Consider the following 57,671-nt stretch of genomic DNA (forward strand, 5'->3'; position numbering starts at 1 on the left):
CACGGCAGTGAGCGGCAAAGTCATCGCCACCGACAAAGACGGCGACACGCTGACGTACACGCTCAACAGCCAGCCAACGCACGGCACAGTCGTGTTCAAAGCCGACGGCTCGTACACCTACACGCCAAGCCAAGACTACAACGGCAAAGACAGCTTCACGGTTCTGGTTGACGACGGCCACGGCGGCAAAGTGACCAGCACGGTCAACATCGACATCACACCAGTCAACGACGCTCCGGATGCGATCAATGATGTGACGACGACGGCTTACAATACCCCCGTGGTGAATGTGAATGTACTCGGCAACGACAAAGACGTTGACGGCGATACCCTCACGGTAACTAAAGCTGAACTGGCCGATACGACTAAGGGCACGATCACGCTCAACGCCGACGGCACGATCAATTTTACGCCCGCGACCAACGTCACTGGCCCAGTCGTGGTGAACTACACCATCAGCGATGGTCATGGTGGCACCGATACCGCGCAATTAACGATCAACGTGGGTAACGACGCAACGCCGCCGAGCATTGCCAACCAATCCTTCACCTACGCTGAAAACCAAACGACGGGCGCAATCGTTGGCAGCGTGACCGCCAGCGACAACACTGGCGTAACGGGTTACGGCTTCAAGTGGGCGAATGGCAGCATTAACGCCACCAGCGAAGATGGCTTCTACAGCATCAACGCCGCTGGCAAAATCAGCCTCACCGCCGCCGGTGTGGCCAGCACGATGAACGACTTTGATGACACCGGCGCTGGCGCTAAAAACAGCAGCAGCTACACCGTTGATGTGGTCGATGCAGCCGGTAACCACAGCTCAGCAACTGTGACGCTGGGCGTAACGGATCTGGATGACACTGCACCAGTGATTGCCAACCAATCCTTCACCTACGCTGAAAACCAAACCGCAGGCGCAATCGTTGGCAGCGTGACCGCGACCGATAATACCGGCGTAACAGGTTACGGCTTCAAGTGGGCGAATGGCAGCATTAACGCCACGAGCGAAGATGGCTTCTACAGCATCAACGCCGCCGGCAAGATCAGCCTCACCGCTGCGGGCGTTGACAGCACGATGAACGACTTTGACGACACTGGTGCGGGCGCTAAAAACAGCAGCAGCTACACCGTTGATGTGGTCGATGCCGCAGGTAACCACAGCAGTGCAACTGTGACGCTGGGCGTCACGGATCTGGACGACACTGCACCTGTCATTGCGAACCAGAGCTTCACCTACGCTGAAAACCAAACCACCGGCGCAATCGTCGGCAGTGTGACCGCGACCGACAACACCGGCGTAACAGGTTACGGCTTCAAGTGGGCGAATGGCAGCATCAATGCGACCAGTGAAGATGGCTTCTACAGCATCAACGCCGCCGGCAAAATTACGCTGACCGCTGCGGGCGTGGCCAGCACGATGAACGACTTTGATGACACTGGCGCTGGCGCTAAAAACAGCAGCAGCTACACCGTCGATGTGGTCGATGCTGCTGGCAACCACAGCTCAGCAACCGTCACGTTGGGCGTAACGGATCTGGACGACACTGCACCTGTCATTGCGAACCAGAGCTTTACCTACGCTGAAAACCAAACCGCAGGCGCGATCGTTGGCAGCGTGACCGCGACCGACAACACTGGCGTAACAGGTTACGGCTTCAAGTGGGCGAATGGCAGCATCAACGCGACGAGTGAAGATGGCTTCTACAGCATCAACGCCGCCGGCAAGATCAGCCTCACCGCTGCGGGCGTGGCCAGCACGATGAACGACTTTGACGACACCGGCGCTTCGGCGAAAAACAGCAGCAGCTACACCGTTGATGTGGTCGATGCTGCGGGTAACCACAGCTCAGCCACTGTGACGCTGGGCGTAACGGATCTGGACGACACTGCACCTGTCATTGCGAACCAGAGCTTCACCTACGCTGAAAACCAAACCGCAGGCGCGATCGTTGGCAGCGTGACCGCGACCGATAACACTGGCGTAACAGGTTACGGCTTCAAGTGGGCGAATGGCAGCATCAACGCCACGAGCGAAGATGGCTTCTACAGCATCAACGCCGCCGGCAAAATTAGCCTCACCGCTGCGGGCGTTGCCAGCACGATGAACGACTTTGACGACACCGGCGCGGGCGCTAAAAACAGCAGCAGCTACACCGTTGATGTGGTCGATGCCGCAGGTAACCACAGCAGTGCAACCGTCACGCTTGGCGTCACGGATCTGGACGACACTGCCCCAGTTATCGCCAACCAATCGTTTACGTACGCTGAAAACCAAACGACTGGTGCCGTTGTTGGCTCTGTCGTGGCGAGTGACAATGTCGGCGTGGTGGCTTATGGCTTTAAGTGGGCCAGCGGTTCGGTGGCGACGACCAGTGAAGATGGTTTCTACAAAATTGATTCGACAGGCAAGATCACGCTGACTGCGGCAGGTATTGCCAGCACGATGAATGATTTCGATGACACAGGGGCTTCGGCGAAAAATAGCAGCAATTATGTGATTGATGTAATGGATGCCGCACGCAATCACAGTACCGCTACGGTGACGCTGAGTGTGACGGATTTGGATGATACGGCGCCGACGATTGCGAATCAAACGTTTAGCTATGCCGAAAATCAAGCGACAGGCGCGATTGTGGGTAGCGTAGTGGCCAGCGACAACACCGGCGTAACGGGCTATGGCTTTAAGTGGAGCAATGGCACGATCAATGCCACGAGCCAAGATGGTTTCTACAGCATCAATTCAGCCGGCAAGATCAGCCTGACTGCGGCGGGCGTTGCCAGCACGATGAACGATTTTGACGACACGGGCGCTTCGGCGAAAAACAGCAGCAATTACACGATCGATGTGGTCGATGCTGCCGGTAATCACAGTACGGCGACGGTTGGTCTCAATGTAACCGATCTGGGCGACTTTAACGGTGGTGGTGGTGTAGATACCTTCATGCTGTCGAAGAATGGCGGAAATAATGCGATTCTGAATATCAGCTTGAATACGTATATGTTGCCGAATGGTCAGTGGGCTGATGTGGGGGCTGGCCCGGGTATGGGCGTGACCAAACAGGTTGCGGTGACTTTACAGACGGATTTGTTTGTGAATTCCAGCGATAGCAATGACTATGTTGACCTTGGGGTTAGCTATGGCAATAACACCGTCTACACAGGCTCATCCTTACCCAATGCTACGACAGGACAGCCATCGCAAACGACATTACTGAATACCGACTTCATGCAAAAAGACGTGATCACTGATGCCGATGGCATTGGTATCACCAATATCATGAGCCCAGTTCAGCCGATTACTGATACGGTGGTAATGGGTCATGGCAATGACACTGTGTATGGTGGTGGCGGTAATCTGACGGCTTATGGCGCAGATGGCAATGACACCTTGCGTGGCAATTCCGGTGTCGATGGCTTACGTGGTGGTGCGGGTAATGACACCTTGATCGGTGGCGCAGGCAATGATGTCTTGCGTGGTGACTCTGGCTCGGATGTCTTTAAGTGGACTTTGGGTGATCAGGGTAGCGTCGGTACGCCAGCGCGCGACATTGTGATGGATTTCAATAATGCTAAATCAGGTAATGTGGCGGGTGATGTCGATGCACTTGATTTGCGTGATCTATTGCAAGGTGAAACGCACAATGCCGCCGTGACTGGCGATATTGGTAATTTGCTAAATCACCTGCATTTTGAAAAATCAGGCAGCGATACCATTGTTCATATCAGCAGCAAAGGTGAGTTCAGTGGTAGTAACTGGGTGGCAAAAGAAGATCAGGTCATCACTTTGCAGGGCGTGGATTTGACCACGGCGGGTAATGATCAGGCCATCATTCAAGATCTGCTCAAAAATGGTAAGCTCATTACTGATTAAGCACGGGTAGTCAAAGCAAAGGCCAGCTCATTGAGCTGGCCTTTTTGTTGGGTATGTTTATGTAGATTTTATAGATAAAGGCTTTGAAGGTTATACCCTTGGCTTGTGTTGTTAATGGCACCCGTTACGCCTGAAAGACCCAGCTTGCGTGCGCACCTGTGCGGCGATGGTCAGAAAATTGCTGGGCAGCAATCGCCGTGAGCAGACGTTCACGCCAGTGTAAATTGGGTTTGCTGCTTTCCACTTGTGCTAAGGCACTGACGGATGTATTTGCGCAAAAACTGCATCAACAAACCAGTCCGCCAATGACCTAAAATCATCCCAATTAGTCATTGACCTTCGCCTTCCCATCCTGATTTGTATGCAAAACATGAGTGGGCGCGTAACTCTACTTTTCCTGCTTGTTGCCTGCCTGTAATAATTAATACTTATCCTGTTTGGACTTCTATTGGAAATTATTGAATAAACCAATCGAGTACTTTCGAGGGTAATTCCTAATTGCGTAATTGGCTGGTTATTCCTTTCGTATTTTTTTAACGGCCATTAATTCAAAATGCCTAGAATAGAGCTGAAGCGATTAATTCCTGTCATGCCGAGTAATTGGCATGCGGGGATAAAGCCAAGGGTGCCGCTGTGTCATTGCTTTGGACGTAAAGCTGAGTTTGTAGAAATCTCGAACGCTGTAAGTGCTGTCATACAGTACAACGAGGAAAGCCCAAACGGTCAGGCTGATAATGATGATTCATGACTTGTCGAAAGAGCGACATGGCAATTTCTCTTTAAAATTCAATGCTTCACTTTGCGTGCGAAGTAAAACGTCTTTTCGGCGAGTAAGACGATCTATCGAGCCCGAAGGCAGGCTTCCAGCGCCAGCATAAATGCCGTTATTGAAGCTAAATACGGGGGCTAAATCGGGGTGGTGACTGGCTGGGCGGTGTCGGGGATCAAATTATCCAAAATTAAAGGCGCGGCATTAGGGGACCCCCAACTCATTGAATGAAATGTATTTTTTGATGGCAAAGTCTTTGCAATTCTCTATGGCTTGACCGATGGTTTTTTAGCGGCGATGCCCAAAAGGCGGCCTGCAGCAGATATGCATCTCATCGGTAAACGGCAGGCGCACGATTAAAGTAATCGCTAATGTGTTTGGGCTTGTCAGCGTCAGGTAGATTTTTTGCGCTTCTAAAAACTGGCTAAATTTTCGCGAGCATTTTGGCCGCTTTTGCACCATATTTAAGCTGTGCCGGATGGCTTAGTTTTTGGAAGCCCCAATTTGAATTAGTGCGCAACACTAAAAAAGCCCAGCATAATGGGGCTGAGCCACATAATTTTGAATTGCCGCGCCTTTAATGGTTGCAACATGGCAATGGTAAATTGTTAACCAAGTAGTTTTGCCGATAGAAAGACGATATTGGCATAAATCAGATAAAATAGTCAGCAAGACTCGACTAAAATGTCGAATATAAGATAAGAAAGCCAGCTTAGTTAAAATTAGGGTACATATGATGAAATTGAAACCATTGGTGATGTTCATGATGTTGGCTACGGCACCCCTGTCGTTCGCTGCCACCACGATGAAAGATGCCGTAGAGCAAACAGTATTAAAGAATCCCGAAGTGCGTGCCAAATGGCTCAGCTACAAAGCATCAAGCGATGAGCAAGATGTGGCGCGCAGTAATTACTACCCACGTGTTGATATACAAGCTTTTGCTGGCTATGAAAGACTCGATTCGGCGCAGCCGAATAACTCGGGCAACTCTGGCTTTTCTCATCCAGGCGCCAGCATTGAATTGCGCCAGATGCTGTTTGACGGCTTTGCAACTCAAACCGAAGTACGCCGTTTGGGCTACGGCAAGTTGACGCGTTATTACGAATTACTGGCGGCAAGCGATCAGGCTGCGCTAGAAACCATCAATGCCTATCTCGATGTGCTGCGCTATCGTGAATTGGTGGGGCTGGCGAAAGACAACTACGCTGTGCACAAAGAAACTTACGACCAAATTGCTGAGCGCGTTGCTGCCGGTGTCGGCCGCCGCGTTGACTTGGAAACTGCCACGGGCCGTTTGGCATTGGCCGAATCCAATTGGCTGACGCAAGCTTCCAATTTGCATGACGTCTCTGCGCGCTACGAGCGATTGACCGGTATGCCGCCCGATGTCGAGATGGGTCAACCGACTGATTTTGGCCCAATGTTGCCGACAAACACAGCCGAGCTAAAAGAGCGTTTACCCGCTAATCCGGCATTTAAGTCGGCGGTTTACAATATTCGCGCTGCGCGTGCCGATGCTGAAAATAAGAAAAGCGATTACTACCCGCAATTTGAATTCCGCGCGCGTCAAGATGTCGGCAATAATCGTGATGGCATCGACGGCACTTACAACGACAGCGTTGTGCAGTTGGTGATGAATTACAACCTGTTCCGTGGTGGCGCAACGACAGCGCGCGCTAGCCAATACGCTCAGCAACTCAATATTGCGTATGAAATGCGCGATAAAACTTGCCGCGATATTCGCCAAACGACGCAAATTGCATGGAACGATGTGTCGCGTTTGAAAGAGCAGCTCGGTTACCTCGATCAGCACGTCCTTTCGACTGAAAAATCGCGTGACGCATTCCGCCGCCAGTTTGATATTGGCCAGCGCTCTTTGCTTGATGTACTCGATACTGAAAACGAATTATTTGAAGCACGCAATGCACTGGTGCGTGGCGAGTACGATTTCCAACTTTCGCGCGCGCGCGTCTTAGCGCAAACGCATCAACTGCTGGCCGCTTTGCAATTGTCGCCGCTAGAAAATACCGGCCCGGACGATAATCTGGGTGACAATGTGACCGAGGACGAAAAAATCGCCTGCTCGGGTGTCATGATTGAAAGCGTAAAGCTCGACCGCGAAGCGGCGATGGCTGCGCGTCCGCCGCGTGCGCCATTGCCAGTACCGGAAGTAAAAGCCGAAACCCCTGCGGGTACCTGCGATAAAGCGGTCACTGATTTGGTGGCGAACTGGTCGAATGCGTGGTCAGGCAAAATGATGGACACGTATTTGAGCTTCTATAGCGAGAAATTTGAAGCCAGTGGTGGCCGTAGCCGCGCCGATTGGGAAGCGAAACGTCGTGCGCGAGTGAGCAAAGAAGGCGGCATCACGCTCAAGCTCGACAATCAAACTTGCAAAATGAATGGAAAAGATCGCGGTGAAGTGACATTTACCCAAGTCTATACATCTAAAAATTACAGCGACACGGTACAAAAAACGCTGGAATTGCAGCAAGAAAGCGGCAAATGGAAAATCATTCGTGAGCGCGTAACGAGCGGTCGCACCGAGTAATTTGAACCATTGTGCGCCCAGCGGCCCGCCCAATCGGCGGGCCGTTTTTATTGCGGCTGATTTGCCGCGGTGCAATCTGTTACCATCGCAGCAATTGTTTGAATTGATCTGCTTATGAAACTGAATATCATCGCTGTTGGGCACAAAATGCCCGACTGGATTGCCGAGGGCTATAACGAATTTGCCAAGCGTATGCCGCGCGATTTTGCGCTGACGCTAACCGAACTCAAGCCCGATAAACGCATCAGCGCGCGCACGCCGCAGCAAGTCATGGCCGAAGAAGCCGAACGCATTTTGGCCGCAATTCCGAATGACGCTCGCGTGTTGGCGATGGACGAGCGCGGCGCGAATTGGACGACGATGAAGCTGGCAGAAAACATGAAGCAGTGGCAAATCGACGGCCGCGAAACTGTGTTTATCATCGGCGGCACCGACGGGCTCGACCCGAAAATCAAGCAACGTGCGGATCAGTTATTGCAACTATCGGCGATGACTTTACCGCACGGCATGGTGCGCGTGATGCTGGCCGAGCAGCTCTATCGTGCTGTTTCTATTTTGAATAATCATCCCTACCATCGCGAATAATGACTCAACTCTATCTGGCTTCCGGCAGCCCACGCCGCAAAGAATTACTCGCCCAAACGGGTGTGATTTTCGAGCGCATCGCTGCGCCGATAGATGAAACCCCGTTGCCGAATGAAAACCCGCGCGAGTATGTGATTCGCATGGCGGTTGAAAAGGCCGAATCAGGTTGGCGGCATTTGCTGGATATGGGGCTGGCGCTCAAGCCGGTGTTGGCGTCCGACACCTCGGTGGTGCTGGGGGATGAAATTTTAGGCAAGCCGCTTGATGCCGCTGACGCGACGGCGATGCTGGGCAAACTCTCAGGTACGACGCACGAAGTGCTGACTAGCTTGGCGCTGCGCACCGAAAATGGCGTTGAGACGATGCTCAATGTCAGCCGCGTGACGTTTGCGACCTTGAGCCCGGCGCAAATCGCCGCCTATGTGGCCAGCGGCGAGCCAATGGATAAAGCCGGTGCGTATGGTATTCAAGGCGTCGGCGGTTTGTTTGTCGCCAATTTGGAAGGTAGTTACACCGGGGTGATGGGCTTGCCGCTTTTTGAAACCGCGCAACTGATTGCCAAACAAGGCCTTGGTTTTATGGCTGATTAAGCTATACATGGCAATGTATAGCCATGAAAGCCTTTTAAAGTATTAATTTCTTCGATATACCCTTGTAGGATACACAATGTCTGAACATATTTTTGAATTACGCAATGAACACATCGCCTTGTGCGATTTACTGAAAACCGTGTCGATTGCGCCATCGGGCGGCATCGCCAAAATGATGATCGCAGCGGGTGATGTGCAGGTTGATGGTCAAGTCGATACCCGCAAAACAGCAAAGATCCGCGTTGGTATGGTCGTTAGCGTGATGGGTGAAACGATTAAGGTCGTGCAGGCGAGTTAATTACCTACCTGTAAAATTGGCTGATTAGCGTGTGCGTATAATCCACATTAGGGCTGTAACGTAAAGAATGAACAATGCAATTAGCCAAGAAAAAGCATGCCCAAGCGGGCTAGACCAGAATGCGCCTTCGGTGAGTTGTGGGCACACATGACTGAAAAGCTGAATGACAAAATAGGCAAAAATCAGCGAAAAGATTTTCCAAAATAGAGCAAAGTTGCGACGGGGTTTGTTGCGCCAGTTCATTATTATTTTCCTCCGAGTCCGCCTTTATACGGGGAAAATATGTAAGGAATATGAATTCTTACAGGCCAGCTCGCAAATGCAAGACCAAATCAAAAATCCCCAGCCGTAGCTGGGGATTTTTATGCCTGCATTACAGCACGCGATAAACCTGCCCAGTTTGCGCGCCTTCAACGCTTTTGCTAAATGCCAGGGCGACTTTGGCGGCAGCAACTGATTCAAAACCACGGAAAAACGGCCCATAGCTGGGCAGCGATTCAGTCACGACCGTCGGGCTGACCGCATTGATTCGCAGGCGGCGGGGCAATTCTATTGCCGCGCCAATCACAAAGCCATCTAGCCCCGCATTCACCATGCTGGCACTGCTGCCGTAGACAATCGGGTCGTGCGATAGCACGCCGCTAATCAAGGTGAAACTGCCGCCATCGTTCAGCACATGTTGGCCCGCGAGGACTAAATTGACTTGCCCCATTAATTTGTCGGCAATTCCAACGCCCATTAATTCCGGCGTCATGTCGGCGAGCGCGCCAAAATGCAGATTGCCCGCTGCCGACACTACGGCGTCAATCGCGCCGACTTGCGCATACATCGCTTGTACGCTGGCAAAGTCTTTCAAATCAACCCGAATATCACCGCTATTGCGGCCTGCGGTAATGATGTCGTGGCGTGGGGCCAGCTCGCGCTGGATGGCTTGGCCGAGTGTACCGTTTGCACCGATCAGTAAGATTTTCATGCTGTTTGCTCCAATGAGTCGTGAATGGTTGTGTTGCTGCGATGAATTAATCTTATCGCTGACAATAAAAGCGATAAACTGGCTATTTATGGATTCATTGTTTACTTTATGGCGACAATTGCACGGTTGGATGAATTACAGCAACATTGGCCATGGGCAATGGCGTTTGCCGCAGTCATGGCGCACGGTGGGTTTACCGCCGCTGCCAATGCACTGGGCGTATCCAAAACTTTGCTCAGTAAACAGGTGCAGCAGCTCGAACGCGCCTTAGGTACACAGCTCTTGTATCGCACAACGCGCCGACTTAATCTCACCGAAGCGGGCCAGCTCTATCTGGCGCATTGCCAAGACTGGCAAACGCGAATGAGCGCCGCCAATCAGGCCTTGTTAGAACAAGGGCAGGCGGTGGCGGGGCATTTACGTATCACCGTGCCAACGAGTTTTGGCGGGGTGTTTATGGCCAAAGCCTTGATGGCTTTTCGCGCGCAATATCCGCAGGTGAGTGTCGAGCTGGATTTATCGACTACCCCGCGAGATCTGGAGGCTGATGGTTTCGATTTGGCGATTCGTGCCAATCTGGCCCCGCCCGAACGATTGATAAGCCGCCCCTTGGCAATGGTGAAGGATTGGCTAGTGGCTGCGCCACAATTATTGAGCCAGTATCCCGCGCTGACGCATCCCGAACAACTCAAGCCAATGCCTTGTATTGTTAATCAGCACTTTGCCAATGCTCAGACTTGGGAGCTGAGCCGTGATGGTGAGCTGGCTTCGATCCGCCTGACTACGCCGTATTGTGCCAATGACTATGGCTTGATCCGCAATTTCGCTTTGCTTGGCGCGGGTGTGGCGCGTTTGCCTGGCTATTTGGCGGAGGGCGACGTTGCCTCGGGCCGCTTGATCCGAGTTTTGCCCGAGTATCAATTGGCGGGGCTGGCGATCTACATGATTTACCCACAACGCCTGCCGCAACCGGCCAAAGTACGGGCCTTGGTCGAGTTTTTACTGGCTTGGTTTGCCGCTCCTGAGCAGGCAAAAATGCTTAGCTAACTATCAGTTGCCGTGCGTTTCAGTATATTGAAGCGGTAGCGGTGAGCCACACCGAAATAGCCGTATGGGCAGATATAAAGATCGCCGTAGAATTGAATCGGCCATTGCCATAGAGAAGGGCTGCCAACTAGCGTTGAGCAGCCCTTTGAATGGAAATTTGCGGTAGTCCGAAACGTACTTTGCAGGTAATTACAATTTAAAGCGCGCCACAGCGGCACGTAAATCACTCGCGAGCATCTCGAGTGAGCGCACATTTTCATTTGCGGCGCGGACTGACTCGGCTGATTCCTCGACCATGTGCGTGATACGCTCAACATTCGCCGCTAAGCTGCTACTTGCTTGGCTTTGTTCAGAAGTTGCATTGGCCACTTCACGGATTTTGATCAGCGTTTCCGCTGCGCCACCACTAATCTCACGCAGCATATTCGCACCGCGATCGGCCATTTCGACACTGCGGGCTACTTGAGGTTTTGCTTCGTCCATGCTCACGACCACCGACATTGTGTCGGTTTGCACTGCATGAACCATACGCGTAATTTGGCCTGTTGCCTCAGAGGTACGCTCTGCCAATTTACGTACTTCATCCGCAACTACCGCAAAGCCGCGGCCCTGCTCACCAGCTCGTGCCGCTTCAATTGCAGCATTGAGCGCCAATAAATTGGTTTGGTCTGCAATCTCTTTAATGACGCCGGCGATGTTATCAATTTCACGTGAGCGTTCAACCAAGCCGCTGATCAAGACCGATGCAGTCGAAATCTGTGACGCAACAAGTTGGATTTCTTCAGCGGCTTTAGACACTAAAACTTCGCCTTCGCCTGCTAATTTGGATGAATTTGACGAATTAGCTTCAGTATCGCGAGCACTTTGCGAAATGTGATCAATGCTGACGGCCATCTCTTCAATCGCGGCCGCACTCGATTGGGTGGCGTCCGAAGATTGTCTCGATGCATGAGTGATCGAGTCCATTTGTTTGGTGAGCCCATTGGATGCATGTTTGAGTTCTTCTGCGCCGCGTTGAATGCCTTGGATCATTTCACGCAGACTAGTCTGCATGCTCGATACCGCGCCCAGTAGGCTATCTTGCCGGTAATTCCCCAGCACTTTATGGCCTAAATCACCTTGAGAAATGGCAACTGCAACTTTGGCGGCATAATCAGGCTCACCGCCCAATTGCAAAAGCAATTTGCGCACGGTTGAGAGCAAAATCAGTGCTACTGCGGCCGAAATAATCAGACAGATCAAAACCTGCCAGCGGGCATTGCTCCAGAATCGCGCATCGGCTTCGGCAAAACTAACACCATTTCCCACAATCCAATGCCAGCGAGGCGTTTGGATCGCGACCGATAATAAATCAACGACTTTGCCTTCACGTTCTGAAGTCCACCAGTATTCGGTTAGTGCACCGCCCGATTTTTGCAACGCACTCACAGCTAGCGCGCCTACACTATTGCCCTTTGCGTCTTTGAACTCGTTGAAGCTGGTGCCGTGCAATTGAGGGTCAAGCGGGGTCGAGACAAAATTGAGTTTTTCATCGACGACGTACACGTATTCGGATTTGTGATATTTATTTTCACGCAATAGCTGAGTGGCGATGGCCTTGGCTTCGTCTTCAGGGATTTTGCCGCTAGCGGCTAATTTTTCTAGCTCGACAATATTGAGATAGGTGCTTCGCAAAATCTGGTCAATACGGGCTTTATTGTCCTCATTGGCCGCGGTTTTCATGGTTGAAAGCCCGACCAACATCACTCCAACCAGCGCAACCATCACCAATATTGATAAAAGCCATGCTTTTGCTTTGATCGTCATTTTTCCACACCCCATTATTCAAAACCAATCCTTTAGCATAAACCGCAGACATGGGAAGAGCCAGCTCGAAGGCCGATTTTTAGGCGAGAAAATGGCTTTTATTTGGGGAAAAACTAAGTGGATGTAAATAGTGCCACTAATAGATTCGCGGCTGCGTGTGAAAACAGCCAAATTCTTCGGCTTACGCTGTCGGTGTCTTGCCAATAAAGTCGAATTATTGACGTTATTTTTTTGGGGTAAATTCAGCACGCAGAGCCATTTGGCAAGTACCACAGCTCTGCGTGTTTGAATTACGGCTTAGCGCATTAAATTAGTGCGCATCCCACCATTGCTGTGCCACTTCGCGATTGAATGGCGGCAGAATTTGCTTGGTAACGACCGTATTTTTCAAAACAGGGAATTTCTCAGTAAATTGAGCCAAATCAGTGTCATATTGATCGGAAATGACCACATCAAACGTGCCATCCGCAGCGCCAGCCACTGATTGTGGAATCAATGGGATCACTGGTCCTGCGCGAAACTCTTTATTCACACGCTGACGAATTTTCCCCGAAATGTGGCCTAAATACACAACCTTGCCCGGAGTGACTTCAATTTCTTGATGCACAGGCATAAAGAATTGGCCAAGTAAGAATAGCGACTGGTATTTACCAGCGTTCGCAATCAGTTTGTATTTGCCAGGCTTGAGCGTGAATCGATACAGGTAGCCATTACCGCCATCGCGATTAAATACACCTTCTTCATCGGCAATGAAATTGAGCTTGCTTGCGGTCGTTGTTTCTCCATCTTTCTCAATGTAGAGAATCCATGGGCTAGGCTGATAGTCGGGCTTGAGTTCATTTTTCATTTCAACAGAAAGGAGAAAGACCGATTCAGATGTGGTATCGAGTTTTTCCGTTTTTTGGTTAAAACCCATTTTGGTTGGTGTGGCACATGCACTTAAGAGCAAGCTAAATGCGATACAACAGAGTGTTGTTAATTTCTTCATTGAATTCTCCGGAAGGTAAAAACAAAAGAATTACTGCATTGAGTTAATGCATATTGAATAATAATTGTAACCGAGTATTAACAAAGACTGAGCCCTTGGGCGTGCTTTCGTTGTGTAGTTGCCGATCCATCGGCCAATAAATCAAAAGCCAAGCACTGTGTGCTTGGCTTTGATCAATGAAATAGACTGCGTTGGTTTATTCAATCATCTCTTTATAGGCGTACCAAGTTGCATGCCCGAGTAGCGGGAAGATCACAATCAATCCGACCAGATAGGTCGCAAAACCGATTGCAGTGAGGCCGACAATCAGGGCAGCCCAAACCAGCATGGTGCTGATATTTTCTGCCACGGCGCGCAGACTGGTCATCATGGCGGTCACGCTATCGACTTCACGATCTGCCAGCATCGGGATTGATACGGCGGTCAGTGCGAAGACAAAACACGCCAACACAAAGCCTGCAGCAGCCCAAATCAGAGTGAAGTTAAGGTATTCACCGGTAAGCGCTGAGATGACTGATTCATTCGCAGGTACCTGGCCACCGTATAGCAAGGCAAATAGGATAGCTGAAACGCGCTCCCATGCCATGGCGACCATGCCGAGAATGACGCCTAGAAACGCAATCTGGCTCAGGTTTTTGCTTAAATCATGAATCGACTGCATAAATGAGGTGGGGCGGCCTTCTTCGCGCTCACTGGTTAGCTCGTAAATACCGGCCGCCGCGAGCGGAGACAACAGTAAAAAGCCCGTCACCAAGGTCGCAAAGAAATGACCTTTTGGGTCGGCCACAGAGAGCAATATCCAACCCACGACGGTGATGATAAAGCCGTAGGTCAGGCTAGGGCCGGGGTGCTGCATCAGGTCATTCATTCCCATTTTCAGCCACGCAAGCGGGCGATCCATGCCGACTGTGCGCGTTTTGGGCATCGTAAAGTGTTGGTCTAATTCGCTCAGATGTAAGTCCATGATGCCGTCCCCCTTGGCAATTGATAACTTCGTCGTAGACCTGTTTTGACAAAAAATTAATCGCTTTCCGACAGGCGGAATTGCTGCAGTGCACAAATAAAACCTAATTAAATCAATTGCTTGCGCGAATATGAATCTTTGCTAGCTTAAAGTCAGCAGACCCTAAGGAGTTATGCAGATGAGTCAGCTTTCGATGCGCAAGATGATGCCCGCCTTGCTGCTGCTTTGTCAGCCTGCTTGGGCCGAGGGCGAATTTTGGACTTTCCAGCCGCCCGCAACGCACATTGCGCAGCAAATCGAGGGGCTGCATAGCTATCTGATGGTTGTGATTTTGGCGATCTTTGTTTTGGTGTTTGGCGTGATGTTTTACGCCATTTTGCGGCACCGTAAATCGTTGGGTCACGATGCCAAACCTTTTCATGAAAACACCACCGTTGAAATCTTATGGACTTTGATCCCCGCGCTGATTTTGCTCGGTATGGCCTGGCCTGCGGCCAGTGTGGTGTTGGCGCAGAAAGACACACGGGGTGCCACGATGACGATCAAGGCAACGGGGTTTCAGTGGTTTTGGGCGTATGAATATCTGGATTTTGGCTTTGGTTTCAAAAGCAAATTGGCGACGCCACAGGCGCAAATCGATAATCATCACAATGGTGGCGAGGCAAAAGGCGAGCATTATTTGCTGGAAGTCGATCAAGAGCTGGTCGTGCCCGTCGGGCAGAAAATTCGCATCCTGACTACTGCAAATGACGTAATCCATAGCTGGGGCGTGCCGGCGCTGGGCGTCAAACAGGATGCGATTCCCGGCTTTATTCGCGATACCTGGTTTAAGGCGGAAAAGATTGGCACCTACCGCGGTCAATGTGTCGAGTTATGCGGCAAAGGCCATGCATTTATGCCGATTGTGGTGAAGGTCGTCAGCGATGCCGATTTCAAAACATGGATTGCCAGCCAGCAGGCGCGCGCCAAGGCGATGCAGGATGATCCAAATAAAGCATGGTCAGATAACGATTTGCTGGCGCGCGGGCGGCAGGTCTACGAGGCCAATTGCGCAACGTGCCATCAGGCGGACGGCAAAGGCAGCGGGCCATTCCCCGCTTTGGCAGGCTCGAAAATTGCCAACGGCAGCAAGGCGGATCACCTGCATATTGTGCTCAATGGTAAAAATGCGATGCCCAACTGGGGCAGTTTATCGGACGTCGAGATCGCGGCGGTTTTGAGCTACGAGCGCAATAGCTGGGGCAATAAAGCCGAGATGGTTCACCCGAGCGATGTGAAAACCGCACGAGGAGCGAAATGATGAATACCAATGTGATGGGATCGATCAGCTCTGCGGATGCGACGACGCACGATATGCATCAAGCAGCTCATACTCATGGGGGGCATGAGGCTGCATACGAATCAGGCTGGGCTCGCTGGCTGTATGCCACCAATCATAAAGACATCGGCACGCTGTATCTGTGGTTTGCTTTTGCGATGTTTTTGACTGGCGGCGTGATGGCCTTGTGTATTCGCGCTGAGCTATTTCAGCCGGGGCTGCAATTCTGGCAACCTGAGTTTTTCAATCAGCTCACCACTTTGCACGGCATCATTATGGTGTTTGGTGCCATCATGCCCGCGTTTACTGGCCTTGCGAACTGGATGCTGCCCTTGATGCTGGGCGCGCCGGATATGGCGTTTGCGCGGATGAATAACTGGAGTTTTTGGCTGTTGCCACCGGCTGCCGCATTGCTACTCATTTCTCTGTTTGTACCCGGTGGTGCACCCGCAGGCGGTTGGACTTTATACCCGCCGCTTTCGGCGCAGGCGGGAATGGGGATGGATCTGGCGATATTTAGCATCCATTTGCTGGGATTGAGCTCGATCATGGGCTCGATCAATATCATCACAACGATCTTGAATATGCGCGCGCCGGGCATGACGATGCTGAAAATGCCGCTGTTTGCATGGACTTCACTGGTGACGGCCTACTTGCTGATTGCGGTAGCGCCCGTTTTGGCGGGGGCGGTGACGATGTTGCTGACCGATCGGCATTTTGGTACGCATTTTTTTAGCGCGGCTGGTGGTGGCGACCCTGTGTTGTTCCAGCATATTTTCTGGTTCTTCGGCCACCCCGAGGTCTATATCATGGCGCTGCCCGCGTTCGGGATTGTGAGCCAGATTATTCCAACCTTTGCCCGCAAGCCGCTGTTTGGCTATGTGTCGATGGTGTATGCGACCTGCTCGATCGCTATATTGTCGTTCATGGTCTGGGGGCACCATATGTTCGCAGTCGGGATGCCCGCGACGGCACAGCTGTTTTTTATGTTCCTCACGATGCTGATTGCAGTGCCGACAGGCGTCAAAGTATTTAACTGGATCGCAACGATGTGGCAGGGCAGCATGACGTTTGAAACGCCGATGCTGTTTGCGATTGGCTTTGTGTGCCTCTTTACTGTCGGCGGTTTTTCGGGGCTGGTGCTGTCAATTGCGCCGGTCGATACCCAAATGCAGGATACCTATTACGTCGTCGCGCATTTTCATTATGTGCTGGTCGCCGGTGCGCTGTTTAGCCTGTTTGCCGCGGTGTATTACTGGCTACCGAAGTGGACGGGGTATATGTACCACGAGGGGCGCGGTAAGTTTCATTTCTGGTGGTCGATGGTCTGGTTCAACGTGACCTTCTTTCCGATGCACTTCTTGGGTTTGGCCGGCATGCCACGGCGGATCCCCGATTACGCGCTGCAATTTACCAGCTTTAACAGCATTGCCAGCGTCGGGGCATTCTGTTTTGGTTTGGGGCAGCTTTTATTTCTTTATAACGTGATCCACACCATCCGCGGTGGCGTTGGCCCTGCGCCCGCTCGCCCGTGGGAAGGCGGCAATACGCTGGAGTGGGAAGTGCCTTCGCCCGCGCCGCATCACACCTGGGAGAGCCCGCCCGATCTGACCACAGTACGTCGCGGTTTGATCGCGCAGGCGGTAGAGCATGAGGGAGAGAGCGATGAGCCAAAATCTGAAAACCGCGCTTAAATTGCTGGCGCTGGCGATCGCGTTTTTTGCGTTTGCCATTGCGCGGCAGCTATGGGTATCTGCTTGAAGATTAATATCATAAAGGTTTTGGTGGTAATACCTAAGGTGGGTGTATGCAGCTCGCGTTAAAGCACAAGAACCAAACTTTGGCGATAAAGCTCGCAGCGATTGCGCTGCTGATGTTTGGTTTTGGCTATGCCTTGGCACCGTTTTATGGTGCGTTCTGCCAGTTTTTAGGCATAGACCGCGCCGAGGCGAGCTTGACGCAGGCAGGAGCCGCTCTGCGAATTGAATTTGATGTGAATGTGCCGGAAGGCTTGCCAGTCACGATGCAGGCGCTCGATAGCGTGCAGACGGGTAAGGCGGGGGGCGTGGTGAAGGCGCGGTTTATGCTGCGCAATGACAGCGATCAGGCGCTGACGGTACGCGCCGTGCCGAGCTTTGCGCCGGTACGCGCGGCGGGTTTGCTACGTAAGTTGGAATGTTTTTGCTTTGACGCGCTGACTTTGGCGCCTAAAGAATCGCGTGAAGTCACCGTCGTACTGCTGGTGGCCGATCAATTGCCACCCGAAATGGGCGCAGCGACTTTGTCCTACAGTTTGCAAAAAGTGATGTAGGGGGGGGCGAGCGATGCTGGCGACGATACGCACGGTTTTGGCGGCATTCTTTGGCGTACGCAGTCGGCAGCAGGCGGCCAAGCCGATTTCGCCGGTGCAATTGGTAATCGCGGGCGTCTTGTGCGCGGTCGCGCTGGGCTTGCTGGTCTGGCTCTTGGTGCGGTATTTGGTCGCGCAAGCGGGGCAATAGTTGGGCAAGCCTTCGCCGCTGTTTTGCGACGGAGATGAAAACGTTGAATGCCATGTATTGATTTGAGCAAGTCGGAGGTGAGCGATGAATGTCGAGAATGGAGTTCATGACGCACATTACTTTGTGCCATCGCCATCGCGTTGGCCCATCGTCGGCGCCTGCGCCTTGTTTTGTCTGGGGCTAGGCGCGGCACTCAGCATCAATCAGGTGGGCGGCGGTGGCTGGATTTTGCTCGCGGGGCTTGGGATTTTGCTGTGGATGTTGCGGGGCTGGTTTGGCGATGTGATCCGCGAGTCGGAAGCGGGGGCTTACGGTCAGCAAGTTGATTATTCATTCCGCTGGGGAATGAGCTGGTTTATTTTTTCCGAGATTATGTTTTTTGCCGCTTTTTTTGGCGCGCTATTTTATACCCGTACCATTTCAGTGCCCGAACTGGGGCTAATGGGCGATACGCAGCAATGGCTTTGGCCGCAATTTCATGCCGAATGGCCGCAGGCAACAGGGCCAAAAGCCGCGAGTTATGTCGCGATGCACCCTTTGGGCTTGCCTGTGATCAATACCGCCTTGCTATTGAGCTCGGGTGCCACGTTGACGTGGGCGCATTGGGGTTTATTGCAGCAAAACCGCAAGGTATTGAGTCTGGGCTTGGCGCTAACGGTGTTATTGGGCGCGCTGTTTTTATCGCTACAAGCCTATGAATATCATCATGCTTGGACGCAATTAAATCTCACGCTGGCGTCGGGCGCTTATGGTGCGACCTTCTATTTATTGACGGGTTTTCATGGCCTGCATGTGCTGGTCGGGACGCTGATTTTGGCGACGATGTGGTTTCGCGTGCAGCGTGGTCATTTCACACCGCAACACCATTTTGGCTTTGAAGCGGCAGCGTGGTATTGGCACTTTGTCGATGTCGTCTGGCTACTGCTGTTTGTGCTGGTTTACTGCATGTAAAGCCGATTGAGGGCGGCGCAAAGCTCAACTGACCCTAGCAAGACTTTGGCAAAAAACAAGCGCAATGCCGCATATCTGGAGCTGCTTTTTCTGGGTGGGAAGTCACTATAAATAATTATGCTTGGTTGATATTTCGCAGCTAAATCCAGCCTTGAGTTTTAGCCATCACCAGCAGAATAAACAAAGTAATCGACAGACCCACGCGCCAAGCGAGCATTGTCCACAGTTGTTGAGATGAGCCGCGAATCAAACGCAATAAGGCCTGCCCAAGCGCCATTAAGATGGCAAGAAGCAGGATGATAGTAAGGAGTTGCAAGGTGTCAACGATCTTCATTCCGAATCCTCCGCACCTTCAGCCTAGCCAAGTGTGGGCCAGTTTGCGCAATAAACATCAGCGCGGCGCATTGATGTTATTGAGTTTAATTTTGCTGACCGTGTGTTTGTGCGGGTGGCAATTGTGGCGTGCTTATGAAAAGAACCAACTGCTGCACGAGATCGAACGACTACAAGCCATGCCTGAGCTGAGCTGGCAGCAAGGTGTTCCGCCAGAGTGGCGTTTGTTGCAATTGCAGGGCCAATGGCTCAATCAATATGAAATCTGGCTGGATCATCGCCTACAGGAAGGCAAAGTGGGCTATCAAGTTGTGACCCCGTTTCAGCTCAAAGACGGCACGATTTTGCTGGTGAATCGTGGTTGGTGGGCGGGCAATGAGTCAGCTCCGCCAGCGGCAAAAAACTTGCCACGTGTTGTGGCACAAGCTTGGCCGCGCTATCTCGAGCTGGGTGCTGCACCGATCAATGGCCGCGTCTTTCAAAACCTCGACCCCGGCCGTTTTGCCGCTTGGGCCTATTTGCCGCTGCCTGCGGCGTATGTCACTGCCCGCGACGGCGAGCCGGGTTTGACGGCCTTGACCAGTGAGCGCCCCTTTGGCGTCGAGCGTCATCTGGGCTACGCCTTGACTTGGGCATTGCTGGCGATATTTGGCTCGTATCTATTTAGGCGTTTTTATCTGCATAAGGTGTAGGGTATGCATACGAAAGCCAAACAAAGAATGGTTTTGATAGCAATACTGGGCTTATGTATTTTGCCTTTGTTGCTCGCGCAAGCGGCTTGGCAGTGGGCCAGACCCAGTGGCGGGAAAAGTTATGGCCAGTTGCTGGCGCAACCTTTGCTGAGCGCATCGCAACTGAATGGTCGTCCACAATGGCAATTGCTGGCGCATGGTGATGCGGCATGTGGGGAGAGAACCCAGCAATTGACGCAAATTGCCACCCATTTGCAAAGGGCGCAGGGTCGTGAGCAGGCGCGTTTGCAGGTCAGCCAATGTCTGAGTCTGGCTCATACGTTACCTGAGGGTATCTATCTGATTGACCCGCATGGCAACGCCGTACTGCGTTATACCCCCGAACAGCTAGCCGAACCCAAGGGGCGGCAAGCGGCGCTGCGCGAAATAGGCGTCGTCCTCAAAAATAACCCGAGCTTGGGGTAGAGCGATGAGTGCGCAAAAGCTGCTGATGGTGGCTATCGTTTGGACTGCATGCTTGATGATGTTGGGGGCGTATGTCCGTTTGCAGGATGCGGGTCTGGGCTGCCCAGACTGGCCGGGCTGCTACGGTCAGCTCACTGCGCCTGATGAAGCCCATGAAATCGCACGAGCACAACAGCAATTTGGTGGCGAGGTGCATAGCGGCAAAGGCAGGAAAGAGATGATCCACCGCTATGTCGCCGGTGGGCTGGGTCTGCTGGTGCTGTGGCTGACGCCAGTGGTGTGGCGGGCGCGACGTCTGCGCGGGCAAGTGCCGGCTTTGGCGCTGTTACCGCTGTTGATCATCGTAGTACAGGCGCTGTTTGGGATGTTGACGGTGACGCTCAAGCTAATGCCCATTGTTGTGACTGGGCATTTGGTCGGCGGTATGAGCCTTTTGATGTCGCTGATTTGGCTGGCTAGTAGCGCAGCGCCGAAATGGGTTTGGACTGATGCGCGAGCGGATGCATGGTTGGGGCTGGCGAGTTGCGTTTTGGTGTTGCAAATATTGTTGGGGGCTTGGGTTTCCACGAATTATGCCGCGCTTGCTTGCGATGGCTTTCCGCTTTGTCGTGGTCAGCTTCTGCCACCGACGGGATTGCTTGAGGCCCTGCACCCCAATCGGGCTTTGGGGCTGACTGCTGACGGTATGCCTTTGCAGCTTGACCATCTCGCCGCGATTCATTGGGCGCATCGCGCCATGGCCTTGGTACTGAGTTTGGTCTTGCTGCGGTTGATTGCACGGCTGTGGCACTTATCGCCTCAGTATGCGCGCAGCCTGCTCGCCGCTTTGCTGCTGCAATTGAGTCTGGGCATCGGCAATGTCCTGCTCGGTTTACCGCTGGCTTTGGCTATTGCGCATCAGGCGGGGGCCGCATTGTTATTGGGTTTGCTAGTCTATGGATTGACACGGCGTGCTGGGCAGGAGCAATCGCCTGCGCCTGTGATGCCTTGGGCTGCGAGCAGCAAGCCGCCGCTTTTAGAGCGTAATTAACCGGAGTTGACGCGCGATGACGACATTAAGCCTGCATACTTCTGCTACTTTATGGCGCGAGCTGGTTCGACTCGGTAAGCCACGCGTCGTGGCCTTGATCGTCTTTTGTGCGTGGATTGGTATGTTGCTCGCGAGCGAGGGCGAGATCGATATTCGTACCATGCTGGCGGCGGTGATCGGCATTGCGTTGGTGGCCAGCGGTGCTGCGGCGGCAAATTGCTTGTTTGAAGCTGAGCGCGATGCGCACATGCTGCGCACGCATTTGCGCCCTTTGCCGCGCGGCACAGTGAGCCTGCAATGGGCGGCGATGTATGCCTTGCTATTGACGCTAACGGGGGCGGTGTTGCTGGCTGTGTGGGTAAATACCCTGACTCTGTATTTAACGCTAGGCACTTTCATTGCTTATGCAGTGGTCTATACCCGTTGGCTCAAGCCTGCAAGCCCGCAAAATATCGTCATCGGCGGCGCTGCGGGTGCGATGCCGCCAGTGCTGGGTTGGGCGGCGATGACGGGTGGGGTGTCAGCGGAAGCTGCGACCTTGTTTTTGATTATTTATGCGTGGACGCCGCCGCATTTTTGGGCGCTGGCGCTGTACCGGATGGAAGACTATCGCAAAGTCGGGTTGCCGATGTTGCCTGTCACGCACGGTAGAGATTTTACTCGGCTCTCGATCTGGCTTTATAGCTGGATTTTGGCCGCGACGACCTTGCTGCCGCTGGCCTTGGGATTTTCTAGCGTGGTGTATTTGGTCGCAATGTTGGGATTGAATGGCTGGTTTTTGCGTGGTGCGTGGCAGGTGTATCAGCAAGGTAGTGATGAATTGGCGCGGCGCTTATTTCGCATCTCGATCGCGTATTTGGCGTATTTATTTATGGCGCTGTTGCTTGATCATTATTTACAGCGCTGGATTTAATTGAACTTGTTCGCCAGTGCGGGCTGAAAATCAAAGCGCAATACAGCTTAGAACAAGCTAATCATTTCCTGGCAAGCTTCTTCCATTTCGGTGCTCAAATCGGTGTATTTGCCGTAGCTGAGTTCTTTTGGCTCTTCCAGATCGGGAATGTCCAGTTTTTGCATTTCGCTAAAGCCGCCAGCAAACAGATTGGCGACATAAATCACTTCGCCCAGATTGCGCGGGGTTTCAATAAAGTCGCGGGGCAAATCCACTTCTTTGACGGCTTCGACAATTTCCTCAGGCAAGCCAAGCGAGTCGAGCAATATATTGCCGACACTTTCATGCCATTGCGCAACCAAGTATTCGACGGTTTTAGGGCGCTCGCTCAATTCTGGGTAGCGACCCGCCCGATCAAGCATAAAGAATGCGCCTAGGTCGTGAACCAGCCCGGCCAACATGGCGAGCTCTGGGTTGACGCGGGTGAGGCGGCGGGCAATGACCCGAGCAATCATCGAGGTTTTAATACTGTGCAGCCATAATTCTTTGGCAATGTCTTCAAATGCGGCCAAGTCGCGCGAGCGGATCAATTGCTGCATGGCGCAGGCCAGCGCCGTGGCGCGCGCTGTTTCCATTCCCAGCCGGGTCAAGGCCGCGCCCAGATCAGTGATGGTTTTGCCCATCGGGTTGAAAACCACTGAATTGGCCATCTTGAGCAGTTTGGCGGTGATGAGTGGGTCTTTTTGCACCTCATGCGCGATGCGCTGCAAGGATGCGGTTTTGCTTTTCATGACCGTGCTAATTTGCACCGATGCATCAAAGCAAATCGGGAAAATGACTTCGCCCTCTAGCTCTTTGGCAATATCAATGAGCATCGCAAGACGTTCTTCATGCAGCTGATCGGGGGTTTTATTGGCAAATTGCATAATAGACATAATGTTCAAGCTGAAAGGCGATGACAGCTTAAGCATAGCCAATGGATGGCTTGAGCACAAAGAAGCTTTGATGATGAAGCGTTTTGCCGCCCTTCGCACCGAGCGGGCGCTCAAGTGCGAGGGGCGGATAAATTGGCTGTGGACGAATTAGCCGTGGATGGTTTCGATGTGGTGGCAGGCAATCATGCGATTCGCTAGCGGGCGCAATGGTGGGGTTTCAGACTTACAACGCTCATTGGCATACGGGCAGCGCGTATTAAATGCACAGCCAGTCGGTGGATTGAGCGGTGAAGGCAGCTCACCCGTGAGCTTGATTTTGGCACGACGATCTTCTTTGCGGATCGCCGGTGTCGCCGACATCAATGCCCGAGTGTAGGGGTGCAGCGGTTGCTCAAAGATCGTCGTTTTGTCGCCATACTCTACCGTGCTGCCAAAATACATCACCATCACGTCGTCGGCGATGTGCTCCACGACGGCGAGGTTATGGCTGACAAACACATAGGCCGTGCCAAGCTCGTCTTGCAAATCCATAAACAGATTCAAAATCTGCGCCTGAATTGATACATCGAGCGCTGAAGTCGGTTCATCAGCGACCAGCACCGCGGGTTTAAGCATCATCGCGCGGGCAATCGCAATGCGTTGGCGCTGCCCACCCGAAAACATATGCGGATAGCGATGGTAATGCTCAGGGCGCAAGCCAACGATTTTGAGCATTTCGCGCACACGCTGCTCGCGTTGTTCGGCGTTCAGATCGGTATTGAGCAGCAATGGCTCGGCCAGCATGGTGCCGATTTGCTTGCGCGGGTTCAGGCTGGCGAATGGATTTTGGAACACCATCTGCACTTTCGGGCGCAAGGTTTTCAAGGTCGCCGCGTTGGCGCTGGCAATATCGACACCGTCAATCACCAAATGGCCCGCACTCGGTTCTTCGATCAACGTGAGCTGGCGAGCGAGCGTTGATTTACCACAGCCCGATTCGCCGACCACGGCCAAAGTTTTGCCTGCGGCCAGTGTGAATGAAACGTCGTTTAAGGCTTTGACTGTGGCATGGCCTTTGAGAAACCCACGGCTTACCGCGTAATGACGCGACAGCGATTTGGCTTCCAGAATAAAATTAGGCTGATTTTGATTATTCATTGCGAGGTATCCCGTTGGAGTCCAATGGGGTAAAGCATCTTACGCTTGTACCTGCCAGGGGTAATAGGGCTGGTTTGGTATTGCGACAAGTCTCGGTCACATAGGGGCAGCGTGGGCTAAGCAAACAGCCGTGCGGGCGATCATATTGCCCGGGCACCACCCCAGCCAGCGTCGAGAGCCGCTTGGCACCCTTGCTGTGCTCTGGAATCGACGACAGCAAAGCTTGCGTGTATGGATGACAGGGCTGGGCAAACAACGTGTCGGTATTGCTGCTTTCCACCACTTCACCGGCGTACATCACGACCATGCGCTGCGCGACTTCGGCCACTACGGCCAGATCGTGGGTAATCAGGATCAAAGCCATGTCGTTCTGCTTTTGCAGATTGACCAGCAATTCCATAATCTGCGCCTGCACGGTGACATCCAGCGCCGTCGTCGGCTCGTCGGCGATCAGCAATTTGGGCTCACAGGCAATCGCCATCGCGATCATCACACGCTGGCTCATCCCGCCCGACAATTGATGCGGGTAGGCATTTAAGCGCGAGCGCGCGTCGGGGATTTCAACTTGCTCAAGTAATTCGAGCGCGCGTTGCTTCAAAGCTGCGCCGCGCAGGGGGGTATGCAGCTTGAGGGTTTCCATCAACTGGAATCCAACGGTATACGCTGGGTTTAAGCTGGTAAGCGCATCCTGAAAAATCATCGCAATGTCTTTGCCAATGATCTGACGTTTTTGCGCGGCTTTCATATTCAGCAGGTCTTGGCCGTCAAATTGCAGCGCATCGGCGGTGACGCGACCTGGCGCGTCGATCAAGCCCATCATCGCCAGCATGGTGACCGATTTGCCCGAGCCCGACTCGCCAACGATGCCGACAATTTCACCGCGATTCACGGTGAGATCAAGACTGGAAACGGCTTGAAACGGGTTGGCGCTACTGCCAAAGCTCACATTGAGATTGCGAATATCTAATAAACTCATGCTGTTTCTTGTCCTTTAATGGGACAAAAGTTTTCACGCAAGGCACAAAGCCGAAGAGCAGTACAAATCGTACGGCGAGGCGAAGTAACGCCGCGTGGGAACTTTTGGTTTAACTTTCAGGCCAGTTTTTTCAGTTTCGGATCAAGCGCATCGCGCAAGCCGTCGCCCAAGAGATTGAGCGCCACCACTGTCAGCAAAATTGTCACGCCCGGCATCGTCACCACCCACCATGCACTGTCGATGTAATCGCGCGCCGAAGCGAGCATCGTGCCCCATTCGGGGAGTGGCGGTTGTGCGCCAAGGCCCAAAAAGCCCAGCGCGGCAGCGTCGAGAATCGCGGAAGAAAAGCCCAGCGTACCCTGCACAATCAGCGGCGCCATGCAGTTTGGCAACACGGTGTTAAACATCAAACGCATTTTGCCCGCGCCGGCCAAGCGGCTGGCAACGACGTAGTCTTTATTGAGTTCGGTCATCGCCGAAGCGCGCGCCAAGCGCACATACGATGGCAGCGACACAATCGCAATTGCCAGCATGGTGTTCATCAGACCCGGGCCTAGTACGGCCACCACGGCCACGGCCAAGAGCAAGGAAGGCAAGGCCAGCATAATGTCCATTGCACGCATAATGCCGTTACCCAGAATCTTGGGGTAAAAGGCTGCGAGCAGGCCCAGCACAATGCCAGGCAGCATGGATAAGGCGACCGAGACGACACCGATCATCAGACTTAGCCGTGCGCCGTGCATCAGGCGCGACAGAATATCGCGACCGAGCTCATCGGTGCCGAGTAGGTATTGCCATTGTCCGCCATTGGCCCACGCGGGTGGTGTGAGCAGGGCATCACGAAATTGTTCGGTGGGCGAATGCGGCGCCAAAATGGGCGCCAATATGGCAGCCACTACCAGCGCTAAAAAGAAAATCAAGGCAACCAGCGCGCCGCGATTGGCGCTAAATGACTGCCAGAATTCCTTCAAGGGTGAGGGGTAGCTCAATGCGCCGCTAGCGTCGTCTGCGGCATTCATAGTCGTGGAATTTGTATTCATACTTACCTCGCGTGGCGGATGCGTGGGTTAATCACTCCGTAGAGGATGTCCACCAGCAAGTTGACGGAAATGACCAAGGTGGCAATGAGCAAAATGCCGCCCTGCACAACAGGGTAATCACGGCGTGAGATCGAATCGATCAGCCATTTACCAATGCCGGGCCAAGAGAAAATCGTTTCGGTGAGTACCGCTCCAGCCAGCAGCGTACCGATTTGCAAACCAATCACGGTGACGACGGGCATCAGCGCATTGCGCAGCGCATGCACAATGACGATGCGGGTGCGGCCCAAGCCTTTGGCGCGCGCGGTGCGAATATAGTCTTCGCGCAAAACTTCAAGCATGGCCGAGCGCGTCATGCGCGCAATCACTGCCATTGGAATCGTACCGAGCACAATCGCGGGCAGGATCAAGTGATGGAGCGCTGATTTGAATGCGCCTTCTTCACCCGAGATGAGCGTGTCGATCAGCATAAAGCCGGTGACGGGGGTGATGTCATATTCCAGCGCAATGCGACCTGATACTGGCGTGAGACCTAAATGGACTGAAAACACCATAATCAGGATCAAGCCCCACCAGAAAATCGGCATTGAATAACCCGTTAGCGCGCCGCCCATCGTTACATGATCTACCACGGTGCCGCGGCGGGTTGCCGCCAGCATCCCTGCGGGCAGGCCGATCAGACAGGCGAAAATCATGGCGCACAGCGATAGCTCAACCGTGGCGGGAAAGAGTTTGAGGAATTCACTCAACACGGGCTCGTGCGTGACAATCGATTCGCCAAAATTGCCTTGTACCAAGTTGAGCAAATAGTGGCCGTATTGCACGTAAAGCGGCTGATCCAGCCCCATACGCTGCATCGCTGCTTTGTAAAACTCGGGGTCGATTTGCCGCTCACCCATCATCACCAAAACCGGATCGCCCGGAATCATATGGATTAATGCAAAGGCCAAGAGGGTAACGCCCAGAAAGGTCGGAATAACGACCGCGACTCGGCGCAAAATAAAACTGAACATAGTTGATCTCTCCCAGGCATTGCTGCGGTGATTGGCGGATGCCGTTAAGCCGATTCTGAATGCATTGTATGGCACGTCATTCGACTTCGCTGCCAGCCAAGGGGCACGAGGGTGGTGTGCTACCTACTGGTTTTCGGCATTAGGGGTTTCCGCAGGGGCTAGCACTTTTAGCAGTGCTAATCAAGAAAAACCCCCAGTTTGCAGCAATGGTTTGCTGGCCCGATTTGGGGTGGGCCGAGCAAACTTGATTTGTTGCTTACAATCCTAGTGCTCGAACCTAGGCTGCGTCATTCGGAATTTCCCGTATCAATGCAGGGTTTTTGACCATCGGCAATATGCAATGGAACTACCAGACTAAGCCAAACGCATAAAAATCAAGCTGTTGCAAATATGGTACGCCTTAAAGCGTACCGTTCGTCGGTAAATGTGAGTTGTTCGCCTTGCCGAAATTAAACCTTAATAAACAAGTAGATCGTCCTTGTTTTGGGGGACTTTTCTTACAGGTTTTCGGTCGCTACTGCGGAAAGTCCTAATGCATGCAAGGGGGAGGTGTTGTGAAAAGATCACCATCAACAAGGTGAATATTGCCTTGAAATTTATTTTTCCACGCCAATTGCGAGTTCCATTATGCAAATCAAATTTCTAGCTGCGGCTATTTCTTCCGCTATTTTGGCGACTGCCGCCCAAGCCGACGTGACCGTTGGTGGTTTTTTGCAAGCCGAAGTGGCTTATAACCAAAATCAGACCAACCAAAATGGTAAAACCGATTTTTTCAGCGGCCTTTACGATGTGGGTTCGGATATTCGCGTCATTGGCACACACCAAGTGACTGAAACGGGCAAAATCCAATGGGAAGTGAGCACCTACTTGACCAAAGAAGAGATTGCACCAGCAGGTCTGGCTTTCTTGGGTGATCGCAAACTGTACGTGCGTTATGCCGATAGCAAGTTGGGTGCTTTGACTTTGGGTCGTGATGATTCGCCGATTCGTATGGCTTTTGTTCAGTACGATATTTTCAACGGCTGGGCTTCATTGGGCACCGTGTTTGATCGCAGCAGCTCTAGCCGCCCTTCATATCAAATCAAATATGTATCGCCAAAAATGTCGGGTCTGACTGTGCGCGGTAGCGTAGTGGTGGCCAGTGAAGATGGCACGAGCGAACCCGATAAAGCGTTCTACACCTCTGTGGCGTACGACTTGAACCCAATGTTTGGTTTTGATTTTGGCTATTCCAATGAAAAAGATCGTGGCCAAGTTGAAGGCAAAGACCGTAAAGCAGTCCTTGCTGGTGTACGCGGTGAGCTGTTGCCTGGCCTGACTTATGGCGTAGCTTATGTAAACGCGAGCACTTGGGCGGGCACGGGTGCGTCAGAAAGCAAAAATTGGATCTTGGGTGAAAACCTGCAGTACGTAAAAGGCGACCATACTTTCCGCGCTGCCCACTCATATGCTGATAAGTCTGCAGCTAATTTGTTCCTGTTGGGTTATGAATACGCTTTGCCAGAAGTAACGATGGGCACGAAAAAAATCAGCTCCGCACTGTATGTTGAAGGCTCTTACATCGACAACAGTGCACACAGTGACATTGTTCCAGGCTTTAAGTCTTCTGCGGCCATGGGTGCGAATACTTCAACCGTCGCTGCGGGTGTTTACGTTAGCTTCTAAATCTGCTGCTGGCCGATTTGATCTAGCACAAACATTCCATTGTGCTAGGGGCAATCCGCAATTCTCGGCCAGCCTGTGAATTTACATAATGGGCTTGAACACGGCATTAACGCGTTCAAGCCTAAATCAGTTGCAATGGGTTTGCCCTGTATGTGGCGACTTAATCCTTTTTTGAGGTATCCCGATGAATAAAAAATTACTCGCCACCATGTTGGCTTTGGGTTTTGTTACGTCCGTACAAGCAGCCAATGTGCCTAAGGGCGTGCAATTGCATCCCGTACAAGAATTAACGCGTACCAACGGCTCTGAGCCAGAAACGCTTGATCCGGCCAATGTGGAAACCGTACCTGGCGCGAATATCGCCATTGATCTGTTTGAAGGCCTGACTGCCATTGATGCTTCGGGCAAAGTCGTGCCGGGCGTGGCGGAAAGCTGGAAACGTGTCGATGACACGACGTGGACTTTCAAAATCCGCAAAGATGCCAAGTTCAGTAATGGCTCGCCGATTACGGCTGATGATTTTGTGTATGCATTCCGTCGCTTTATCGATCCAAAACAAGCGTCTAATTACAGCACTGCGTTCGGCGTGTTTTTTGCCAATGGCAAAGAAGCCGCTGAAGGCAAAGCGCCCGCCGATAAGCTGGGCGTGCGTGCAATCGACAAAAACACTTTTGAAGTTAAAACCAATGGCCCAGTGGCTTTCCTGCCCGAGTTGTTGGCTAATCCAAACTTTGCCCCAGTACACCGCGCCACCATCGAGAAATTTGGCAAAGACTGGGTTAAGCCCGGCAATATGGTGAGCAATGGCGCGTATGTGCTCAAAGAATGGAAGGTCAACAGCAAGCTCGTGGTTGAAAAAAACCCGAACTACTGGAATGCGAAAAATGTCCAAATCACCAAAGTTAGCTACTTGCCGATCGAGTCACAAGACGCGGCACAAAAGCTGTATCAATCAGGTGAAGCGGATTGGACTTTGGAAATCACCCCGAATAGCTTTGCCAAGCTGAAAGCCGAATTGCCGAAAGAATTGCGCAATTCGCTGGGCTTGGGCTTGCGTTACTACAGCCTGAATAATGCTGATCCGCTCCTCAAAGACGTGCGCGTGCGCAAAGCTTTGAATCTGGTGTTAGATCGCGATCTCTTGGCCAGCAAAGTGACTGCCGATGGTCAGCCAGCCGCGTACAGCGTGATGGTGACTGGCGTAGCGGGTGCGAAAGCGGTGCCGTATGAATGGGCAAAATGGCCAATGGCAAAACGCGTAGAAGAAGCTAAAAAACTGATGGCTGACGCGGGCGTGAAACCAGGCACCAAGCTCAATTTCGTGTACAACACCAATGAATACCACAAGAAAATGGCGATCTGGGCCGCTTCGGAATGGAAATCGAAATTGGGTCTGGATACCCAGTTGGAAAACCTCGAATTCAAAGTGCTGGTGAAAAAACGTCATGACGGCGATTACCAAATCGCGCGCAATGGCTGGTCGGCTGATTACAACGATGCAACGTCATTCACGACTTTGATCGAGTGTGGCTCAGATCAGAACGACAGCAAAAACTGCAATCCAAAAGCGCAGGAATTGTTCAAACAGGCCGCCGCAACGACTGATTTGAATAAGCGCAGCGAATTGCTCACTGAAGGCACCCGTATGGTGATGGACGATTACCCCATCATTCCATTGCTGCAATACACCTACCCACGTTTAGTGAAAGCCTATGTGGGTGGCTACGATGAGAAGAATGTAACTGAGCGTCGCCGCACGCAAGATCATTACATCATCAAGCACTAAAACCACCGTAGTAGGGGCAAACCCCGTCTGCAGCGGTGCAGGCGGGGTTTTGTCTTTTGAATGGATATGATGTTGGGGATACTACTTAGGGGTATTCCATAATCGTGAACGCCGCAATTTGCTTGGCGGGCAATACCCTGTAGCTTTGCTGTCGTTGATGAGCTTAAAAAGTGCTCATTTGGCATAAATATTTAACCCAAAGCAAAGTTGCTTTGGGCGGCGCAGAGTACAAAGTCAGTGTGGTTTCTGATTTTGCACTCACCGATGTTGATGCGTGCATGGCACTCGTTCATGCCCCAGCGACCCGGCGAACCGGGAAACAGCTTTTATTTCGGAGTCTCTTATGTGGTCTTATGCGCTACGTCGCTTGCTGGCGACGATCCCGACCATGTTGGCGGTGATTACCGTCTGTTATCTGCTTTTGCATTCCACCCCCGGCGGCCCGTTCGATACCGAACGCAAGGTGTCCGAAGCGGTGTTGGCGAATCTGAATGCCAAATATCATCTTGATCTGCCGCTGTGGCAGCAATATCTGTACTACCTGAAAAGTTTGGTACAAGGTGATCTGGGCGCGTCTTTCCGTTATGCCGACTGGTCGGTGAATGATCTGGTGGCCGAAGCCTTGCCCGTGTCGCTGACGATTGGTGGTATTGCAATGGTCTTGGCGTTGATCATCGGCGTTGTGCTCGGTGTGATTGCCGCGCTGCGCCAAAATAGTATCGTCGATTACTTCGTGATGTTTTTGGGCAATCTGGGCAGTGCGGTGCCGTCGTTTGTCATTGGGCCAGTCCTCGTGCTGATTTTTGGCGTGTGGCTCAAATGGTTACCTGCGGGTGGCTGGCAGCATTTTGATGTGACTTACATGATCTTGCCGATCGCGCTGCTGACGGTCATAAATATGGCAACCATTGGCCGCGTAATGCGCGGTAGCCTGATCGAGATTTTGAACAGCAATTTTATCCGCACCGCGCGCGCCAAAGGCTTGCCGATGCGCACCATCATTCGCCGCCATGCGCTTAAACCCGCGCTGTTGCCGGTGGTGTCGGTGATGGGCCCGCTGACGATTTCGTCGATTGCCTCGGCGGTCGTTACCGAAACGGTGTTTTCACTGCCCGGCTTGGGCAAATTGATTGTAAATGGTGCTGCCAACCGCGATTACACGCTGGTACTGGGTTTGGTGGTGCTGGTGACGGTGTTTGCGGTGCTGCTCAATCTGATCGTCGATCTGATTTACGCCATGCTCGACCCGAAAATTCGTTACTAAGGGGCGTGCCATGATGAATAAAAATAAAGCAATTCTTGATGCGGCTGCTGAAGCATTGTCTGCGCCACAGATCGCAAATCGTAGCCCTTGGGCTGATGCGCGCCGCCGCTTTTTACGCAATAAAGCCGCTGTTGTGAGTATGGTGTTGCTGGTGTTGATTGCCACCGCCTGTATTTTTGGCCCGATGGTTTTGCCGCACCAGTTTGATACCACCGATTGGGATGCGATGAGCTTGGGCCCAACGCTGCACAACTGGCATTTATTTGGCACCGATGAAATGGGCCGCGATTTGCTGGTGCGGACCTTGATCGGTGGCCGTATTTCCTTGTTCGTTGGCCTGATGGCGACGCTGGCGTCTGTGACGCTCGGTATTTTATGGGGTGCCACGGCGGGCTTTTTGGGCGGCAAGGTCGATAGCTTGATGATGCGTATTGTCGACATGATGTACGCCGTGCCATATCTGCTGATCGCCATCTTGATGGTGACCTTGCTGGGCCGCGAGTTTTACCTCGTGGTACTGACGATCACCGTGTTCAGCTGGATGGACATGGCGCGTGTGGTACGTGGTCAGACGCTGTCACTGAAATCAAAAGAATTCATCGAAGCCGCGCGCTGCATTGGTGTGCCGACGCACAAGCTGATTTTGCGTCATATCGTGCCAAATCTGCTGGGCATCGTTGTGATCTACACCACGATCACCGTACCGGGTGTGATCCTGACCGAGTCAGTTTTATCTTTCCTCGGTCTTGGTGTGCAAGAGCCGATGACCAGCTGGGGTGTCTTGATTCATGACGGCGCTGCGGTGATGGAAAATACGCCATGGATGTTGCTGTTCCCCGGCGTGATGCTCAGTCTGACGCTGTATTGCGCCAATTACATTGGCGATGGCATGCGAGATGCACTCGATCCCAAGGATAGATAAACCATGACTTTATTATCAGTAAACAATCTGGGCGTCGATTTCACGACGCACGATGGCGTGGTCAGCGCAGTCAATGGGGTGTCATTTGAGCTTGATCGCGGCCAGACGCTCGGTATTGTCGGTGAATCCGGCTCGGGCAAAAGCCAGACCGTGCTGGCAATGATGGGCTTGCTGGCCAAAAATGGTAAAACCAGCGGGCAGGTGCTGTTTGAAGGCCAAGATCTGCTGACAATGCGCACGCGGGAGTTAAATCGTATTCGCGGCAATCGCGTCGCGATGATTTTCCAGGACCCGATGACCTCCTTGAATCCGTATCTGACCGTTGAGCGTCAGATGACTGAGGTATTGGAGCTGCACAAGAATATGACGCGTCGTGCGGCCAAAACGCGCGCGATTGAATTGCTCGAAGCGGTCAAAATCCCCGAAGCTGCACGCCGGGTTGATATGTATCCGCATGAGTTTTCGGGCGGGATGCGCCAGCGCGTGATGATCGCGATGGCGCTGCTGTGCGAGCCGGAAGTCTTGATCGCCGACGAGCCAACGACGGCGCTTGATGTGACCGTACAGGCGCAGATTATTACCTTAATGCGCGATTTGCAGCGCGACTTTGGCACGGCGATTGTGATGATTACGCACGATCTGGGCGTGGTCGCTGGTCTGTGTGATCGCGTGATGGTGATGTATGGCGGCCGCGTGATGGAGCAGGGTACGGCTGATCAAGTGTTCTACCAGCCTAGCCACCCCTATACCGTGGGCTTGCTCGGCGCCTTGCCGCGTCTCGATCACGATGGCGATACGCTGGTGTCGATTCCGGGGAATCCGCCCAATATGGCGCACATGCCCAAAGGCTGTGCGTTTAGCGAGCGTTGTACGCTGGTTGGCGAGCTGTGTCATGCCGAGCGCCCTGCACTGCAAACATTAGACACGGGCGTCCTGCGCGCTTGTCATAAATCGCTGGCCGAAGTTCAGCAACTCAAGGAGATGAGCCATGTCCGCTGAACAAAGCGCAGTAAACAGTGATGCGCCCATCTTGACGGTGCGCGATTTGAAAGTGCATTTCAAGGTTAAAAGCGATAAAGGCTTATTTCAGCCAACGCGTACCTTGAAAGCGGTTGATGGGGTTTCGTTTGAGCTGCGTGCTGGCGAAACGCTGGGTATCGTCGGCGAATCGGGTTGTGGTAAGTCGACCTTATCGCGCGGTATTTTGAATCTGATTCCGGCTTCGGGCGGTGAAATTGTCTGGCTGGGCCGCGAGCTGCACAAGGCCAGCGCCCGCGAATGGCAAGCCGTGCGCCGCGAAGTGCAAATGATTTTCCAAGACCCGCTCGCGTCTTTAGACCCGCGGATGACGGTGGCGCAAATCATCGCCGAGCCGCTGCACACGCATTACCCCGAGCTGGGTAAAGAAGAAGTCATGAATCGCGTGCGTGCCATGATGAAGCGCGTCGGTCTGACCGAGCAGCAGATCAATCGCTATCCACACGAATTTTCGGGTGGCCAGTGCCAGCGCATTGGTATCGCCTGTGCGCTGATTTTGCAGCCCAAATTGATTATTTGCGACGAGCCCGTGTCCGCGCTCGACGTGTCAATTCAGGCGCAAATTATCAATCTACTCAAAGAATTGCAGCAGGAAATGGGGCTGGCGCTGATTTTCATCGCGCACGATCTGGCGGTGGTGAAGCATATTTCCGATCGTATTTTGGTGATGTATCTGGGCCGCGAAATGGAATTGGCCGAGAAACACGCGCTGTATGATCATCCGCAGCACCCCTACACCAAGGCGCTGTTGTCGGCGATCCCGATTCCCGATCCAGAGCTGGAACGCAAAAAAGTGATTCAGATCTTGCAAGGCGATCTGCCATCACCGATCAACCCGCCATCGGGTTGCGTATTCCGCACGCGTTGCCCGCAAGCGCAAGCCATTTGCAGCGAGCAAACACCGCAATTGCGCCGCGTCAGCGAGCAAAGTCAGGTGAGCTGTCTGATCTCGGCAAATTAAACAATAGATGCCCTGGTGGGGTATGTTGATGCATGTATTGAATGTTATAGAGTTTATGCTTATACCTAATTAATGATGGGGCCTGTTCAGATAACGTGTTGATAACAAGAATCGTAGGGTGGGTTAGCCCCTTAGGGCGTAACCCACCGTGACGCGACATAAAGAAAAGCAGCGTAACGGTGGGTTACGGCTTAGCCTAACCCACCCTACGAATATCGTTTTTCCTAGTCAAACCAAGTTCTGTTCATATCAACACATAATCTGAACATGCCCTTAATTATGGTGAAAATGCTGACTAAATAACTCAGTAGCAGCAATGTAGCATCTAATCAGCCCATTAAAACGGCCAGCCTGCGAGCTGGCCGTTTTGATTTTCAGCTCTGGCGCGCTGCGCGCACCGATAGGATGGATGAAACAAGCGATCAGATCATTCTCGCTATTGAATCTAGAGGGGCTCTCTACGACTGATTGAAGCAAAATTGGCTGCACTCTGATTGAGTTAGCATAAATTCAGCCGATTTTTTATGACATATGTTTTCAATTAAATATTGGCGGGTGTAAGATTTGTGGGGTGTTATTTTTGATAAATGAATAAATTATGAAAGGTATTCTGGGGTTAATTCTTATAATTTCGCTGGCTGCCTGTGGTGGTGGCGGTACAGGAGGCGGTGGTGCCTCTGTGGGGGCTGATACCAGCAATCTCAAAAATTCGATTCAAGCGCTATCGTCTAGCTCGATTGATTCCTTAAGCGACGCCGAGTTAGCCAATTTTGGCAAGGCGGTCGGTGACGCAAAAATCGTGGTCCTCACCGAACCTTCGCATGGCATCGCACAAGTTATGGATTTCAATGCCCGTCTGATCCGCTATCTGCACGAAAACAAGGGCTTTGATGTGCTTTTGATCGAAAGCGGGATGTTCGATATTGCGAATATGAATGAATTGAAGCAAACCAAAGCAATGCCCTACAGCGTTTCAGCTCCGGGGCGGGTTTATTTTGGTTTTTCGCGTTCAAGCAACGGGCAAAAGATGTTTGCCTACCTGGATCAAACGCAAACTAGCAGCAAACCAATGGCACTGGCCGGTGTTGATGTGATGATGGAAGGTGTTGCTTCGACTGGGCTGTTTGTTTCTCGACTTGAAGCGCGTCTGCAGGCGCGTAATGCTGCTGTACTGCTGGATCCGCAATGGAATACGTTTAAAACGATCGCACAACGAGTTAGTGCCAATCCAGAATACACCGATCCACCTGCTGAGCTATCGGTTTTCAATCGCATTCTGGGGCTGGTGAAAACCGAATTTTGTACCGCCCCTGCCAGTAATCAGTACAGTTTTGATTCGGATGGATTTTGGTGTCGTGCTGTAAATAGTATTGGTGGAACTGCAGCATACGTCTGGAATACACCGAAAGTGCTGGACTATAGCGCCCGCGATCATGAAGCGGGCAATAACGCGGTTTGGTTGATGGATGGCCCGTTTGCCGGCAAAAAGGCGATCTTAGTCACCCATGCATTGCATGGCTTTAACACGGGGTCTTCTGCCCAAGAAAGCACCGGTAGCGTCCTGGCGAACCGCTATGGTGCACAAATTCACACCACGAATATTACTGCAGGCAAAGTGCTCAGCCCCGATGAAGTCATCGTGCGAGGTATGTTGGAATACGAGCTAGACCAAGTGGGCGTTCTGGCGTATATGCCATATCCCGCCGATGACAGCGCCCGCTCTGAGGTGGGCAAGCTGAGTATTCGTGAGAACAATCTAGTGTCTTCGATCCCCAACCGTTTTGGTCGTGCGTATCAAAGCCTGTTTTATGTCCGCCAGATTAGCTACATCACGCCCAATTGGACCGCTTACCCCACAGTCTATTGAGTGAAGGTATGAACTCAAAATGCCCGCAGATCCGGGCATTTTGAGTGCAGGCGAAAAGCAGGGCTTTGCGCTTTTTTGCCTTATTGCCTCCACTTAAGGCTTCAATTGAGCGTTTCAGGCTAAAAGTCGAGCGTTTGAGCATAAACTGCGTATCCACTCGTATATATGATGAAGGCTCTTTCACAGGAGCCCATCATGAAACTCATCGCCACACTCATTGCCACCACGTTTTGCGCTGCGAGCGTATTTGCCGCTGATTTCCAGCTCAGCAGCACCGACCTGAAAGCCAATCAAGCCATGAGCAAACAGCAAGAGTTTGCTGGCTTTGGCTGTGATGGCGCGAATCAATCGCCACAGTTGCAATGGAAAAATGCACCAGCGGGTACCAAAAGCTTTGCCATTACGGTGTATGACCCCGATGCACCGACAGGCAGCGGCTGGTGGCACTGGGGCGTGGTGAATATCCCCGCTAGCGTTAATTCGGTGGCGACCGGTAGTGTCCCAGCGGGCGCAGTGCAAACACGCACCGACTTTGGTACTGCGGCCTATGGCGGCGCTTGCCCACCTGCCGGAGATAAAGCGCACCGTTATATTCATACCGTGTGGGCGCTGGACGTCGAGCAATTGCCACTCGATGCCAATGCCAGCGGCGCATTGGTCGGCTACATGCTCAATGCGCATCAATTGGGCAAAGCGCAATTGACCACGACGTATCAGCGGGCTAAATAAACAGTGTGCGGTGGAGCGTATCCACCGCACATTATTTCACATACCCTATTGTATTGATCCCGACCCCCATCGCGAATGAACTCCATGAGCCAAGTCCAAACTCGCCAGATTCAGCAAAGCGTGATCCTTGCCAAAGCCACTCAGCAATTGCGTGAAGTGACTTGCCTGCAAGCAACCTTGATGCGCATCGTGCATGGCGAAAAGCACATCTGGATGAATGAGCAAACGCATATTGCGCGGCGAGGTGATTTGCTGATTGCGCCCGCAGGCATGCAGCTGACGTTGAGCAATCATCCCGATGCGCATGGCTACGCGTGTGAAGTGCTGGCCTTAGATGCGACTTTAATCCAGCATTTTCGCAGCAGTTACCCCGAGGCGATTCAAGCGGTGATGCAAAATCCACCCAGGTTGTGCGAGAAAATCACGCCGATGATTGAACATCTGTGGGATGAGGTGTTTGCCGCCACAGCCAGCCATGAACCCGCGCAATTATTGCAACACCGCGCCGAAGGGCTATTGCTGGCGATGACGATGGCAGGCTACGGCGTGTCTTTTTTGCTCAATCGCAGCGATTCGCTCGCCGAACGCGTCCAGCATTTGATCATGTTGCATCCGGCGCAAGACTGGACGGTAGATGCGATGGCCAAGCAGCTCAATCTAGGCGCCTCGACTTTGCGGCGGCAGCTCGATAAAGAAGGCCAATCGTTTCGCGATTTGCTTGAGCAAGTGCGGCTGAATATGGCGCTAGGGTTGATACAAACGTCCAAGCAGGCGATCGGTCAGATCGCCTTGCAATGCGGCTATGCGTCGGCCTCGCGTTTTAGCGCGCGCTTTCAGCAGCAATTTGGCGTCAAACCGATGCAGCTTCGCGCCACGGTGATGTAGTCGGGCGCATCAATTGAGCGCGCTGTTTTCCTTCAACGCCTGCGCCATAAAATCGACAAAAGCGCGGATTTTGGCCGAGCCGTGGCGGCCTTCGCGGTGAACGATGTGAATCGGTAACGGTTTGGGCTCGAATTCGCCGAGTACTGTTTTTAATTCGCCACTCTGTAAATACGCCGCCACCTGATACGACATCAGCCGCGTAATCCCCGCGCCATGACGCACCGCTGAAATCGCGCCGTCATTGCTGGTGACGGTCATTCTGGGCTTGATGCGCACGATCTTGCTCTGGTCATCGTCGCCAAATTTCCACTCAATCGTCGGGCTAATGCTGCTGGCGGCGACGATCTGGTGATTGAGCAGATCGGCCGGCGTGTTTGGAATGCCGTATTGCGCCAGATAATCTGGTGAAGCGCACAGCACGCGTCGCACTTGCCCCACCCGTATTGCCCGCATTGTGCTGTCTGGCAAGGCGCCGATGCGGATACCCACATCGACACCTTCCTCCAACATATTGACCACGCGATCGAGAAACATCGCGGCGACATCCACATCAGGATAGCGCTGCAAAAATTTCACCACCTGCGGCATCACATACAGTTGGCCAAATAGCACGGGCGCGGTAATCGTTAAATGGCCACGCGGCTCGGCATTCACACCAGCCGCGACCTCGTCGGCCTCTTGCACCTCGGCCAGAATGCGTCGCGCATCATCCAGATAGCGCTGCCCTGCGTCGGTGACGCGCACATAGCGCGTAGTGCGGTTGAGCAACTTCACGCCGAGGTCTTCTTCCAGCGCCGCGACAGCGCGGGTCACCGCAGGAGGTGACATCGCCAGCTTGCGCGCCGCAGCGGCAAAGCTCTCCGTTTCGGCCACCGCGACGTAGACGCTCATCTGATGAAAACGATCCATAATTTATTCCATTTAACGCAACAATCTATTGTCTACGATGTGGATTCTTCTTTCAAGTGAAGATCGGCACAATGCACTCATTCGCTCAGAACGCAGCGAACTTCTTAAATCTAAAGGAAAAAATCATGAGCCGCATTAATGTCGTTACGACTGAAACCGCCACAGCCGAACAACAAGCTTTGTTTGACGCGATCCACGCCCAACTGGGCATCGTACCGAACTTTTTGAAGGTATTTGCCAACTCACCAGCGGCACTGCGCGCCTTCCTTGGCCTGCACGGCATTGCCAAAGAAGGCAGTCTGGATTTGCCAACGCGTGAACGCATCGCCTTGGCCTTGGCGCAGCAAAACTCGTGCGAATACTGCCTGTCTGCACACACCGCGATTGGTAAAGGCGCAGGTTTGAATGGTGATGAAATCGCCGCCAACCGTGCTGGTACCAGCCAAGACGCTAAAGCTGCCATCGCCGTCAAATTGGCACGCTCGCTGGCGGAACACAAAGGTGAAATCACCACCGCCGAGCTGATCGAAGCACGTAACGCCGGTTTCACCGATGCCGACATCGTCGAAATCATTACGCATGTGGGCATGAATTTGCTGACCAATATTTTGGGCAAAGCCAGCCGTTTGGAAATCGATTTCCCGAAAGTGACCTTGGCTTAATTTTTGGCATTACCCCGCAGTCGAATTAACACACAAACAGTTATGAAAAGGACTTTTACCATGTTGAACATCTCTAAATCGATTATCGCCGCCGCTTTAGTTTCTGGCTTTGCCACGCTCGCGGTATTGCCTGGCACGGCCATGGCTTACGACGAAAATTCCACCGCCGCGATCAATATTGATCAACAAGGCGTGGGCTTAAAAGGCTACGACCCCGTGGCGTATTTCACCGCCAAAGCGCCGACGCTGGGCAACGCCGCGTACAGCGCGCAGCACGATGGCGTGACTTATCACTTTGCGTCAAAAGCCAATCGCGACAAATTCACCGCGAACCCAGCGCACTATGCGCCGCAATTTGGGGGCTTCTGCGCGATGGGTGTGGCGCTGGATAAAAAGCTCGATGGTGATCCGCAAGCGTGGAAAATCGTGGATGGCAAGCTGTATCTGAATGTGAATAAAGAAGTTCAGAAAAAATGGCTGGAAGACGTACCGGGCAACCTGAAGAAAGCCAATACCGAGTGGCCACAAATCAAAGATAAAGCACCGAAAGATTTGTGATCGCATATTTATCAGGCCATGTTCAGATTATGTGTTGATATGAACAAAACTTGGTTTGACTAGGAAAAACGATATTCGTAGGGTGGGTTAGGCTAAGCCGTAACCCACCGTTACGCTGCTTTTCTTTATGTCGCGTCACGGTGGGTTACGCCCTAAGGGGCTAACCCACCCTACGATTCTTGTTATCAACACGTTATCTGAACATGCCCATTTATCAGTGGGTATATGGATAAAGGCCTTATTTAATATTGATTAAATCAATATACCCAAGTAATCCGTTCTCAATCAAGGAGGCGCCATGTCCACCATCACCATGTATAGCACCCGTTCCTGCCCATTTTGTGTGCAGGCCGAAAACCTGCTGGCGCGTAAAGGGCTGGCGGTCAACAAGATTCTGGTCGACCAAAATCAGGATGAATTTGTCACCATGGTCGAGCGCACCGCGCGTCGCTCGGTACCGCAAATCTTTATTGGCGAGCGGCATGTTGGTGGTTTTACCGATCTGGTGGCGATTGATCAATCGGGTCAGCTCGCGCAATGGTTAGCCAGCGCCGAGCCCGTCTAAAAGGAATCGTGATGGATCACAAACAATTGATACTGAGCAGTGCCTTCGCAACCCTCTCTGCCGTGCTGGCGCTGGCCGCCCAGCCCACGCTGGCGGCTGATGCCAGCAAAGAAAAATGCTTTGGCATCGCTAAAGCAGGCGGCAACGATTGCGCGGCCAATGGCCACTCTTGCGCAGGCATGGCCAAAAAAGCCAACGACGGCAAAGAGTGGAAGCTCGTTGCCAATGCCTCGAATTAAAAGGCTCGCTCAGCCCGCTGTAACTGATTTTTTGTCTGTTCTCCTCTCTGATGTTTTGCCCCTTCAATCCGGCACGCTCCGGCCAAAATTGAAGGGGATTTTTTTAGCGCAAGGTGTAAGAAGCGCGCACTTTGCCCGACTTAAACCCTAAATACTGCTTAAGGAAACCGCCATGTCACTCTTGCATTGGCATCAGCGCCTCGCCGAGGCCAAGCCACTTAACCTACTCGCGCCGCTGGCCGACTTGCTGCTGCGTCTGTATATCGCCAAAGTTTTTTTCCTGTCGGGGCTGACCAAAATCGCCGATTGGGAAACGACCATCGCGCTGTTTACCGACGAATACCATGTACCCCTGTTGCCGCCGCAACTGGCCGCGCTCGGCGGCACAGTCGGTGAGCTGGTGCTGCCCGTATTGCTGGTACTCGGCCTGTTGACGCGATTATCGGCTGTGGGGCTGTTTGTACTGAATTTGGTCGCCGTGGCCTCGTATTACCACGTCTTGAAAGACATCCCTGCCGCGCTGCAAGACCATCTGGAATGGGGGTTGATGATCTTTGCCTTGGCCGCCATCCCGCTGCGCCGCTGGGGTTTGGATACATTGTTGCTACGCCGTAGCGCATCCAATTAAAGGAAAAATAATGCGCAAATTCTGGCTGAGTCTTTTTTTGGTTTTTTCAATGGCCCATAGCAACGCCGTGCCGACGCTGGTGGGGCAAGACGTCGTCAGCGGCAAAAATATCAGCCTTGCTCAGTACAAAAACCAGACCGTGCTGCTGGTGTTTTTTAGCGCTGGCTGCACGACCTGCGTGTACAACTTCAAGCTGATCCGCGAATTTTACAAAGCCAATAAAGCCAGCCATTTTGGCGTGATTGGTGTCGGTCTCGACACCAAGTCCGGGCAATTTCGCAGCTACGCCGAGCTAGTGCGCGCCACCACGCCCAAAGACGAGCAATTCCCGCTGCTATGGCGCCTTGACCCCATGCATCGGGATAGCTTTGGCGAGCTGAAAAACGACTCAACTGTGTTTGTGATTGGCAAAAACGGCGAAATCACCCTCAAACGCGAAGGCGTGATCAAAGACGATGATTGGGATGAAATCTGGACGTCGCTGCAAACGAACTAAACACGAAACCTGTGCCGCTCGCCCTGCAGTATTACGCTAAGTGCCAGTATGATGATGGGGTATATCAATGAACATCAGATTTTATATGGTTTTTGTAGCCATACTTCGGCATGTATATGAGGGCGGAGCAGAATCGTAGGGTGGGTTAGCCCCTTAGGGCGTAACCCACCGTGACGCGACATAAAGAAAAGCAGCGTAACGGTGGGTACGCGGCTTAGCCTAACCCACCCTACGAATATCGTTTTTCCAAGTCAAACCAAGTTCTGTTCATATCAACACATAATCTGAACATGCCCTTTGGTAATGGGGTATATCAATTAACGTCATATTTCATTTTGGTTTTGTGACCATACTTCGGTAGGTATATGAGGGCGGTGCAGAAAGCGCGAGATCAAAGTGCCGCGCGATGAAGGCTGAGGTACACCCCGCAGAAACAGCGTGCCGCAGATACACAATACCTTTACAATCGTTGAAATAAATTGGCTGGGGTTTTCGGCCAAGAGCACTCATTCGGTTTAATAATACAAATTGGGTACAAGATGGAATTATTGCCAACAACATCAGAAACAAGTCTTGAAAGAGGCTCTTGGTTTGTATTCCAAATTAGAAATAATACAATTAGGGCTTGGTGTTCTCATAAATCAGGATTGGAACGGATTTACCTAAATGAAAAAATAATTTCTGAGCGAAGAGGATTAAAAAGAATTAGTGAACATATTTTTAATTTAGAAGATCATGAAATTAACGTAACTTTCAAGGTGATAAGTATTTTTCAAGGCACTCTTGAATGCACACTTTATGAAGATGGAAGACTAATAAAGTCTTACTTGGTTCGGTGTGTAGGGGCAAAACCATTTTCGTGGAAGAATTTATTGCTTGGTTTGCTTGGTGGTGTTGCAATTGGTAGTGTTTGTTCATATTTAATATTACCTCCGTGGTTATTTTTGATTTTGATTGGTTTGATTGTCGCGTGTTTGTCTGTTGTTTTTGTAAATAAATCTAAAGCGAATACCAGTCGAATGGTAGTAGAAGAAAAAATAATCAATTAGTGTAGCGGGTAACTTTTGCCATGCGTCAAATGCAGTAGCTCAATTCAGCTAGCAGCATCGTAGCTCCGATTAGCGTAGCGTAATCGGAGGAAAGACTGACGTACGATTACGCTAAGCAAATCGTACCTACCTTTCATTGAGCAGCTGCTCTGGATCGAAAATAGCATCTGACTGTTCAACACTGAGCCAGCCCCCATGCCCCAAACCCTAAAGCTAATCGCCATCTCCGGCAGCTTGCGCGCGGCGTCGTGCAATACCGCATTGTTGCGCGCGGTAGCGGCGCTAGCGCCGCGCGAGATTGAAGTCACACTATTTGAACACCTCGCTCAAGTGCCACCGTTCAACCCCGATATCGACCTCGACACCGTGCCGCTATTGGCGGCACTACGCGATCAAATTGTCGCCGCCGATGGCGTACTGATCGCCAGCCCCGAGTACGCGCATGGCGTCAGCGGCGTGATGAAAAACCTGCTCGATTGGCTGGTCAATACCTCAGCATTCGTCAATAAACCCGTCGCAACGTTGAACGCCTCACCGCGTGCGCAGCATGCATTTGAATCGCTGAAAGAAACGCTCACCATGATGTCGGCCCAGTGGCTAGAGGCCGCGTCGATCACCGTACCAGTCATTGGCGACACCACGACCACCGAGGCGATCTTGCGCCACCCGCAACTGTGTGCCGAGTTCAGAGCTGCGCTGGCGGTGTTTACCGAGTTGCAGCTTGAGGCTGTTATCTAAGCAAATACATCGAATGGTATATCTGTGGGGGTTATTAATATAAATGGCTTCAAGTATATACCCTTGCTAATTCATTTGATTCTAGCGGCAAACCAAACCTATTTCCGCTTTGGTGCCAGCCCCATATCGTCGAGCCGCAGCAGAATTTCGGTTTTGCGCTCGGTTTTGATTTGCTGCCACGGCAGATCTTCCTGTGCGCCGATCAGCGCGTACAACATATTCAGCGAGACATTCGGCATCACCTGATGCAGCCGCGCATACACGTCAAACGCATCGGCGGCGCGCAATTGCGCAGCGGTGGTGATGCCAATTTGCGCCAGCATATCGCGGCTTTTTGGCCCCAAACCTTTCAGTTGATCTACTGCTTGCGGGTTAATTTCACCCATCCTGCCCCCCATGTTGCGATCGTTATGATTATTCCATTTGGCACAATAATGTCTTCACGCCAAAGCCTATTCTCTGTCTTTCCTGCCCCTGAGACACTATAGCCAGATTAGATCAACGCATTTCAATGCACTGGATACCGATCATGCCGCGCGCCTTTGCCGCCATTACTTTTACCGACAGTGTTAAAGCTGCGCAAACCCGCTATCGCAGCCGTGAGGGCAATCTAGGCTTTGAGCTGGCCGAAGATAGCCGCAGCGAAATCACCGCACGCGAAGCCGAATTTATCGCCGAGCGCGATAGTTTTTATATGGCGACGGTGAATGAAAACGGCTGGCCCTACGTGCAGCATCGCGGTGGCCCGATGGGCTTTCTGAAGGTGATCGACGAACATACGCTGGGTTTTGCCGATTTTCGCGGCAATGTGCAGTATTTATCGGTCGGTAATTTGAACGCCAACGACAAAGTCTCGCTCATCCTGATGGACTACGCCAATCGCCGCCGCCTGAAAATCTGGGGTCGCGTGCGGATTGTGCATGAAATCGACAATCCGGCCTTGATCGCCGCACTGGAAGACCCCGCCTACCGCGCCCGCATCGAGCGCGCGATGGTGATTACCGTTGAGGCGTGGGATTGGAATTGCCCGCAACACATTACGCCGCGCTATACCGACGCCGAGATCGAGCAACTGATCGCGCCTTTGCAGACCGAGCTGGCCGCGCTGCGCGCCAAACCCCGCTCGCCAACTCCTTTTAGCACTTTAGGGACGGGGGAATTGGCCTTGGTGATTAGCGGCGTGCGCCAACTCACGCCGCAAATCCGCGCCTATGAATTGCGCCATCCGGCGGGGGAAAACTTGCCGCCGGTTACCGCTGGGTCGCATCTGAAAGTACCGGTGACACTGAAAAATGGCGAGCAGAGCGTGCGCAATTACTCGATCGCATCCAACCCGGCGCGCCGCGATATTTACGAAATCGCCGTGTTGCGGCAGGACGACGGAGAGGGTGGCTCAGCCTTTGTCCACCAACATTATCAGCTGGGTATGACGCTGCATTGCGGCTTGCCGCAGAACGATTTTGCGCTGCGCGAGAGTGCGGCGCCGGTGCTACTGATTGCCGGTGGCATTGGCATTACGCCGATCAAGGCGATGGCGCAAACGCTCAAAGCGCAAGGTCGCCCCTTTCACCTGCACTATGCCGCGCGCAGCCGCCGTGAGATGGCCTACGGCGATCGACTGCTGCGCGATCTAGCGGAGCAAATTACGCCGTATTTTAACGATGAAGGTGCGCGCCTTGATCTGCTGCATATCCTTGGCCAAGCCAGCGATACCACCGAGGTGTATATCTGTGGACCATCTGGTTTGATTCGTGCTGTGCAAGATACTGCCACGAAATTGCAGATTGCTGCTGAGCGGATACATTTTGAACGCTTTGCCGCTGCGCCGCAGGGTGAAAATCACGCGTTTGAAGTCGTTTTGCGCCGCTCGCAGCGCGTGATCCCGATTGCCGCCGATCAAACGGTGTTGGCGGCCGTGCAAGCCGCTGGGGTTGATACCTTGTCCGATTGTGGCGTGGGCAATTGCGGCACCTGCGCGGTGAAAGTGCTCGCGGGTGAAGTTGAGCATCGCGATAGCGCACTCAATCAGAATGAGCGTGAACGCGCCGGGCTGATGTGTATCTGTGTATCGCGCGCCAAATCGGCGCGACTTGAACTCGATTTGTAATGATTTTTGGACTTTCGAAAAAGGGAAAACCATGATCCAGCTCTACGAATTTGCCCTGTCAGGTAATTGCCACAAAGTAAGACTCATGCTGTCTTTGCTCGGTATACCCTATCAGAGTATTGCCGTAAACGGCGCGACCCGCGAGCATAAATCCGCCGCTTTTCTGGCCAAAAACCCGCTCGGTCAAGTGCCGGTGCTGGTCGATGGCGACGTGGTGCTGCGCGATAGTCAGGCGATTTTGGTGTATCTGGCGCGCCAGTACGGTGCCGAGCAGGCGGACTTCTGGTTGCCGAGCGACCCGGTAGGCCAAGCTCAGGCGCAGGCGTGGCTGGCCACCGCTGCCAATGAAGTCACGCGCGGGCCGAATGCGCTGCGCTTGTTTCATAAATGGGGGCGCAATGTCGCGCTGGCCGAGGCCGAAACCATTACGCCGCAATTAATGGCGGTGCTCGAAACAACGCTGTGCCAGCAAGCATGGCTGGCTGCGCCGCATATCACGATTGCTGATATTGCCCTCTACCCGTATATCGCGCTAAGCATTGAAGGAAAAGTAGTTCTGGAGCAATACCCTAGTGTCTGCCGCTGGCTGGCGCGCATCGAGGCGTTGCCCGGCTACGTTGACATGCCCGGTATCGAACGACAATCACCGACTAATTAATTGAATATTTGGAGCATCAACATGCAACGAGCACCACTACCGCCGTTTAATCTAGAGTCGGCAACTTTAAAAGTGCGTCTGGCCGAAGACGGCTGGAATTCACGCGACCCCGAGCGCGTATCGCTCGTTTACACCGCAGATAGCGTCTGGCGCAATCGCCACGAGTTTCCACGTGGCCGCGCGCAAATCGTCGAGTTTCTGACGCGCAAATGGCAACGCGAACACGAGTATCGCCTGATTAAAGAGCTGTGGGCGCATGATGGCCACCGCATTGCTGTCCGTTTTGCCTACGAATGGCATGACGACGCCGGGCAGTGGTATCGCTCCTACGGCAATGAAAACTGGGAGTTCGATGAGCATGGCCTGATGCAGCGCCGCTTTGCCAGCATCAACGATCTGCCGATTAGCGAAGAAGAACGGCTGTTTCACTGGCCACAAGGCCGCCGCCCCGATGATCACCCCAGCTTGAGCGAGCTGGGGTTGTAAAACAGCGATCTGAGCTTGATGTCGAATTGAAATGAAAAGCCCCCGCTCTGGGCGGGGGCTGCTATTTAATTAGTAGGGATAAGCAGGCGTTTGGTTCGCTAAATTGAGCCATTGACCCGTCGAGACTTGATTGTGTTTCCCCGGCGCTAGGGCGTAGAACTCTTCCGGCAAGAGCGGCAAGCCCAACGCGGCGACTGAGTCGAGCGCCGTTTGCGAGACGCTCATGCCGTACATCGCAAAGATATTACGCAAGTCCTTACCGATGATTTTGGAGCTCAGCACAAACAATAAATCGGGGTTGCTGATGGTGTTGTTGCTAAAGCTGCCCATTGCATATTTGTCTTTATTGTTGCTATCCCAAGCGCGGCTCACAAGGCGATCGCCCTTGGTCAGCAGCGTAAAGTAGTCCAGCGTGGCCTCCATACTGGGTACGGATTCCAGCGCACGGTATTTGCTGAATAAAAACGCGAGCTGGAAATGCACTGCACGCATCGGGTCTTGCCCTTTGGCCATATCCCACAGATTGGTTTGCATATCCAGCACTTTGGCCTCGCCCGTCGTGCCGCTATTGCGGTTGGCGACGATGCGCTGATAGAGGCCAGGGTGGTCGGTATTGTGGCCGGTGTCGATGCCCAGCGTTTTAAATTGGCGCATCATTTGAATACTGGCCAGCACATTGTTATTGCATTCAACGACGCAGCCTTTGCCGTTGAAGGTGATCGTCATGACGCGCTGTACCGTGTTGTGCCCCAGCTCGTGGGCATGGCCCCAGCCCGTACCGCCAATACCGGAAAAACCATCCGATGGATTACCTGAGCAGAGAAAGCCACACGCGGCAATCCAGCCGATAAAGTGCTGTACGCCTGGTGCACGATGAATCGGCCCGGTGCAATCCCAGCTAAATTGGCTACATAGCGTGGCGACATTGTTGCTGAGCGGCATATTGTTGTAGCCGTTGGCGATATGGTTGGAGTCAAACAGGCTGCCTTTGACCTGATCAATAATTACTTTTTTCGGGTCGGAATTACCGATGGCTTGCTTGGCGTAATAAATCGTTTGCTGGATTTCTCCGCCGACAAATTTGGACGTTTGCCAGCCAAAATCGGCACGATTGAGTGCGGCAATCGCATCGGCGATGTCGGCCTCACTTTGCGGCTTGGTAAAGTCAAAATGAGCGTATTTGGCTGCGCCACGGATTTTCAGCGTCACGCTGCGTCCCGCAGTTGCGCCACTGTAATTGAGAAACAGCGGTCCACCGAATGGGGTCACAAATACTGTTTCGCCACTGTCGGGGAGTGGGATCGGGAATGATTGTGGCTCACGCGGGCGTTTATAGCCTTGCTTCTCATTGTCGGTCAGCGGGTTGCCATAGGCACGGACATAGCTGGTTTGTAAATTCAACCCGCTAGTGCCGCCATCATTGACGACCTCGATATACACCGGCTGACCCGGAATCGCGCCACGACCAATTGCCGTCATGCCAGATGATTGGGCAATCGTGACTTCAATGGTTTCGCTGGTACTACTGACCGGGATGGCTTGTGCGGCGGCGGGCATGTAATCGCCCTGGCCAGTTGGGCTTACCGTGGTGCTGGCTCGGTTGTAGGCAACCCACGAATCTGAAGCATAGGTACGTACGAATTTAGCCGGGTCTTGAGTGCGGAATATCGTGCCGTATTGAATGCTGGGGCGATATAGATCGGCCCAATTAATCAATAGTCGATGTAGTTCCGCAGTGGGACTGCTGAAAATATCGATACCACGGCGTTGCATCCAGGCCATTTCGTCTTGTAATTGTGAAATGGCGTTGGTGCTGGCGGCATCAATGACAAGGCTTGGGTCAACTGTATCGACGCTCATCAGCGTTAATGCATTGGTCAATGCGGCCATTTGATCTGTGCGCTGCAGCATTTCCGCCACGGTTCGTGTCGCGTTAACTGAAAACCCTGCAGTTGGAGCATAAAAATTGCCAGGATAGCCGCCCAGCTCCATGCCTATGCCTTGTAATACTTGCCGCCCACCTGCCGAGTCGGTCCAGTTATTATGCATATAGATAATCGCTTTGCCGCTGGCTTGGTACATTCGCACTTGGTCGGCAAGCGCTGCATCAGCCCTAACCCCCGCGCCGAAAACCAGTACGTCAGCCGCTTGCCAGCAGGTATTATTGGCGGCGACCAAATCGCAGTTGATTGCTTGCGGTGTTTTGCCTTGCAGCGTGATCAGCTTGCTCACGGTGCCCGCATCATAGCCAGCGGTGGCAAATTTGATCGTCGCAGGGAGCGGCCCAGCGGCTTTGCCGCTTACCACCCAATTGAAGGCACGACTAAACAGCGGATAGTGCTGAGTTTCTCTGGATTGGTTGGCCATCCAACTCAGCACATCGGCACCATAGGCGAGTGCACGGCCTTGGCCGTATTGGGACACCGCAGCCATGCCACTGCCATCATCGGCGACGACCAAAGGAATGGCCGAGCTCGAATTTACTCGATTAATTTCACTGCTGTTCTTGGTGTGATTCAGTGAAAGATTGAGGCTGGCGTCGCCATAAATATCGGCCATGACGCTCGTTTGCAGCCCCTGAATTTCGCGTGCTTTTTGAATGGCCAGATTTAAGGCTTGTTTTATTTGCGCTGCAATCGATAACGGAGGAGGTGGGGCTACAGGCTGAAGCACTGGCGGCTCTGTCGCAACGGGGTCTGAGGTATCGAGCTCCTCTAGTGTCGGTGTTGTGACGGGCGCGGGAGTTGCAAGCGTAGGCGTAATAATGGGGTTTGGCGTTGCGATAGGCTCAGTGGTGCTAATTACGGGCTTGGATGTTGGAGTAGGTATTGTCGCTGGTTTCGTCGTTGAAATGGGGTTGGCGGTCGTCACCGTATCGCTGCAAAGACCTAAGTCATTCCAGTTTTTCCAATCTTTACGATGTCTCCAGTAATTTGCGCTGAGAAAGTTAGTGCTGATTCGTTTTGGGTTTTTGTCGATATTGGCCGCTTTGGCTTGGTAATTGCGATTCGCCAAAGAGACTAAATCGCCGTGGGCATACTGGATCGCAGCAGACCATGCGGCGGCGCATTTTTGAGTGATGACGATCACGGTGTTGCTGGTGCTGGCGGCTGACGGCGCTGCAGTTTGGCTTGGGCTAGGTGTCAGCGTGCTTGTTGCGGTGTAATTGCCCCAAGTTGGCTGTGTTTCAACATGGTGATTGGCCTCTGAACTAAGCGGGGTGGGAGGCACAGATGGCGCTGCCACAGGCGATAGCACGGGTTCACGCGCAGTGACTCCAGTGGCTGCCGCTTTGCTGGCTATCGGAGCGGCCTGCGTGAAGCGCGTTTCAACTAACTTTGGACGCACATTGGCGCTGATAGCACTGGCAATCCCAATATCTTGCCACAAGGTTGGCGAGCGGTTGGGTTGCCAGCTGGAATTGGCGATATGCGATTTCAGGGCTTTGTAATCACGGCCGTCAAAAGTCACAATATCATTGGCTAAATAGGCGGTGTGGCTTTGCCATACGGGTGCAGCAAGTGCGAGATTGGAGAGCAGAATTAGCCCGGCCAAGATGATGCGATGACGAGAAAAGGAAGGCATTTGCGCAATTTATGTATTTGTTAGTAATGCATATTTTATACCAAATAAGTAAATGCTGATATTCAAAAAGTGATTTAGGCCACTTTTTCAACTCTTGAGGCTAATGTGCGCTGCGCAGGAAAGTATCGCTTCAGTGGTATCTGAAACGTCCGCTCAATAAAAAAACCGGCGATCAACGCCGGTTTTTGCGAATTGAAGCTCGATTTATTTCAGGCCGACACCGTAGAAGGAATTCAGACCAAATGGGCTGATTTTGAAGCCTTCAACTTCTTTGCGCATTGGTTGGTACACGGTTGAGTGTGCAATCGTCGTGACTGGCACATCCGATTTGATAATCGCTTGTGCTTTTTCGTACAGTTTCACGCGTTCCGCCTGATTGGTCGTGCTGCGACCTTTTTGTACCAAAGCTTCAAACTCTTTGTTGCACCATTGCGCGTAGTTGCTGCCGCCGATGGCATCGCAGCTCATGTTTGGGCCAACCCAGTTATCAGGATCACCATTGTCGCCAGTCCAACCGATCAACATCGCATCGGCTTCACCGGCTTTGGCGCGCTTGATGTACTCACCCCATTCGTAAGTCACGATCTTGGCCTTGATACCGATTTTTGCCCAGTCATTTTGGATCATTTCGGCCATCAATTTGGCGTTTGGATTGTAAGGACGCTGTACTGGCATCGCCCACAGAGCGATTTCAGTACCTTCAGCAACGCCAGCTTTTTTCAGCAGCTCTTTGGCTTTCGCGACGTCAAATGTCGCGTCTTTCAGGTTTTTGTTGTATGACCACTGTGTCGGTGGGAACAGGCTGGTGGCAGGCTGGCCAGCACCTTGGAATACCGCATCAATAATTGATTTTTTATTGATCGCCATATCGAGTGCTTGGCGAACTTCGAGCTTGTCGAATGGTTTGTGTTTGACGTTGTAGCTCAACCAGCCAGTGTTAAAGCCCGCTTGCGATGGTACGGTGAGCTTAGGATTGGTTTGCATCGCTTTCAGATCTGCGGGTTTTGGGTAGGCCATAATGTGGCACTCACCTTTTTGCAGTTTTTGATAGCGCACTGAAGCATCGGTGGTGATCGCGAAAATCAGTTTGTCGACTTTCACATCGCCTTTACGCCAGTAATCTTTGTTGCCGTCGTAACGGATATTGGCGTCTTTTTGGTAAGACTTAAATACGAATGGGCCCGTACCGATCGGCTGGGTATTGAGCTGAGTGGCTTTGCCCGCTTTGAGCAACGAGTCAGCGTATTCTGCCGAATGAATCGATGCAAAAGACATCGCCAAGTTTTGCAGGAAGGCCGCGTCGACTGCTTTCAATTTGAAGCGAACGGTGTTGGCGTCCACTTTATCGATCGCCACGATATTGCTGTCCATGCCCATATCGGATGCGTAGGGGAAATCGGTTGGCGCTGCTTTGGTGAATGGCAGGTTTTTATCGGTGAAACGTTTGAAAGTGAAAACCACGTCGTCGGCGTTAAATTCGCGCGTTGGCTTGAAGTACGGGGTGGTGTGGAATTTCACGCCTTTGCGCAAAGTAAAGGTGTAGGTCAGATTGTCGGCGCTGACTTCCCATTTTTCGGCCAAACCGGGGCGAATTTGCGTTGAGCCAGGGGTGAATTCAACCAGACGGTTAAAAATAGTTTCGGCCGCGGCATCAAATGAGGTGCCAGTCACATAGCGAGCTGGGTCAAAGCCTTCTGGGCTGCCTTCCGAGCAATAAATCAAAGTGCCTGCTGCGCTCGCTGCGCCAGCCATCAAGGCCAACGCGCTGGTGAGCACCAAATTGCGCATTTTCAACGTCATTTATATTTCTCCATTCGAGTGCGTGGCACTCAGATATTGATTACACATTGATGATCGTAGTGCGATGCGGGCTTCATCCATATTCGGATAATCCCGCACAGCAGTAATTTGGCTGATTTGAGTCAATGAACTGCGGGTGAACCATGACAATGTAGTTCAGCGTATCGCTGTGTGATATCTGGGCGTGATGGATGGCGTGACAATGGGAAATGGCTTGCCGATACATCGATATACATTGCTGGGTATATCGATGTACGCTTTTTATATTAAGGCTTTGGGGTCGATACTGCCTTTTTTTGCGTCAGCCATAATTGCGCATCGCGGCCGTGGGAGAGGGTGAGTACATCTACAGCGCTGCTTTCCAGTACAAGGCGACCTTCTTGCATCAGTTTGGCGCTAACTTGATATTGATGTTTGGGGTTGATGGCCGCAGGGTCAAAACGCAAAGTCACCGGTTTGGGTGAGCCTTTTTCCAACACTTGGCTGTGTTTGGCGATGATTTCACCTGGCTTGTCAGCGCTCATATCACGTAATTCGATGATTTGCTCGCTGCCGGGGCGTAGCGATTTTTCCATCCAAGAGACTTTGACACGCACGGTTTCAATCGCCTGATTAACGACGGTGCCATACATCGAGAAAGCTTGTTTGACTTCGGCGGCGCTGATTTGCAACTGTGCAAATTGCTGACCCGCTTCACTGCTGGGCTCAAACGGATTTTTGCTGGGCAGCAAGGCAATATAAATGCGCTGCCCATCGTTGCCCAGCATCAGGCTTTGCGCCGGCGCGGTGACTTTGGGCCAATCGCTACTCGGAAAGACCAGAATATCGAGCAGCTTGGTATGTTGTGCGTCATGCAGCGTATAGCTCAGTTGATGCGCTGCCAATTTGGCATCGCCTTGAATGTCTGACCCGGCCACGGCAGTTAAGCGCACATCTTTACTTAGCCAGCGATCTGGCGGAATAAAGACAACGCCGCTGGCGGCATCGCGCACGGGGCTCAATGGCTCGTCGGCGCGTGTGGCTGCGCAATCGCTTTGCAATACCGTTTCGTCCTTGAGGATAGTGGCATTGTCACCCTTGAGCCAGACCGTGTAGTTGCCATCGCTGTATCTGGCGCCTGAGGCGCTAATGACTTGCTTGAGTGTAATGCGGCTCGGTTCGGTGGCTTTTTGATATAAGCCGCGATTGACGACGATGCTGTCCTCGCCTTGGCTGCTCACTTGGAAAATCGTGCCATTGCTACAGCGAAAAGTCTGGCTAAACGAACTTTGAGCTTGAGCCAGGCTGGCATAGCTAAGGGCGATAAGGAATAAAATCTTTTTCATGTATTTGGTGTGTTTTTTCCTGATGGATGTCGTCATTGATGGCGATTAATTGCCATTAAAATCGCGCTTCACCGGTAAAAGTGGTGGGTTTGGACGGCGTTTGCAATAAGCTGCGCGGTACTTCAAAAATCATCAGTAGTTTGCGTATCGGGTCTTGGCTTTGCAGCACAATCTCGCTGATTTCTACGCTTTGCTCATCACCCATATTCGAGCCAATAATGCCCATTGAATCGACCATAAAGCTTTCTTTTTCTAGTGTCAGAATGTCGGGCGTCGCCGCCAATTCGGTAATCAGCAGCTCGCACAATTGATCTGGGCCGCGGCTGATATTGAGTGCCTGTAGCTGCTCGGTTAGTGTATTGATGCGACTTTGCTGGTGCGTATATTCAGGCGTATTGGCTTGCGCCATGCGCAGCATGGTGCGGGCATTGAGTAGCTCGGAATCTAGCGCCGCCTTTTCTGCTTCAAGCCGCTCGATATTGATATTGGCTTGTGCGGCGACGATTTCAAGAATCCGCCGTGGCCCGGCGTTAATCAGCGCGCTCGCTGATTCGGCGGGCTTGCCGACGCGATAGCCAGCAAATTGCAGCACTTGTTGCGGCACATCCTGACGAATTTGACCACCTTCTTCGACCATGCCATAGCGCATTTTTTGCTTCACATCGGCGGTAAATACCAAGCAAGCCGTATCGACAAAAGGGTTATTGCCAAACCACTGATGCAGCAGCGGATTTTCGCCAATCAGCTCGCCCATGCGGCTTGGCGTAGCAAACAGCAATTGCAGCAAGCGATCATGACGCCAGTTCTCCACGCTCAAGGTCACGGGTTGTGGCCATTGCGCAGTAAATTGCGCCGCATGGCCTTCGGCCCAGTACACATACGGTGACAGACGTTCTTGATATTTGCGGGCGAGCTTGATGCTGGGGCTGGCGATCTCGACCAGCAGATCAACCAACTCAGGGTCTGCGCTAGGTTGGGGCGGATTTTTTTGAAAAAGGTTTTTTAGGGTGGCAAACATACTATGGATTTCTCGCGTAAAGAGTCGCTTCATCGGGCGGCGTTAGCTCGCGGATCACCTTGGCTGGATTGCCGACTGCGAGCGAGCAGGCTGGAATATCATGGGTGACAACGGCGCCTGCGCCGATCACCACGTGATCGCCAATGGTGACGCCGGGGCAAATGATGGCGCTAGCACCAATCCAGACATTCTGGCCAATGCTGATGGGTTTGGCCCATAGTGCCCATTGCTGGCGTTCAGTCGGATCAACCGGGTGGGTGCCCGTAATAATCTGAACATGCGGGCCGATCAGCGTGTGATGACCAATGCTAACGGGCGCCGTAGCGGAGATTTCAACGTCGATATTGATGTAGATCTTTCGGCCTAAGCGGATATTTTGGCCATTGAATATTTTTAATGGGCCTTGAATTGTGACTTCATCAGCAAGAGCAAGAATCTGCTTGAGCAAGGCCGAGCGGGCTGCTGGCTCGTCCTCATCGAGTTGATTAAATTGCTGAATAAGCTGGTATTCGGCCGACAGGTCGAGTTTGCCAACGTCTTCAAATGCAAATTTATGGAGGGTTTTTTGCATCCGAGCCTCTTATATTAGCAAATGATGATGTGGTGTATAGTGCTTGTATTGCAGTATAAGCCACCTATGATTGTAAGAAATGGTGTTTTTGACATAGCGAGCGGACAAAATGATGAAAAATTGGGGCGTAAAGGCAAGGTTGATGGCAGGTTTTGGCTTGGTCCTGAGCTTATTGGTATTCGTCGCGCTGGTGGCCTTAAGTAGCCTAGGGGCAATCAAGGGCACGATTGGCGAATTGGTGGGGGAGCGCTATCCGGCTGCGGTTGCTGCCAACCAGTTGATTACCTTGGCCTATAACACGGATCTGGTTTTTCGCAATGCTGCGCTAGCCGACGATTACGATTCGATGGAGGCTGAATTAAAAAAACTTGATGAGCAAAATGCACTCGAAGAAAAACTCATTAACAGCCTCAAGTCTATGCCGCTCGATGCACAAGCCAAGACACTGATTGCCGACGTGGAGCGCACTAATGAGGCCATGGACAAACAAAAAACGACCTTAATTAGTCAACTTAAAGTTGATCGTGCTATCGGTGGTAAGTTTATCAATAGCGAATACTCGCCCATTAGTAAGGCCTACCGCGATGCGGTATTAAAACTAGTGCAGCGACTTGGCGCCGAGATGGAGGAGGGCAAGAAAAACGTTGAAAGCAGTACGGTGACGGCTTTCAGTGTCATTGCCAGCGTTTCGATTTTGGCGGTCGTCGTGGGTTTGGTGCTGGCTTGGCTGATTGCCAACCTCGTCATTCGTTCGCTACGGGCCGCCAATGAAGTGGCTGAAAAAATTGCTGCTGGTGATTTGACGCATGAGTGGCGTAATCAGCAGATTGGCAGCGATGAAATTGGCGTATTGTTATCTTCATTGAAAAAGATGCAGGAAAACCTGACCCAAATTATTGGCCAGATTCGTGATAATTCGCATGATGTTGCCAATGCGGCGCGCACTTTAAGCCATGCTTCGCAGCAAATTCATAGCGGCACAGATACGCAATCGGCTGCAGCGAGCAATATGGCCGCCGCAGTGGAGGAAATGAGCGTCAGCATGGATCAAGTGGCGCACAACTCGGTCGATGTCGAACAAAAAGCACGTGATGCTGGTGCGTTAGCGAAAAATGGTAGTGGAGATGTGGTGGCCGCCGCCCAGGAAATGCAGGCGATTTCAGGTGAAGTGAGTAGTGCTGCCGAGCAAATTACCGAGTTAGGCCGCAATATTGAAGAAATCGGTAGTATTGTCGTCGTGATTAAAGATGTTGCCGATCAGACCAATTTGCTGGCACTCAATGCCGCCATTGAAGCGGCGCGCGCCGGTGATATGGGGCGTGGCTTTGCCGTCGTCGCCGATGAAGTGCGCAAACTGGCTGAGCGCACCACGCAATCTGCGACACAAATTACCGCCATGGTTGGCGCAATTCAAAGCAGCGCCCAAGATGCGGTT

At 52.4% G+C, this 57,671-nt stretch carries 53 protein-coding genes (2 of these 53 running past the window's edge); 36 read left to right on the forward strand and 17 right to left on the reverse strand.

Annotated features, from left to right (window positions below; translation table 11 throughout):
• The 5 genes from HQ393_RS13950 to HQ393_RS13970 form a co-directional block, all read left to right on the forward strand.
• Positions 1-3,871 carry the 3' portion of a retention module-containing protein gene (locus tag HQ393_RS13950; RefSeq protein ID WP_179355752.1) on the forward strand. It extends 5,915 nt beyond the left edge of the window, so the window shows 3,871 of its 9,786 coding nt (coding positions 5,916-9,786); its start codon lies beyond the left edge, outside the window; the stop codon is at positions 3,869-3,871.
• A gap of 1,502 nt (positions 3,872-5,373) precedes the next feature.
• On the forward strand, positions 5,374-7,191 hold the full coding sequence (locus HQ393_RS13955; RefSeq protein WP_179355753.1) for a TolC family outer membrane protein: 1,818 nt from the start codon (positions 5,374-5,376) through the stop codon (positions 7,189-7,191).
• A gap of 114 nt (positions 7,192-7,305) precedes the next feature.
• Complete coding sequence (rlmH, locus tag HQ393_RS13960) at positions 7,306-7,776, forward strand: 23S rRNA (pseudouridine(1915)-N(3))-methyltransferase RlmH (RefSeq protein ID WP_179355754.1); 471 nt, start codon at positions 7,306-7,308, stop codon at positions 7,774-7,776.
• The gene (locus HQ393_RS13965) at positions 7,776-8,366 is read left to right on the forward strand and encodes a Maf family protein (protein ID WP_179355755.1); all 591 of its coding nucleotides are present in this window, start codon (positions 7,776-7,778) and stop codon (positions 8,364-8,366) included. The genes rlmH and HQ393_RS13965 overlap by 1 nt, the downstream gene beginning before the upstream one ends.
• 76 nt (positions 8,367-8,442) lie before the next feature.
• A complete protein-coding gene (locus HQ393_RS13970; protein ID WP_179355756.1) occupies positions 8,443-8,664 on the forward strand; it encodes an RNA-binding S4 domain-containing protein in 222 nt (73 codons plus the stop codon).
• 373 nt (positions 8,665-9,037) lie between these two features.
• Here the strand turns inward: HQ393_RS13970 and HQ393_RS13975 are convergent, their stop codons facing one another.
• A complete protein-coding gene (locus tag HQ393_RS13975; RefSeq protein ID WP_179355757.1) occupies positions 9,038-9,637 on the reverse strand; it encodes a short chain dehydrogenase in 600 nt (199 codons plus the stop codon).
• A gap of 108 nt (positions 9,638-9,745) precedes the next feature.
• On the opposite strand from HQ393_RS13975, the gene HQ393_RS13980 reads away from it, so the two are divergent.
• The gene (locus HQ393_RS13980) at positions 9,746-10,684 is read left to right on the forward strand and encodes a LysR family transcriptional regulator (RefSeq protein ID WP_179355758.1); all 939 of its coding nucleotides are present in this window, start codon (positions 9,746-9,748) and stop codon (positions 10,682-10,684) included.
• Positions 10,685-10,873: 189 nt separating this feature from the next.
• Here the strand turns inward: HQ393_RS13980 and HQ393_RS13985 are convergent, their stop codons facing one another.
• The 3 genes from HQ393_RS13985 to HQ393_RS13995 all read right to left on the reverse strand — a co-directional run bounded on the left by HQ393_RS13985 (position 10,874) and on the right by HQ393_RS13995 (position 14,442).
• The gene (locus tag HQ393_RS13985) at positions 10,874-12,490 is read right to left on the reverse strand and encodes a methyl-accepting chemotaxis protein (protein ID WP_179355759.1); all 1,617 of its coding nucleotides are present in this window, start codon (positions 12,488-12,490) and stop codon (positions 10,874-10,876) included.
• Positions 12,491-12,800: 310 nt separating this feature from the next.
• Complete coding sequence (locus HQ393_RS13990; protein ID WP_179355760.1) at positions 12,801-13,478, reverse strand: hypothetical protein; 678 nt, start codon at positions 13,476-13,478, stop codon at positions 12,801-12,803.
• 196 nt (positions 13,479-13,674) lie between these two features.
• Positions 13,675-14,442 (reverse strand): DUF2189 domain-containing protein, encoded by a 768-nt coding sequence (locus HQ393_RS13995; RefSeq protein ID WP_179355761.1) that lies wholly within the window; start codon positions 14,440-14,442, stop codon positions 13,675-13,677.
• A gap of 178 nt (positions 14,443-14,620) precedes the next feature.
• Between HQ393_RS13995 and coxB the strand changes: the two genes are divergently transcribed.
• The 5 genes from coxB (at position 14,621) to HQ393_RS14020 (ending at position 19,212) form a co-directional block, all read left to right on the forward strand.
• The gene (gene coxB, locus HQ393_RS14000) at positions 14,621-15,742 is read left to right on the forward strand and encodes a cytochrome c oxidase subunit II (protein ID WP_218871187.1); all 1,122 of its coding nucleotides are present in this window, start codon (positions 14,621-14,623) and stop codon (positions 15,740-15,742) included.
• A 53-nt stretch (positions 15,743-15,795) separates the two neighbouring features.
• Positions 15,796-17,454 (forward strand): cytochrome c oxidase subunit I, encoded by a 1,659-nt coding sequence (gene ctaD / locus HQ393_RS14005; RefSeq protein ID WP_179358516.1) that lies wholly within the window; start codon positions 15,796-15,798, stop codon positions 17,452-17,454.
• Positions 17,455-17,567: 113 nt separating this feature from the next.
• Complete coding sequence (locus HQ393_RS14010) at positions 17,568-18,071, forward strand: cytochrome c oxidase assembly protein (protein ID WP_179355763.1); 504 nt, start codon at positions 17,568-17,570, stop codon at positions 18,069-18,071.
• A 13-nt stretch (positions 18,072-18,084) separates the two neighbouring features.
• Positions 18,085-18,261 (forward strand): DUF2970 domain-containing protein, encoded by a 177-nt coding sequence (locus HQ393_RS14015; RefSeq protein ID WP_179355764.1) that lies wholly within the window; start codon positions 18,085-18,087, stop codon positions 18,259-18,261.
• An 84-nt stretch (positions 18,262-18,345) separates the two neighbouring features.
• Positions 18,346-19,212, forward strand: a complete 867-nt coding sequence (locus HQ393_RS14020) for a cytochrome c oxidase subunit 3 (protein ID WP_179355765.1) — start codon at positions 18,346-18,348, stop codon at positions 19,210-19,212.
• 139 nt (positions 19,213-19,351) lie between these two features.
• Here HQ393_RS14020 and HQ393_RS14025 read toward each other — a convergent pair whose 3' ends face one another.
• On the reverse strand, positions 19,352-19,546 hold the full coding sequence (locus HQ393_RS14025) for a DUF2909 family protein (RefSeq protein WP_218871189.1): 195 nt from the start codon (positions 19,544-19,546) through the stop codon (positions 19,352-19,354).
• On the opposite strand from HQ393_RS14025, the gene HQ393_RS14030 reads away from it, so the two are divergent.
• Genes HQ393_RS14030 through cyoE form a run of 4 tightly spaced genes read left to right on the forward strand, consistent with a single transcriptional unit; the run spans position 19,530 to position 22,645 of the window.
• Positions 19,530-20,237, forward strand: coding sequence for an SURF1 family protein (locus HQ393_RS14030; protein ID WP_179355766.1), 708 nt, complete (start codon positions 19,530-19,532; stop codon positions 20,235-20,237). The genes HQ393_RS14025 and HQ393_RS14030 overlap by 17 nt on opposite strands.
• Positions 20,238-20,240: 3 nt before the next feature.
• Positions 20,241-20,702, forward strand: a complete 462-nt coding sequence (locus tag HQ393_RS14035) for a hypothetical protein (protein WP_179355767.1) — start codon at positions 20,241-20,243, stop codon at positions 20,700-20,702.
• Positions 20,703-20,706: 4 nt separating this feature from the next.
• Positions 20,707-21,732 carry a COX15/CtaA family protein gene (locus HQ393_RS14040; protein ID WP_179355768.1) on the forward strand — a complete coding sequence of 342 codons (1,026 nt, stop codon included), beginning with the start codon at positions 20,707-20,709 and terminating at the stop codon, positions 21,730-21,732.
• A 16-nt stretch (positions 21,733-21,748) separates the two neighbouring features.
• Entirely contained in the window at positions 21,749-22,645 is an 897-nt protein-coding gene (cyoE, locus tag HQ393_RS14045; RefSeq protein ID WP_179355769.1) for a heme o synthase, read from the forward strand.
• Between the two features lie 47 nt (positions 22,646-22,692).
• Here cyoE and HQ393_RS14050 read toward each other — a convergent pair whose 3' ends face one another.
• From HQ393_RS14050 to HQ393_RS14070, 5 genes are all read right to left on the reverse strand, one after another.
• Positions 22,693-23,559 (reverse strand): HDOD domain-containing protein, encoded by an 867-nt coding sequence (locus tag HQ393_RS14050; protein ID WP_179355770.1) that lies wholly within the window; start codon positions 23,557-23,559, stop codon positions 22,693-22,695.
• Between the two features lie 147 nt (positions 23,560-23,706).
• A complete protein-coding gene (locus tag HQ393_RS14055) occupies positions 23,707-24,696 on the reverse strand; it encodes a peptide ABC transporter ATP-binding protein (RefSeq protein ID WP_179355771.1) in 990 nt (329 codons plus the stop codon).
• The gene (locus HQ393_RS14060; RefSeq protein WP_179355773.1) at positions 24,689-25,672 is read right to left on the reverse strand and encodes an ABC transporter ATP-binding protein; all 984 of its coding nucleotides are present in this window, start codon (positions 25,670-25,672) and stop codon (positions 24,689-24,691) included. The genes HQ393_RS14055 and HQ393_RS14060 overlap by 8 nt, the downstream gene beginning before the upstream one ends.
• A 116-nt stretch (positions 25,673-25,788) precedes the next feature.
• A complete protein-coding gene (locus HQ393_RS14065; RefSeq protein WP_179355775.1) occupies positions 25,789-26,712 on the reverse strand; it encodes an ABC transporter permease subunit in 924 nt (307 codons plus the stop codon).
• A gap of 2 nt (positions 26,713-26,714) precedes the next feature.
• Positions 26,715-27,725, reverse strand: coding sequence for an ABC transporter permease subunit (locus HQ393_RS14070; protein WP_179355777.1), 1,011 nt, complete (start codon positions 27,723-27,725; stop codon positions 26,715-26,717).
• Between the two features lie 627 nt (positions 27,726-28,352).
• On the opposite strand from HQ393_RS14070, the gene HQ393_RS14075 reads away from it, so the two are divergent.
• The 9 genes from HQ393_RS14075 to HQ393_RS14115 all read left to right on the forward strand — a co-directional run bounded on the left by HQ393_RS14075 (position 28,353) and on the right by HQ393_RS14115 (position 38,842).
• On the forward strand, positions 28,353-29,390 hold the full coding sequence (locus HQ393_RS14075; RefSeq protein ID WP_179355779.1) for a porin: 1,038 nt from the start codon (positions 28,353-28,355) through the stop codon (positions 29,388-29,390).
• Positions 29,391-29,574: 184 nt separating this feature from the next.
• Positions 29,575-31,176, forward strand: a complete 1,602-nt coding sequence (locus HQ393_RS14080; RefSeq protein ID WP_179355781.1) for a peptide ABC transporter substrate-binding protein — start codon at positions 29,575-29,577, stop codon at positions 31,174-31,176.
• Positions 31,177-31,519: 343 nt separating this feature from the next.
• Complete coding sequence (gene oppB, locus HQ393_RS14085) at positions 31,520-32,440, forward strand: oligopeptide ABC transporter permease OppB (RefSeq protein ID WP_179355783.1); 921 nt, start codon at positions 31,520-31,522, stop codon at positions 32,438-32,440.
• Between the two features lie 10 nt (positions 32,441-32,450).
• Positions 32,451-33,362, forward strand: a complete 912-nt coding sequence (locus HQ393_RS14090) for an ABC transporter permease subunit (RefSeq protein WP_179355785.1) — start codon at positions 32,451-32,453, stop codon at positions 33,360-33,362.
• Between the two features lie 3 nt (positions 33,363-33,365).
• Positions 33,366-34,361, forward strand: coding sequence for an ABC transporter ATP-binding protein (locus HQ393_RS14095; RefSeq protein ID WP_179355786.1), 996 nt, complete (start codon positions 33,366-33,368; stop codon positions 34,359-34,361).
• The gene (oppF, locus tag HQ393_RS14100; protein ID WP_179355788.1) at positions 34,351-35,361 is read left to right on the forward strand and encodes a murein tripeptide/oligopeptide ABC transporter ATP binding protein OppF; all 1,011 of its coding nucleotides are present in this window, start codon (positions 34,351-34,353) and stop codon (positions 35,359-35,361) included. The genes HQ393_RS14095 and oppF overlap by 11 nt, the downstream gene beginning before the upstream one ends.
• Before the next feature lie 598 nt (positions 35,362-35,959).
• Positions 35,960-37,228, forward strand: a complete 1,269-nt coding sequence (locus HQ393_RS14105) for a TraB/GumN family protein (RefSeq protein ID WP_179355790.1) — start codon at positions 35,960-35,962, stop codon at positions 37,226-37,228.
• A 195-nt stretch (positions 37,229-37,423) separates the two neighbouring features.
• Positions 37,424-37,957 (forward strand): YbhB/YbcL family Raf kinase inhibitor-like protein, encoded by a 534-nt coding sequence (locus HQ393_RS14110; protein WP_179355792.1) that lies wholly within the window; start codon positions 37,424-37,426, stop codon positions 37,955-37,957.
• Between the two features lie 84 nt (positions 37,958-38,041).
• Entirely contained in the window at positions 38,042-38,842 is an 801-nt protein-coding gene (locus tag HQ393_RS14115; protein WP_179355794.1) for a helix-turn-helix transcriptional regulator, read from the forward strand.
• 9 nt (positions 38,843-38,851) lie between these two features.
• On the opposite strand, the gene HQ393_RS14120 is transcribed toward HQ393_RS14115, so the two are convergent.
• Positions 38,852-39,751 carry a LysR family transcriptional regulator gene (locus HQ393_RS14120; protein WP_179355796.1) on the reverse strand — a complete coding sequence of 300 codons (900 nt, stop codon included), beginning with the start codon at positions 39,749-39,751 and terminating at the stop codon, positions 38,852-38,854.
• Between the two features lie 125 nt (positions 39,752-39,876).
• On the opposite strand from HQ393_RS14120, the gene HQ393_RS14125 reads away from it, so the two are divergent.
• The 8 genes from HQ393_RS14125 (at position 39,877) to HQ393_RS14160 (ending at position 44,686) form a co-directional block, all read left to right on the forward strand.
• The gene (locus HQ393_RS14125) at positions 39,877-40,413 is read left to right on the forward strand and encodes a carboxymuconolactone decarboxylase family protein (RefSeq protein WP_179355798.1); all 537 of its coding nucleotides are present in this window, start codon (positions 39,877-39,879) and stop codon (positions 40,411-40,413) included.
• 60 nt (positions 40,414-40,473) lie between these two features.
• Positions 40,474-40,971 (forward strand): YHS domain-containing (seleno)protein, encoded by a 498-nt coding sequence (locus tag HQ393_RS14130; protein ID WP_179355800.1) that lies wholly within the window; start codon positions 40,474-40,476, stop codon positions 40,969-40,971.
• 298 nt (positions 40,972-41,269) lie between these two features.
• Complete coding sequence (gene grxC, locus HQ393_RS14135; RefSeq protein ID WP_179355802.1) at positions 41,270-41,536, forward strand: glutaredoxin 3; 267 nt, start codon at positions 41,270-41,272, stop codon at positions 41,534-41,536.
• Positions 41,537-41,547: 11 nt separating this feature from the next.
• Entirely contained in the window at positions 41,548-41,775 is a 228-nt protein-coding gene (bufA1, locus tag HQ393_RS14140; protein ID WP_179355804.1) for a BufA1 family periplasmic bufferin-type metallophore, read from the forward strand.
• Between the two features lie 172 nt (positions 41,776-41,947).
• Entirely contained in the window at positions 41,948-42,403 is a 456-nt protein-coding gene (locus HQ393_RS14145) for a DoxX family protein (RefSeq protein WP_179355805.1), read from the forward strand.
• Positions 42,404-42,452: 49 nt separating this feature from the next.
• Positions 42,453-42,899: a peroxiredoxin family protein gene (locus tag HQ393_RS14150; protein WP_179355807.1), complete on the forward strand. Its 447-nt coding sequence runs from the start codon at positions 42,453-42,455 to the stop codon at positions 42,897-42,899.
• Between the two features lie 539 nt (positions 42,900-43,438).
• Complete coding sequence (locus HQ393_RS14155; protein ID WP_179355808.1) at positions 43,439-43,948, forward strand: hypothetical protein; 510 nt, start codon at positions 43,439-43,441, stop codon at positions 43,946-43,948.
• 195 nt (positions 43,949-44,143) lie between these two features.
• Positions 44,144-44,686 carry an NADPH-dependent FMN reductase gene (locus HQ393_RS14160; RefSeq protein ID WP_179355810.1) on the forward strand — a complete coding sequence of 181 codons (543 nt, stop codon included), beginning with the start codon at positions 44,144-44,146 and terminating at the stop codon, positions 44,684-44,686.
• Positions 44,687-44,784: 98 nt separating this feature from the next.
• On the opposite strand, the gene HQ393_RS14165 is transcribed toward HQ393_RS14160, so the two are convergent.
• Positions 44,785-45,072, reverse strand: a complete 288-nt coding sequence (locus HQ393_RS14165; RefSeq protein ID WP_179355812.1) for a TfoX/Sxy family DNA transformation protein — start codon at positions 45,070-45,072, stop codon at positions 44,785-44,787.
• Positions 45,073-45,215: 143 nt separating this feature from the next.
• Here HQ393_RS14165 and HQ393_RS14170 point away from each other — a divergent pair, with 143 nt between their 5' ends.
• Genes HQ393_RS14170 through HQ393_RS14180 form a run of 3 tightly spaced genes read left to right on the forward strand, consistent with a single transcriptional unit; the run spans position 45,216 to position 47,937 of the window.
• Positions 45,216-46,793 (forward strand): pyridoxamine 5'-phosphate oxidase family protein, encoded by a 1,578-nt coding sequence (locus HQ393_RS14170; RefSeq protein WP_179355814.1) that lies wholly within the window; start codon positions 45,216-45,218, stop codon positions 46,791-46,793.
• Positions 46,794-46,824: 31 nt separating this feature from the next.
• Positions 46,825-47,451, forward strand: a complete 627-nt coding sequence (locus HQ393_RS14175) for a glutathione S-transferase family protein (protein WP_179355816.1) — start codon at positions 46,825-46,827, stop codon at positions 47,449-47,451.
• A 21-nt stretch (positions 47,452-47,472) separates the two neighbouring features.
• Positions 47,473-47,937 carry a nuclear transport factor 2 family protein gene (locus HQ393_RS14180; RefSeq protein WP_179355818.1) on the forward strand — a complete coding sequence of 155 codons (465 nt, stop codon included), beginning with the start codon at positions 47,473-47,475 and terminating at the stop codon, positions 47,935-47,937.
• A gap of 69 nt (positions 47,938-48,006) precedes the next feature.
• Here HQ393_RS14180 and HQ393_RS14185 read toward each other — a convergent pair whose 3' ends face one another.
• The 5 genes from HQ393_RS14185 to HQ393_RS14205 all read right to left on the reverse strand — a co-directional run bounded on the left by HQ393_RS14185 (position 48,007) and on the right by HQ393_RS14205 (position 56,236).
• Positions 48,007-51,522 carry an ImpA family metalloprotease gene (locus tag HQ393_RS14185; protein ID WP_179355820.1) on the reverse strand — a complete coding sequence of 1,172 codons (3,516 nt, stop codon included), beginning with the start codon at positions 51,520-51,522 and terminating at the stop codon, positions 48,007-48,009.
• A gap of 204 nt (positions 51,523-51,726) precedes the next feature.
• Positions 51,727-53,322 (reverse strand): ABC transporter substrate-binding protein, encoded by a 1,596-nt coding sequence (locus HQ393_RS14190; RefSeq protein WP_179355821.1) that lies wholly within the window; start codon positions 53,320-53,322, stop codon positions 51,727-51,729.
• Between the two features lie 266 nt (positions 53,323-53,588).
• Positions 53,589-54,647, reverse strand: a complete 1,059-nt coding sequence (locus tag HQ393_RS14195; RefSeq protein ID WP_179355822.1) for a YbaY family lipoprotein — start codon at positions 54,645-54,647, stop codon at positions 53,589-53,591.
• 55 nt (positions 54,648-54,702) lie between these two features.
• Positions 54,703-55,665 carry a hypothetical protein gene (locus HQ393_RS14200; protein ID WP_179355823.1) on the reverse strand — a complete coding sequence of 321 codons (963 nt, stop codon included), beginning with the start codon at positions 55,663-55,665 and terminating at the stop codon, positions 54,703-54,705.
• Between the two features lies 1 nt (position 55,666).
• Positions 55,667-56,236 (reverse strand): sugar O-acetyltransferase, encoded by a 570-nt coding sequence (locus HQ393_RS14205; RefSeq protein ID WP_179355824.1) that lies wholly within the window; start codon positions 56,234-56,236, stop codon positions 55,667-55,669.
• Positions 56,237-56,345: 109 nt separating this feature from the next.
• Between HQ393_RS14205 and HQ393_RS14210 the strand changes: the two genes are divergently transcribed.
• Positions 56,346-57,671, forward strand: partial view of a methyl-accepting chemotaxis protein gene (locus tag HQ393_RS14210; RefSeq protein WP_179355825.1) — the 5' portion only. 303 nt of this gene lie beyond the right edge of the window; only the first 1,326 of its 1,629 coding nucleotides appear in the window; its start codon is at positions 56,346-56,348; its stop codon lies beyond the right edge, outside the window.

Origin of the sequence: Chitinibacter bivalviorum (assembly GCF_013403565.1) — a bacterium.
In the GTDB taxonomy this organism is placed as follows: Bacteria; Pseudomonadota; Gammaproteobacteria; order Burkholderiales; family Chitinibacteraceae; genus Chitinibacter; species Chitinibacter bivalviorum.

Coding starts and splice junctions, on each gene's coding strand:
- HQ393_RS13955 (WP_179355753.1), top strand. CDS start 5,374: ATGATGAAATTGAAACCATTGGTGATGTTCATGATGTTGGCTACGGCA.
- rlmH (WP_179355754.1), top strand. CDS start 7,306: ATGAAACTGAATATCATCGCTGTTGGGCACAAAATGCCCGACTGGATT.
- HQ393_RS13965 (WP_179355755.1), top strand. CDS start 7,776: ATGACTCAACTCTATCTGGCTTCCGGCAGCCCACGCCGCAAAGAATTA.
- HQ393_RS13970 (WP_179355756.1), top strand. CDS start 8,443: ATGTCTGAACATATTTTTGAATTACGCAATGAACACATCGCCTTGTGC.
- HQ393_RS13975 (WP_179355757.1), bottom strand. CDS start 9,637: ATGAAAATCTTACTGATCGGTGCAAACGGTACACTCGGCCAAGCCATC.
- HQ393_RS13980 (WP_179355758.1), top strand. CDS start 9,746: ATGGCGACAATTGCACGGTTGGATGAATTACAGCAACATTGGCCATGG.
- HQ393_RS13985 (WP_179355759.1), bottom strand. CDS start 12,490: ATGACGATCAAAGCAAAAGCATGGCTTTTATCAATATTGGTGATGGTT.
- HQ393_RS13990 (WP_179355760.1), bottom strand. CDS start 13,478: ATGAAGAAATTAACAACACTCTGTTGTATCGCATTTAGCTTGCTCTTA.
- HQ393_RS13995 (WP_179355761.1), bottom strand. CDS start 14,442: ATGGACTTACATCTGAGCGAATTAGACCAACACTTTACGATGCCCAAA.
- coxB (WP_218871187.1), top strand. CDS start 14,621: ATGAGTCAGCTTTCGATGCGCAAGATGATGCCCGCCTTGCTGCTGCTT.
- ctaD (WP_179358516.1), top strand. CDS start 15,796: ATGCATCAAGCAGCTCATACTCATGGGGGGCATGAGGCTGCATACGAA.
- HQ393_RS14010 (WP_179355763.1), top strand. CDS start 17,568: ATGCAGCTCGCGTTAAAGCACAAGAACCAAACTTTGGCGATAAAGCTC.
- HQ393_RS14015 (WP_179355764.1), top strand. CDS start 18,085: ATGCTGGCGACGATACGCACGGTTTTGGCGGCATTCTTTGGCGTACGC.
- HQ393_RS14020 (WP_179355765.1), top strand. CDS start 18,346: ATGAATGTCGAGAATGGAGTTCATGACGCACATTACTTTGTGCCATCG.
- HQ393_RS14025 (WP_218871189.1), bottom strand. CDS start 19,546: ATGAAGATCGTTGACACCTTGCAACTCCTTACTATCATCCTGCTTCTT.
- HQ393_RS14035 (WP_179355767.1), top strand. CDS start 20,241: ATGCATACGAAAGCCAAACAAAGAATGGTTTTGATAGCAATACTGGGC.
- HQ393_RS14040 (WP_179355768.1), top strand. CDS start 20,707: ATGAGTGCGCAAAAGCTGCTGATGGTGGCTATCGTTTGGACTGCATGC.
- cyoE (WP_179355769.1), top strand. CDS start 21,749: ATGACGACATTAAGCCTGCATACTTCTGCTACTTTATGGCGCGAGCTG.
- HQ393_RS14050 (WP_179355770.1), bottom strand. CDS start 23,559: ATGTCTATTATGCAATTTGCCAATAAAACCCCCGATCAGCTGCATGAA.
- HQ393_RS14055 (WP_179355771.1), bottom strand. CDS start 24,696: ATGAATAATCAAAATCAGCCTAATTTTATTCTGGAAGCCAAATCGCTG.
- HQ393_RS14060 (WP_179355773.1), bottom strand. CDS start 25,672: ATGAGTTTATTAGATATTCGCAATCTCAATGTGAGCTTTGGCAGTAGC.
- HQ393_RS14065 (WP_179355775.1), bottom strand. CDS start 26,712: ATGAATACAAATTCCACGACTATGAATGCCGCAGACGACGCTAGCGGC.
- HQ393_RS14070 (WP_179355777.1), bottom strand. CDS start 27,725: ATGTTCAGTTTTATTTTGCGCCGAGTCGCGGTCGTTATTCCGACCTTT.
- HQ393_RS14075 (WP_179355779.1), top strand. CDS start 28,353: ATGCAAATCAAATTTCTAGCTGCGGCTATTTCTTCCGCTATTTTGGCG.
- HQ393_RS14080 (WP_179355781.1), top strand. CDS start 29,575: ATGAATAAAAAATTACTCGCCACCATGTTGGCTTTGGGTTTTGTTACG.
- oppB (WP_179355783.1), top strand. CDS start 31,520: ATGTGGTCTTATGCGCTACGTCGCTTGCTGGCGACGATCCCGACCATG.
- HQ393_RS14090 (WP_179355785.1), top strand. CDS start 32,451: ATGATGAATAAAAATAAAGCAATTCTTGATGCGGCTGCTGAAGCATTG.
- HQ393_RS14095 (WP_179355786.1), top strand. CDS start 33,366: ATGACTTTATTATCAGTAAACAATCTGGGCGTCGATTTCACGACGCAC.
- oppF (WP_179355788.1), top strand. CDS start 34,351: ATGTCCGCTGAACAAAGCGCAGTAAACAGTGATGCGCCCATCTTGACG.
- HQ393_RS14105 (WP_179355790.1), top strand. CDS start 35,960: ATGAAAGGTATTCTGGGGTTAATTCTTATAATTTCGCTGGCTGCCTGT.
- HQ393_RS14110 (WP_179355792.1), top strand. CDS start 37,424: ATGAAACTCATCGCCACACTCATTGCCACCACGTTTTGCGCTGCGAGC.
- HQ393_RS14115 (WP_179355794.1), top strand. CDS start 38,042: ATGAGCCAAGTCCAAACTCGCCAGATTCAGCAAAGCGTGATCCTTGCC.
- HQ393_RS14120 (WP_179355796.1), bottom strand. CDS start 39,751: ATGGATCGTTTTCATCAGATGAGCGTCTACGTCGCGGTGGCCGAAACG.
- HQ393_RS14125 (WP_179355798.1), top strand. CDS start 39,877: ATGAGCCGCATTAATGTCGTTACGACTGAAACCGCCACAGCCGAACAA.
- HQ393_RS14130 (WP_179355800.1), top strand. CDS start 40,474: ATGTTGAACATCTCTAAATCGATTATCGCCGCCGCTTTAGTTTCTGGC.
- grxC (WP_179355802.1), top strand. CDS start 41,270: ATGTCCACCATCACCATGTATAGCACCCGTTCCTGCCCATTTTGTGTG.
- bufA1 (WP_179355804.1), top strand. CDS start 41,548: ATGGATCACAAACAATTGATACTGAGCAGTGCCTTCGCAACCCTCTCT.
- HQ393_RS14145 (WP_179355805.1), top strand. CDS start 41,948: ATGTCACTCTTGCATTGGCATCAGCGCCTCGCCGAGGCCAAGCCACTT.
- HQ393_RS14150 (WP_179355807.1), top strand. CDS start 42,453: ATGGCCCATAGCAACGCCGTGCCGACGCTGGTGGGGCAAGACGTCGTC.
- HQ393_RS14155 (WP_179355808.1), top strand. CDS start 43,439: ATGGAATTATTGCCAACAACATCAGAAACAAGTCTTGAAAGAGGCTCT.
- HQ393_RS14160 (WP_179355810.1), top strand. CDS start 44,144: ATGCCCCAAACCCTAAAGCTAATCGCCATCTCCGGCAGCTTGCGCGCG.
- HQ393_RS14165 (WP_179355812.1), bottom strand. CDS start 45,072: ATGGGTGAAATTAACCCGCAAGCAGTAGATCAACTGAAAGGTTTGGGG.
- HQ393_RS14170 (WP_179355814.1), top strand. CDS start 45,216: ATGCCGCGCGCCTTTGCCGCCATTACTTTTACCGACAGTGTTAAAGCT.
- HQ393_RS14175 (WP_179355816.1), top strand. CDS start 46,825: ATGATCCAGCTCTACGAATTTGCCCTGTCAGGTAATTGCCACAAAGTA.
- HQ393_RS14180 (WP_179355818.1), top strand. CDS start 47,473: ATGCAACGAGCACCACTACCGCCGTTTAATCTAGAGTCGGCAACTTTA.
- HQ393_RS14185 (WP_179355820.1), bottom strand. CDS start 51,522: ATGCCTTCCTTTTCTCGTCATCGCATCATCTTGGCCGGGCTAATTCTG.
- HQ393_RS14190 (WP_179355821.1), bottom strand. CDS start 53,322: ATGACGTTGAAAATGCGCAATTTGGTGCTCACCAGCGCGTTGGCCTTG.
- HQ393_RS14195 (WP_179355822.1), bottom strand. CDS start 54,647: ATGAAAAAGATTTTATTCCTTATCGCCCTTAGCTATGCCAGCCTGGCT.
- HQ393_RS14200 (WP_179355823.1), bottom strand. CDS start 55,665: ATGTTTGCCACCCTAAAAAACCTTTTTCAAAAAAATCCGCCCCAACCT.
- HQ393_RS14205 (WP_179355824.1), bottom strand. CDS start 56,236: ATGCAAAAAACCCTCCATAAATTTGCATTTGAAGACGTTGGCAAACTC.